This is a genomic window from Bartonella sp. AP3QHHD, from assembly GCF_042195765.1.
In the GTDB taxonomy this organism is placed as follows: domain Bacteria; phylum Pseudomonadota; class Alphaproteobacteria; order Rhizobiales; family Rhizobiaceae; genus Bartonella.
On sequence record NZ_JBHIPC010000111.1, the window covers coordinates 1 to 57,671 of the forward strand.

The 57,671-nt window shown below is 37.8% G+C and carries 50 protein-coding genes and 3 pseudogenes (1 of these 53 running past the window's edge); 22 read left to right on the top strand and 31 right to left on the bottom strand.

Annotation, left to right across the window (positions count from 1 at the left end):
* Both ACFIL7_RS09120 and ACFIL7_RS09125 read right to left on the bottom strand, forming a co-directional pair.
* Positions 1–339, bottom strand: a pseudogene (locus ACFIL7_RS09120) (autotransporter outer membrane beta-barrel domain-containing protein); the annotation flags it as partial.
* A 2-nt stretch (positions 340–341) separates the two neighbouring features.
* A pseudogene (locus ACFIL7_RS09125) lies at positions 342–5,199 on the bottom strand (pertactin-like passenger domain-containing protein); the annotation flags it as partial.
* A gap of 573 nt (positions 5,200–5,772) precedes the next feature.
* On the opposite strand from ACFIL7_RS09125, the gene ACFIL7_RS09130 reads away from it, so the two are divergent.
* Positions 5,773–7,062: an MFS transporter gene (locus tag ACFIL7_RS09130; protein ID WP_375634342.1), complete on the top strand. Its 1,290-nt coding sequence runs from the start codon at positions 5,773–5,775 to the stop codon at positions 7,060–7,062.
* Here the strand turns inward: ACFIL7_RS09130 and ACFIL7_RS09135 are convergent.
* The 3 genes from ACFIL7_RS09135 to ACFIL7_RS09145 are packed head-to-tail and all read right to left on the bottom strand — an operon-like array spanning position 7,059 to position 7,937.
* On the bottom strand, positions 7,059–7,322 hold the full coding sequence (locus tag ACFIL7_RS09135; protein ID WP_375636314.1) for a hypothetical protein: 264 nt from the start codon (positions 7,320–7,322) through the stop codon (positions 7,059–7,061). The genes ACFIL7_RS09130 and ACFIL7_RS09135 overlap by 4 nt on opposite strands.
* Positions 7,312–7,491, bottom strand: a complete 180-nt coding sequence (locus ACFIL7_RS09140; protein ID WP_375634340.1) for a hypothetical protein — start codon at positions 7,489–7,491, stop codon at positions 7,312–7,314. Before ACFIL7_RS09140 ends, ACFIL7_RS09135 begins: the two co-directional genes overlap by 11 nt.
* On the bottom strand, positions 7,491–7,937 hold the full coding sequence (locus tag ACFIL7_RS09145) for a DNA polymerase III subunit chi (RefSeq protein ID WP_375634338.1): 447 nt from the start codon (positions 7,935–7,937) through the stop codon (positions 7,491–7,493). Before ACFIL7_RS09145 ends, ACFIL7_RS09140 begins: the two co-directional genes overlap by 1 nt.
* A 406-nt stretch (positions 7,938–8,343) precedes the next feature.
* On the opposite strand from ACFIL7_RS09145, the gene lptF reads away from it, so the two are divergent.
* The 6 genes from lptF to rsmA all read left to right on the top strand — a co-directional run bounded on the left by lptF (position 8,344) and on the right by rsmA (position 15,883).
* Positions 8,344–9,534: an LPS export ABC transporter permease LptF gene (lptF, locus tag ACFIL7_RS09150; RefSeq protein ID WP_375683538.1), complete on the top strand. Its 1,191-nt coding sequence runs from the start codon at positions 8,344–8,346 to the stop codon at positions 9,532–9,534.
* Entirely contained in the window at positions 9,531–10,622 is a 1,092-nt protein-coding gene (gene lptG, locus ACFIL7_RS09155) for an LPS export ABC transporter permease LptG (RefSeq protein WP_375634113.1), read from the top strand. The genes lptF and lptG overlap by 4 nt, the downstream gene beginning before the upstream one ends.
* Positions 10,623–12,983, top strand: coding sequence for an LPS-assembly protein LptD (locus tag ACFIL7_RS09160; protein WP_375636284.1), 2,361 nt, complete (start codon positions 10,623–10,625; stop codon positions 12,981–12,983).
* Between the two features lie 109 nt (positions 12,984–13,092).
* Positions 13,093–14,049, top strand: a complete 957-nt coding sequence (locus tag ACFIL7_RS09165) for a SurA N-terminal domain-containing protein (protein WP_375634117.1) — start codon at positions 13,093–13,095, stop codon at positions 14,047–14,049.
* On the top strand, positions 14,049–15,062 hold the full coding sequence (pdxA, locus tag ACFIL7_RS09170; RefSeq protein WP_375634119.1) for a 4-hydroxythreonine-4-phosphate dehydrogenase PdxA: 1,014 nt from the start codon (positions 14,049–14,051) through the stop codon (positions 15,060–15,062). The genes ACFIL7_RS09165 and pdxA overlap by 1 nt, the downstream gene beginning before the upstream one ends.
* A complete protein-coding gene (gene rsmA / locus ACFIL7_RS09175) occupies positions 15,053–15,883 on the top strand; it encodes a 16S rRNA (adenine(1518)-N(6)/adenine(1519)-N(6))-dimethyltransferase RsmA (protein ID WP_375636282.1) in 831 nt (276 codons plus the stop codon). The genes pdxA and rsmA overlap by 10 nt, the downstream gene beginning before the upstream one ends.
* Positions 15,884–15,912: 29 nt before the next feature.
* Here rsmA and gmk read toward each other — a convergent pair whose 3' ends face one another.
* The 7 genes from gmk to ACFIL7_RS09210 all read right to left on the bottom strand — a co-directional run bounded on the left by gmk (position 15,913) and on the right by ACFIL7_RS09210 (position 22,329).
* Positions 15,913–16,590: a guanylate kinase gene (gene gmk, locus ACFIL7_RS09180; protein ID WP_375629245.1), complete on the bottom strand. Its 678-nt coding sequence runs from the start codon at positions 16,588–16,590 to the stop codon at positions 15,913–15,915.
* A 306-nt stretch (positions 16,591–16,896) separates the two neighbouring features.
* Positions 16,897–18,006 carry an endolytic transglycosylase MltG gene (gene mltG / locus ACFIL7_RS09185; RefSeq protein ID WP_375636279.1) on the bottom strand — a complete coding sequence of 370 codons (1,110 nt, stop codon included), beginning with the start codon at positions 18,004–18,006 and terminating at the stop codon, positions 16,897–16,899.
* 96 nt (positions 18,007–18,102) lie between these two features.
* A complete protein-coding gene (gene fabF / locus ACFIL7_RS09190; protein WP_375636277.1) occupies positions 18,103–19,365 on the bottom strand; it encodes a beta-ketoacyl-ACP synthase II in 1,263 nt (420 codons plus the stop codon).
* Between the two features lie 101 nt (positions 19,366–19,466).
* Positions 19,467–19,703: an acyl carrier protein gene (locus tag ACFIL7_RS09195; RefSeq protein ID WP_004860281.1), complete on the bottom strand. Its 237-nt coding sequence runs from the start codon at positions 19,701–19,703 to the stop codon at positions 19,467–19,469.
* Between the two features lie 260 nt (positions 19,704–19,963).
* Positions 19,964–20,701, bottom strand: a complete 738-nt coding sequence (gene fabG / locus ACFIL7_RS09200) for a 3-oxoacyl-[acyl-carrier-protein] reductase (protein ID WP_375617657.1) — start codon at positions 20,699–20,701, stop codon at positions 19,964–19,966.
* An 18-nt stretch (positions 20,702–20,719) separates the two neighbouring features.
* Positions 20,720–21,664 (bottom strand): ACP S-malonyltransferase, encoded by a 945-nt coding sequence (gene fabD / locus ACFIL7_RS09205; RefSeq protein WP_375612933.1) that lies wholly within the window; start codon positions 21,662–21,664, stop codon positions 20,720–20,722.
* 77 nt (positions 21,665–21,741) lie between these two features.
* Positions 21,742–22,329: an undecaprenyl-diphosphatase gene (locus ACFIL7_RS09210; RefSeq protein ID WP_375617656.1), complete on the bottom strand. Its 588-nt coding sequence runs from the start codon at positions 22,327–22,329 to the stop codon at positions 21,742–21,744.
* A 334-nt stretch (positions 22,330–22,663) separates the two neighbouring features.
* Between ACFIL7_RS09210 and rpsF the strand changes: the two genes are divergently transcribed.
* From rpsF to ACFIL7_RS09260, 10 genes and pseudogenes are all read left to right on the top strand, one after another.
* Positions 22,664–23,071, top strand: coding sequence for a 30S ribosomal protein S6 (gene rpsF / locus ACFIL7_RS09215; protein WP_375612935.1), 408 nt, complete (start codon positions 22,664–22,666; stop codon positions 23,069–23,071).
* Entirely contained in the window at positions 23,071–23,319 is a 249-nt protein-coding gene (gene rpsR / locus ACFIL7_RS09220) for a 30S ribosomal protein S18 (protein WP_012754957.1), read from the top strand. The genes rpsF and rpsR overlap by 1 nt, the downstream gene beginning before the upstream one ends.
* 149 nt (positions 23,320–23,468) lie before the next feature.
* Entirely contained in the window at positions 23,469–24,449 is a 981-nt protein-coding gene (locus tag ACFIL7_RS09225) for a hypothetical protein (protein ID WP_375636275.1), read from the top strand.
* A 25-nt stretch (positions 24,450–24,474) separates the two neighbouring features.
* Complete coding sequence (rplI, locus tag ACFIL7_RS09230) at positions 24,475–25,071, top strand: 50S ribosomal protein L9 (RefSeq protein WP_375636273.1); 597 nt, start codon at positions 24,475–24,477, stop codon at positions 25,069–25,071.
* 594 nt (positions 25,072–25,665) lie between these two features.
* Positions 25,666–27,156, top strand: coding sequence for a replicative DNA helicase (locus ACFIL7_RS09235; protein WP_375617652.1), 1,491 nt, complete (start codon positions 25,666–25,668; stop codon positions 27,154–27,156).
* 603 nt (positions 27,157–27,759) lie between these two features.
* Positions 27,760–28,704, top strand: a pseudogene (locus tag ACFIL7_RS09240) (DnaB-like helicase C-terminal domain-containing protein); the annotation flags it as partial.
* A gap of 6 nt (positions 28,705–28,710) precedes the next feature.
* On the top strand, positions 28,711–30,087 hold the full coding sequence (radA, locus tag ACFIL7_RS09245) for a DNA repair protein RadA (RefSeq protein ID WP_375612937.1): 1,377 nt from the start codon (positions 28,711–28,713) through the stop codon (positions 30,085–30,087).
* 142 nt (positions 30,088–30,229) lie between these two features.
* Positions 30,230–30,805, top strand: a complete 576-nt coding sequence (locus ACFIL7_RS09250; RefSeq protein WP_375634135.1) for a CvpA family protein — start codon at positions 30,230–30,232, stop codon at positions 30,803–30,805.
* A gap of 82 nt (positions 30,806–30,887) precedes the next feature.
* The gene (gene purF, locus ACFIL7_RS09255; RefSeq protein WP_375661828.1) at positions 30,888–32,381 is read left to right on the top strand and encodes an amidophosphoribosyltransferase; all 1,494 of its coding nucleotides are present in this window, start codon (positions 30,888–30,890) and stop codon (positions 32,379–32,381) included.
* Positions 32,382–32,383: 2 nt separating this feature from the next.
* On the top strand, positions 32,384–33,133 hold the full coding sequence (locus ACFIL7_RS09260) for an SDR family NAD(P)-dependent oxidoreductase (protein WP_375620812.1): 750 nt from the start codon (positions 32,384–32,386) through the stop codon (positions 33,131–33,133).
* 70 nt (positions 33,134–33,203) lie between these two features.
* On the opposite strand, the gene pssA is transcribed toward ACFIL7_RS09260, so the two are convergent.
* From pssA to cysS, 5 genes are all read right to left on the bottom strand, one after another.
* Positions 33,204–34,043 carry a CDP-diacylglycerol--serine O-phosphatidyltransferase gene (gene pssA / locus ACFIL7_RS09265; RefSeq protein WP_375634140.1) on the bottom strand — a complete coding sequence of 280 codons (840 nt, stop codon included), beginning with the start codon at positions 34,041–34,043 and terminating at the stop codon, positions 33,204–33,206.
* Positions 34,044–34,051: 8 nt separating this feature from the next.
* On the bottom strand, positions 34,052–34,750 hold the full coding sequence (locus ACFIL7_RS09270) for a phosphatidylserine decarboxylase (RefSeq protein WP_375634142.1): 699 nt from the start codon (positions 34,748–34,750) through the stop codon (positions 34,052–34,054).
* Between the two features lie 117 nt (positions 34,751–34,867).
* Positions 34,868–36,751 (bottom strand): ABCB family ABC transporter ATP-binding protein/permease, encoded by a 1,884-nt coding sequence (locus tag ACFIL7_RS09275; protein ID WP_375634144.1) that lies wholly within the window; start codon positions 36,749–36,751, stop codon positions 34,868–34,870.
* A 117-nt stretch (positions 36,752–36,868) separates the two neighbouring features.
* The gene (locus ACFIL7_RS09280) at positions 36,869–37,540 is read right to left on the bottom strand and encodes a DUF421 domain-containing protein (protein WP_375634302.1); all 672 of its coding nucleotides are present in this window, start codon (positions 37,538–37,540) and stop codon (positions 36,869–36,871) included.
* A gap of 39 nt (positions 37,541–37,579) precedes the next feature.
* Positions 37,580–39,088, bottom strand: coding sequence for a cysteine--tRNA ligase (gene cysS, locus ACFIL7_RS09285; protein ID WP_375634146.1), 1,509 nt, complete (start codon positions 39,086–39,088; stop codon positions 37,580–37,582).
* Between the two features lie 498 nt (positions 39,089–39,586).
* Between cysS and ACFIL7_RS09290 the strand changes: the two genes are divergently transcribed.
* Positions 39,587–39,955 carry a TIGR02301 family protein gene (locus tag ACFIL7_RS09290; protein ID WP_375634148.1) on the top strand — a complete coding sequence of 123 codons (369 nt, stop codon included), beginning with the start codon at positions 39,587–39,589 and terminating at the stop codon, positions 39,953–39,955.
* A gap of 416 nt (positions 39,956–40,371) precedes the next feature.
* Here ACFIL7_RS09290 and ACFIL7_RS09295 read toward each other — a convergent pair whose 3' ends face one another.
* The gene (locus ACFIL7_RS09295) at positions 40,372–41,700 is read right to left on the bottom strand and encodes a dihydroorotase (protein WP_375634150.1); all 1,329 of its coding nucleotides are present in this window, start codon (positions 41,698–41,700) and stop codon (positions 40,372–40,374) included.
* Between the two features lie 64 nt (positions 41,701–41,764).
* On the opposite strand from ACFIL7_RS09295, the gene ACFIL7_RS09300 reads away from it, so the two are divergent.
* Together ACFIL7_RS09300 and ACFIL7_RS09305 are read left to right on the top strand one after the other, a co-directional pair.
* The gene (locus ACFIL7_RS09300) at positions 41,765–42,637 is read left to right on the top strand and encodes a YgfZ/GcvT domain-containing protein (RefSeq protein ID WP_375634152.1); all 873 of its coding nucleotides are present in this window, start codon (positions 41,765–41,767) and stop codon (positions 42,635–42,637) included.
* The gene (locus ACFIL7_RS09305; protein WP_375634154.1) at positions 42,630–43,247 is read left to right on the top strand and encodes a YfbR-like 5'-deoxynucleotidase; all 618 of its coding nucleotides are present in this window, start codon (positions 42,630–42,632) and stop codon (positions 43,245–43,247) included. Before ACFIL7_RS09300 ends, ACFIL7_RS09305 begins: the two co-directional genes overlap by 8 nt.
* A gap of 591 nt (positions 43,248–43,838) precedes the next feature.
* Here the strand turns inward: ACFIL7_RS09305 and panB are convergent.
* From panB to rpoZ, 11 genes are all read right to left on the bottom strand, one after another.
* Positions 43,839–44,654, bottom strand: coding sequence for a 3-methyl-2-oxobutanoate hydroxymethyltransferase (gene panB, locus ACFIL7_RS09310; RefSeq protein ID WP_375634156.1), 816 nt, complete (start codon positions 44,652–44,654; stop codon positions 43,839–43,841).
* Complete coding sequence (gene panC, locus ACFIL7_RS09315) at positions 44,651–45,511, bottom strand: pantoate--beta-alanine ligase (RefSeq protein WP_375634313.1); 861 nt, start codon at positions 45,509–45,511, stop codon at positions 44,651–44,653. The genes panB and panC overlap by 4 nt, the downstream gene beginning before the upstream one ends.
* Positions 45,512–45,534: 23 nt before the next feature.
* A complete protein-coding gene (gene recO / locus ACFIL7_RS09320; protein WP_375617640.1) occupies positions 45,535–46,281 on the bottom strand; it encodes a DNA repair protein RecO in 747 nt (248 codons plus the stop codon).
* A gap of 25 nt (positions 46,282–46,306) precedes the next feature.
* Positions 46,307–47,212 carry a GTPase Era gene (era, locus tag ACFIL7_RS09325; RefSeq protein WP_012754937.1) on the bottom strand — a complete coding sequence of 302 codons (906 nt, stop codon included), beginning with the start codon at positions 47,210–47,212 and terminating at the stop codon, positions 46,307–46,309.
* Complete coding sequence (gene rnc, locus ACFIL7_RS09330) at positions 47,205–47,912, bottom strand: ribonuclease III (RefSeq protein ID WP_375634160.1); 708 nt, start codon at positions 47,910–47,912, stop codon at positions 47,205–47,207. Before rnc ends, era begins: the two co-directional genes overlap by 8 nt.
* Positions 47,893–48,705 (bottom strand): signal peptidase I, encoded by an 813-nt coding sequence (gene lepB / locus ACFIL7_RS09335; RefSeq protein ID WP_375611213.1) that lies wholly within the window; start codon positions 48,703–48,705, stop codon positions 47,893–47,895. The genes rnc and lepB overlap by 20 nt, the downstream gene beginning before the upstream one ends.
* A 79-nt stretch (positions 48,706–48,784) precedes the next feature.
* Positions 48,785–49,186, bottom strand: a complete 402-nt coding sequence (acpS, locus tag ACFIL7_RS09340; RefSeq protein WP_375634162.1) for a holo-ACP synthase — start codon at positions 49,184–49,186, stop codon at positions 48,785–48,787.
* A gap of 37 nt (positions 49,187–49,223) precedes the next feature.
* On the bottom strand, positions 49,224–49,796 hold the full coding sequence (locus ACFIL7_RS09345) for a DUF2062 domain-containing protein (RefSeq protein ID WP_375617637.1): 573 nt from the start codon (positions 49,794–49,796) through the stop codon (positions 49,224–49,226).
* A 93-nt stretch (positions 49,797–49,889) separates the two neighbouring features.
* Positions 49,890–50,468: an orotate phosphoribosyltransferase gene (gene pyrE, locus ACFIL7_RS09350; RefSeq protein ID WP_375634303.1), complete on the bottom strand. Its 579-nt coding sequence runs from the start codon at positions 50,466–50,468 to the stop codon at positions 49,890–49,892.
* Positions 50,469–50,484: 16 nt separating this feature from the next.
* Positions 50,485–52,710: a RelA/SpoT family protein gene (locus ACFIL7_RS09355; protein WP_375634164.1), complete on the bottom strand. Its 2,226-nt coding sequence runs from the start codon at positions 52,708–52,710 to the stop codon at positions 50,485–50,487.
* A gap of 128 nt (positions 52,711–52,838) precedes the next feature.
* Entirely contained in the window at positions 52,839–53,237 is a 399-nt protein-coding gene (gene rpoZ, locus ACFIL7_RS09360; RefSeq protein ID WP_375617635.1) for a DNA-directed RNA polymerase subunit omega, read from the bottom strand.
* Between the two features lie 565 nt (positions 53,238–53,802).
* On the opposite strand from rpoZ, the gene ACFIL7_RS09365 reads away from it, so the two are divergent.
* A complete protein-coding gene (locus ACFIL7_RS09365) occupies positions 53,803–54,471 on the top strand; it encodes a uracil-DNA glycosylase (protein WP_375634305.1) in 669 nt (222 codons plus the stop codon).
* A gap of 48 nt (positions 54,472–54,519) precedes the next feature.
* Here the strand turns inward: ACFIL7_RS09365 and smpB are convergent, their stop codons facing one another.
* The gene (smpB, locus tag ACFIL7_RS09370; protein WP_012231306.1) at positions 54,520–54,996 is read right to left on the bottom strand and encodes an SsrA-binding protein SmpB; all 477 of its coding nucleotides are present in this window, start codon (positions 54,994–54,996) and stop codon (positions 54,520–54,522) included.
* Positions 54,997–55,014: 18 nt separating this feature from the next.
* A complete protein-coding gene (gene dapA / locus ACFIL7_RS09375; protein ID WP_375612952.1) occupies positions 55,015–55,899 on the bottom strand; it encodes a 4-hydroxy-tetrahydrodipicolinate synthase in 885 nt (294 codons plus the stop codon).
* A gap of 251 nt (positions 55,900–56,150) precedes the next feature.
* On the opposite strand from dapA, the gene ACFIL7_RS09380 reads away from it, so the two are divergent.
* Positions 56,151–57,671: the 5' portion of a lytic transglycosylase domain-containing protein gene (locus ACFIL7_RS09380; RefSeq protein ID WP_375636265.1), read on the top strand. 573 nt of this gene lie beyond the right edge of the window; 1,521 of the gene's 2,094 nt are visible here — the first part of the coding sequence; its start codon is at positions 56,151–56,153; its stop codon lies beyond the right edge, outside the window.

Genomic DNA, 57,671 nt, shown 5'->3' on the forward strand with positions numbered 1-57,671 from the left:
CGCAACACGGGCACGATCATAACTGCCAAAACCACCTATATAAAACTCTCCATTTTCCCACTCGCTTAAACCATTGATCCCTAAAACGATACCGGTCTGATCCAGTTTAAAATCTATATGCTCTGTAGTAACACTCTCTTTAGATTTTATCGCATAGCTCCATAAAGCCGTATTCTTTTTACTTTTATCTAGAATTCCTCTTCCCGCACGTACGGTTTGCATTTCATTGTGAAAAACCATCGCTGGCGCCACAGACATAGACAATACCGCATCTGTAGAGGGAGTGGTCAAAAAGTGAGAAACTGAAAGATTCTCACTCAATTGTGGAAAAGGGTGTTCTNCAAAACGATACCGGTCTGATCCAGTTTAAAATCTATATGCTCTGTAACAACACTCTCTTTAGATTTAATCGCATAGCTCCATAAAGCCGTATTCTTTTTACTTTTATCTAGAATTCCTCTTCCCGCACGTACGGTTTGCATTTCATTGTGAAAAACCATCGCTGGCGCCACAGACATAGACAATACCGCATCTGTAGAGGGAGTGGTCAAAAAGTGAGAAACTGAAAGATTCTCACTCAATTGTGGAAAAGGGTGTTCTTTATGAACTGGACGCACAATCATTTGATCGGCTAAAGATTGAGAAGAGGTTGAAACAGCAGTTTGTTGTTTTTCNTTGTTCTTTATGAACTGGACGCACAATCATTTGATCGGCTAAAGATTGAGAAGAGGTTAAAACAGCAGTTTGTTGTTTTTCATCAGAAAGAGGATGAGAACTTCCTGAACCTAAGACTTCAGTAACGTGACTTCTAAGAGAGGAAATAGTTGGAGATACAGAAGCCTGAGATTTTTGCCTTAAGTTTTGGCGGTTTTTTCTTCGACATGGCAATTTAATAGCATGCTCTTGTGGTGCTGTAATCGTTGAAAGAGAAGAAACTGATTGATTTTGATTTAAATGCCGCATAGATCTGCTTCTGCGTGGCGCACTATCCATGTAAACTGCAGTCAAATACCAAATTTTTCCCTCTTCATTCTCAATATTTTTGTGTTTTAAGCCATAAGTATAAGTTCCTCCATCAACCATTACAGTTTTTGCGCCAGAAAAACTTTGTAGAGTAAAAGATGCGCTACCACTTTGATCAAAAATTAAATCAAGTCCTGCTGAAGAAGGATCAACAACTTCAATACCAGAATCTACGGCACTTATTGTGTGAAAACCACTCCCATTCTCAATAAAGAGGTAATCACCTTTTCCTTCTGCAAGGCTGACATTAAAATCGAAGTGTAGACTCCCTGCTAGATTATTAATATAAAGCTGAGAGTAATATAAATCATCTTCAGAAGAGGTGAAAATGACTTTTCCTACACCGCTTAACTGCTGAATGCGTGTACTTTTGTCGTCAACCCCACGAGCAACGGAGTATAATTGAGCGTCTTCTCCATTTAATTCAATGTTTTCTACTATAGTTTGTTGACCATCACCTCCAGCATCAAGATAGATCCCACCAAAATCTTGAACTTTTATTTCTCCTCCTAATATTGCACTAGGAGAAATCCATGAATTGGCATTACCTTCAATCGTTAGATTCTTCACAATTCCACCCGCATAGACTTCTTGAACACCACCAGTGCGTAAAATTACTCTATTCGCTTCACCCCCTGCTAAAACACGCTGCATACCCTCTGAAAAAACTTCAGTATTTACGGCTAAACCACCACTCTTTTGTATAAAATCATCATCATCTGCGAACCACTTAGCAAGAGTTTGTATTCCTCCACTCATCACTTTTGTTCCCACAGCCATCCCATCATCATATACATTCTGCTGTCCTGGCGTATCACCTTGACCATAAAGTGTCGTGTTATAAGCGCTGCTCCCCACAATTCCACCATTTACATAACCATCTCCGAAAACAAGCTGCTCCCCACCATAAATTTCAGCTCTCAATGCGGTTCCTCCTCCCTCCACTCTTTGTTTTCCACCCTCGTAAATAATCGTAAATTCTGAAATCCCTTGTTCCCCTACAATCTCAACACCACCATTTTCAATTGTCGTATTCTTACTGAAACCACCAGCTTCAACATAAAGTCTTCCTGATCCCTGAATTGTATTGTTAATGGACTTCTTAAGAACACCTCGCTCTCCATCATCAGAGATATAAACTACGTTATCATCACCGAGCAAAGAGCTTTGTAGAATTCCTCCTCCTTCGCCAATACTGTAATCAATTACATCAGAGATACTAAAATCTTTTGACGATGTCATATTTTCTTCTTTTTCAGGAAGCTTATTTATAGGTGACTCCGCATAAGGTGAAGAGATTACAGGAGCAAAAGTTATTTGTGACGTAGCCAAATACCAAGTCTTTGCCCCATTATCATCTTTTGTCTTTAAGCCATACATGTAGACTCCATTATCAATCGTACTCGTCTCTTCTCCAGAAAAATCTATCAGAGTAAAATGCGCATTTCCGCTTTGATCATGAATTAAATCAAGTTCCAAAACTAAATTCTGATCTTGTAGAGGAGAATTGGTAATTTCAACACCAGAATCGATAACGCTTATGGTGTGATGACCTGCTCCTCTTTTTATGAGAAGATAATCACCGCGCTGTTCTACAAAATTAGTATTAAACCTAAAATGTAAATTACCTGAAAGATTACCGACCTCAAGTTTAGAATAATGTGGATTAAACACGGTAGAAGTAAAAATAACGCGTCCATTCCCGCTTAAATCCTCAATCAAAGAGCTTTCACCGTCTATCTTGGAAGCAATAGAGTATAATGTGGTATCTTTGTCATTTAAAACAATTTTTTCTACTTCAGTACGAGATCGCTCAGTACCAGCATAAAGATAAATCCGTCCAGAATCATGAATCATAGTGCTTCCTTCTAATGTTGCACCAAAATGTAACCACGATTGTGCTTGATCCTTAATTATTAAATCTTTTACATAGCCTCCTAAATCTATTGCTTGGAAAGCATTCCCTTGTAAGAGAACACCAATCGCAATTCCTCCCGCTAAAACGTGTTGCTCTCCACCAGAAAAGACCTTCGTATCAAATGCAAAACTGCTATAATGGTCTAGATCTTCTTCCACAAAAAGATTTTGTACCCCTCCTTCCATGATCTTTGTGCTAAAAACCTCTCCATCATCATACACATTCTGGTATCCTAACACTCCATTTTTACCAGAAACGATAGTGTCATAGGCACTGCTTCTTACCATCTCACCTTTGATATCAGACTTTCCTGAAACAAACTGCTCACCACCGTAAATTTTAACCCCTTCAGCTTTTCCCCCATCTTCAACCTTTTGTTTTCCCCCTTTCTTAACTGTACTATCCTGTGAAAGACCCTGTGTTCTAACAAGCTCAGTGCCGCCTCTTTGAATTGTTGTATACAAGCTAAAACCACCGTGATAAACGGAGATCTTTCCACTGTCTTTAACTGTATTACTAATCGAAGTTTCTCCAGTGCTTTCAACTTTCTCACTGTTACTATCAAAGCTAGGATCAGCAATCGTAACAATCATTCCCTTTTCAATTGTGCGTTCTGTGAGATCATTCGATAATGAAGCTATAGCAGATGGTTGCAAGCTAAAATCAGAAAATAAAGAGGTATTTGTCTCATCAAGAGCATAATTCGCATCTAAATACCAAATTTTACCATTGCTCTCATTTTTTCTCTGTTTCAAACTGTACATGTAAGTTCCGGCATCAATAGCTTTGATTTTTTCACCAAAAGTGTTTGTCAGAGTAAAATGAGCGTTTCCACTATGATCAGAAATTAATGTAAATCTTCTGTGGGAAGGGATTGTGATCTCACCCCCAGAATCAGTAATACTTACTGTATGATAACCTGAACCACTTTCTTTAATGACAAGATAATCACTAAGGTGCTTGGCAAAATTGACATTAAAATTGAAATGTAAAGAACCTGAAAGATCATCAATATTAAGCTGAGAATAATGCTTATTAGTCCCTAAAGACGTAAAAATAACTCTGCCACTTCCCGTTAAATTCTGGACATTAACCTGAAGTTTTTTGCTGTTATCTTCAGACGCAATAATGTATAGTTTGGTATCTTCTCCATTTAAATTAAGATTGTCTACTTCCGTAACAGCTTCACCATTTCCAGCATAAAGATAGAGATTGCCAAAATTATTAACATTTGTATTTTCACCTAATATCGCACCAGCAAAAACCCATGATTTTGCTTGATGATTAATTGTTAGATTATCCACGTATCCAGAATCATATATCTTCTGAGTAGCTCTATCGTATAAAGTAACTTCGCTCGCATTCCCTCCTGCTAAGATATTCTGCGCACCATTTTTAAAAAGTTCTGTACTCAGTGCAAAAGCCCCTTCATTTATTGTAAAATCCTCACCCTCTATATCAGTATCTTCTGCAAAGCCGTTATTAGAATTCTCTTTACCATCAAGATTCTGGACACCTCCTTTCATAACCTTTGTGTCAACAGCCATCCCACCACTATAGACACTTTGTAGTCCTAGCATTCCATTTTCAGCATAAATTTCGGTGTTATAAGCACTACTTGCCTTATCTTTTCGCGATAAACCAGATCCAAGGCTTCCCTTACCAAAAATAATCTGCTCGCCACCATGGATTTGAGCCCCTTCTGCATTTGCACCACTCTCAACAATTTGTTTACCACCTTTTTTTACAGTGGCATATTCCGAACTGCTCAAGTTTTGTACAACCTCAATCCCACCATGCTCAATTGTTGTATCTCTACTAACACTTGCTGCATCAATGTAGAGTTTTCCCCCTTCTCTAACCGTATTATTAATGGAATAAGCTGCATCTTTATAGTTAAAGCTATTTATTTCAGAACCTTCAGAGTCACGGTTAGTAATATAGATCGCAGCACCATCGCTTATTATTGAATTTGTGAGGACTTCAAAGAATAGCTTTTCTAATCTCTTCCTTTCCTCTTCTGAAAGATCACTTCCTTCTACTGTCTGTTTATTCTCTATCTTTTTTGATTCCCCCTTTTTTTCTTTTAGTCCCCTCACTTCCGATAACAACTTTCTTGTCTCTTCTAGGTGTTCACTGATACTTACTGGTGTTAATAACTTTTCTTTTGGTGTCGCTACTCCATCTGCACTCGCAATCTTGACAAAAAAACCACTGGTTATTAATGCACAAAAACTTAATTTCAATTTGCGTTGCATTATTCACACTCCATAATTTTAAATTTAAATTCTCCCATTTAGAAAAAAGTGCATAGACCAAAACAACTCAATGCAATTGCTCAACCTCATGTTTTTTTAAGATAACAAAGCATTCGATGGATTAAACTCTGACAGATCAAATATACATCATGTGTTTTAAAATGCATGCACAGCTAAAAGATTTAATTTGTTTTAGATACACTTTAAAAGTGTTATAATTGCATCCATGAAAAATATTTTTAATATTTTAAGACACTAAACACCGATCTACGAATAAGATTGATTCCTTAATAGATAAAAATAGCATTAAACTTTAAAGGAAACAGCAATGTGAATGAGAGCTGCGTTTATGTCCACCTATTGCCATCTTCTACAGCATTTAAAGCAGTGTCTTTATTTTATTCAATATGGATAATATATAGACCACTTATTCATACTCATCAGTCCATAATCATTATTCTAATATATAACGAAGTGTCACAATATTGACTCGACACTGATTTGAAATTTCTATAGTTATAGTCAGTTAACTCGTCATTTGATTTGTCATATACTGAAAGGGACATTCTATTCATGTCTATAAACTCAGAAATGAAAGCTACAAGCAACAGAAATTCCCCTCGTCGCATTTTGTTTGCAAGCCTTATTGGCCCAACAATTGAATTCTTTGATTTCTATGTCTTTGCCACTGCCGCAGCTCTCATATTTCCTCATGTGTTTTTTCCAACACAAAATGATCAGATTGCCATTTTACAATCTTTCCTGATCTTTGGAGCGGCCTTTTTTGCTCGGCCCTTTGGATCAATTGTTTTTGGACATTTTGGAGATAAAATTGGAAGAAAAGCAACACTTATTGCTTCTCTTCTCACAATGGGGCTTTCAACAGTCATTATTGGTTTTCTTCCTACTTATGAAACCGCTGGATGGTTTGCCCCTTTCCTCTTGACCTTGTGCCGTATTGGACAGGGAATGGGATTAGGAGGAGAATGGGGAGGAGCTGTTTTGCTCGCAACAGAAAATGCCCCTCCAGAAAAGCGCGGCTGGTACGCGATGTTCCCCCAATTGGGTGTTCCAATCGGTTTATTTTTATCTATTGCCGTTTATTTAGGTCTGTTGCATTTCCTTGATCATGAAGAACTTTTAGCTTGGGGATGGCGCATTCCTTTTATTGCTTCAGTTGTTTTTATGATTATAGGATTATGGATCCGTCTTTCAATCAATGAAACTGTTCAATTCAAAAAAACTCTTGAAAGTAAAGAACGTGTCAAAGTTCCTATCATCGATGTCTTTTTAAAATGTCCACGAATCCTATTTCTTGGAATATTTTCTGGTATGGCAACATTTGTTTTGTTTTACTTGGTCACTGCATATTTGTTAAGCTACTCAACAAACCATCTGCAATTGCCATTTTATCAAGCTCTTCAAGTCGAAATTGTTGGTGCTATTTTCTGTGGAATTTTTACTGTCATCACTGGAAAACTCGCTGATCGTATTAGACGTCGAACTTTGATGATTTGGGTTACAATCATCACCGGTATCTATTCTTTTGCAATTCCTTATTTCTTAAATTCTGGAGTTATAGGAGTCCTTGCAATGTCTGTTATCGGTTTGTCTATCATGGGGATGATATACAGTCCTCTTGGTGCTGTTTTGGCTTCACCATACCCAACAGCAATTCGATATACTGGTTCTTCTATTACTTTCAACTTATCGGGTATCGTAGGAGCCTCTCTTGCGCCTTATATTGCAGAATATCTGGTACAACATTTTGATACATCTTATATCGGCTATTATTTGCTTCTTGCTTCTTTTATTTCACTGATTTGCTTCGTCGGATTTACAGATGATGAAATATCCAACTAAAATATAATAAAGAAGAATAAAATAAGTACTGGCAGCAAAAATGCTGCCAGTTTCATTTTTAAAGACAGGGGTTGAGGTATTTTCCACCACAATATTCCCGCGAACAAGGCACTCAAAAAGAAAAATAAAAAATCTGCAATATTGCTTATATAAGAAACAGCAAACATTTCTGATAAGATATGCGTTGTCCCCAACCATGAAACGCAAAAGAAGGACAACATCACAGCCCATAAAACAAGCAAAATTCGATCAATAATCATCATTATGGCGTTTCATTTTTTTAATTATAGTCCATATATTTAACATGCCTAAAAGAAAAATCACAATAAAAACCCAACGCCCTCCCCCTGAGCCTTCCGTAATAAAAAGTGAAGGATTTACTATTCCCAGTAATCCTATAAAAATCAGAACAATAGATACGAGACGCATTAAACCTGTTTTTCCCAGCGACGATCTTCAGTCTGTTGCCAATACGTTAAATTATGATTTTCCATTTTATATTTTTTCCACTGTGCACGAACGAGATTCAACTGCTCTTCACTTTTACCATCAAATATCACGACAAGTCGTTGATAAGCATCAATATCCGAACAAACAGCTCCCTCTATGAGAAAACGAATCTTTGAATCATTCGGATTTTCTTGTCCTGTCGTAAGAAATACAGGCTGAAAGTTTGGATATTGATCACACTCCGTTCCATGTCCAATAAATGATTCATCAGTATAAACCCATAAATGTATATCTATAGAATCGCGTTGTTCTTTACTCACACACTGTATTGTTACTGTACCAAAACGAGCCAATGCACGCTCCACAAGCGTCGGCAAAATATCCTTCAGCGTTGACTGCGTCAAATGATAGAATAAAATATCCAATCTCTTAAGCCTTCATCATTCTTTATAAAAAAGCTAACATCTTTTTAAAAAAACCTCTATATTCCTAATACAAAGGAAACGGTTCAAGATATAAACCCTCTTTTTTGATTGAGATGCATCATCTTTTTGCACGTGTCTTTAAAAGACAATAATTTTTATTTTCAACGTTAATAAAAAGTTTTTTAAGTTATCTTCTAGATTCTTCTAGTTTCTTTGTAGACTATAGTTGAAAATAAAATATAATGTACGGAAAATTTAAAGAGGACCTCATAGGCAATTTTATATTATTTATTTGGTAAAAATATCCAATTCATGAAAGGATATTTTTTCAAACTTTATTACATTTTAACCGAAAGCAGTAAGAATATTTGCTATCGAATTAAAAACTGAGGATTTTCCCCAATTTATGCGTATTATTGAGTTCTACATCCTGAAACGTGTCCTTGTTTTGTTTAGTTCTGTCATGATTGCAGCAGTGGGCGTTAGTTGGACTATACAAATTCTTGCACGGATAAACTTTCTCACAACAAGTAAACAAACACTCCTCACAGTCTTACAATTTTCACTCTCATTGGTTCCTTCTGTTATTTTTCTTGTCATTCCATTTGCATTAGTGATCGCAGTTACAACCATCCTCTCAGCAATGCATCAAGACTCAGAATTTGCTGTCATCAATGCCTCTGGTTTTCCTAAAAGTACTGTTTGGAAACCTATCCTTCTTCTTGCTATTGTTGCATCCTGTATCTCCTTTTCTATAGCTAATTTTGTTGTTCCTCAAGCGCGTCTTCATATGCGACAAATGCTAGCAAGCGCTCATTTTGATCTTATTAATCTATTCATTAGTGAAGGGAGCTTTCAAAAACTCGCCAATAACCTTTACATAGAAATTGGCGAACGAAATCCAAACGGAACACTTGAACGCCTTTTCATTGCCGACCAGCGTGATCCTAAAACTGATCTTTTTTATTATGCAACAGACGCATCCATTGTGAATAATAAAAACGGCAGTTTTCTGGTTCTCAATAACGGTGAAATAGAAAGAGTCAATCATCAAAATAACAGTGTTTCAATCGTGCAATTTAGCTCATATACTTTTAGCCTAGGAGAGTTTATCCCCAGTGATAAAACACCTACTCTTTATCCAAAAGATCGGTCTCTTTCTTATTTACAAAACCCTGACCCAAAAGATCCCTACTATCAACGAAAACCACTCCAATATAAAGCTGAATTTCACCGCAGATTAACACAATGGCTCTACCCTATTGTTTTTTCACTTATTGCATTAGCAGCGGCAGGGGATGTACGCTCCCATCGACAAGCTCGTCATTCCGCAAACCTCTCGGCAATTGCCCTTTCTTTTCTGGTGTATTGGATAGGATATTTTTTCGCAGAAAAATCAAAAAGCGATCTTGCATACGTTCCTCTCCTTTATATTATACCTATAGGAACAAGTGCATTTGTCTTTTTTATGCTTTTAACGAATCATAAAATTGGGCTTCCCACAAAAGTTAATGAGATACTTCAAATCGCTTTTCAAAAAATAATGAACAAATTTGAACATCAAAAATCTCAAGATTCCTCGGATAAAATATCATGATTGGGTGGACACTTGGACGATATTTTTTTATACGTTATCTTAAAATAACTTGTTATTTCTTGGGAAGCATTTTTGTTCTTGCTCTTTTAATCGATTTCACAGAGAATTCCGGTAGGCTATCTTCCCTTCCGCATTATACAGCAAAAGATGCATTTTTCCTCTCTGTTTTACGCATCCCTTTTATCATGCAACAACTTATCCCTTTCATTGCACTCTTTTCTGCAATGGCAACGCTTATCTCGCTCAACAAAAAACTTGAACTTGTGGTGACTCGTTCAATCGGTGTTTCTGCATGGCAATTTCTTATGCCAGCTTGTTTTGGAGCTTTTCTTTTAGGATTATTTTCAATTCTTCTCATTAATCCACTTGCTGCATGGGGATTTTCTCAAGCAGAAAAAAAGATGACTGAATGGCGCAATCACAATGTACTAACACCTCTTCACAATACAAGTATCCACTGGTTAACACAACGTACAAATTTAGGCAGAACAACCATTGGTGCTAAATCTATCACCGATCAAGGACTTTCTCTTCTCGATGCAACCTTTGTACAATACAATGACAATGCAACCGTTAAAAATTGGATTAACGCCCCAAAAGCAACCTTGACTAATGGATTTTGGCAATTAACAAATGGAACAATCTATAAAATAGGGCATCCTCCTGAAAAATTTACCGTGTTGCAAATAAAAACCAATCTAAAACCTGAATTTTTAACGGAACGTTTAGTGAATCCCGCAACTATTCCATTTTACCAATTGCCAAAAAAAATTATGATTGCACGTTCATTTGGCTATTCTGCTAATAATTTTGATATGTATTTCCAATCTTTGATTGCATTACCGGCATTGCTTGTGGCAATGACCCTCATTGCAGCAACTGTATCTTTAAATTTTACACGTTTTGGGCAATCTAGAATGTTGATTCTTGGTGGCGTAATAGCTGGGTTTATGCTTTATGTTATTTCCGTACTTGTTCAAGCTTTTGGTAATGCTGGATATATTCCACCAATTATTGCAGCTTGGACACCCGTTGTTATTGCGTTATTCTTAGGAATCTCTTTTTTACTTCATAAAGAGGATGGCTAAGTGAAAGCATTAACACTTAAAAAAACTATTTTAACAAAATTAAGTGCTCTCGCTTTTAAAAGTGTTGTGGGGATTATTTTAGGAGGTGCTTTATCTTATTGTGCGCACGCTCAAAGCCTTCAATCTCCTTCTCAAAGTCGCATTCAAAATCCGGAACCTCCTCTTTTGCTCTCTGCGGATGAACTCATCTACAATCGTGATGAAAACACTGTTTCTGCAAACGGTAATGTCCAAATCGAATATGATGGCAATAAAGTTATCGCTCAAAAAATTATTTACAATCAAAAAACAGGACGGCTTATAGCACAAGGGAACGTTGAAATTACTCAAAAGGATGGTAATAAAATTTATTCCAACCAAATTGATATGACCAAAGATCTTGGCGAGGGTTTTGTAAACGCCTTACGTATTGATACAGCCAACAATGTTCACTTTTCAGCCCAAAATGCTACACGCAAACACAATCACATAACAGTCTTTGAAAATGCAACCTATACAGCCTGTGAACCTTGCTCTTATAAACCAGATCGAGACGTCCTATGGAAAATTAAAGCAAGAAAGATCATATGGAATAATAGCGTCAAAAAAATTCGGTTTGAAAATAGCAGTTTTGAAGTTTTTGGTGTACCGGTTATAAAATTTCCAAATTTTGAGATCTATGATCCAACTGTCAGGCGTGCTAGCGGTCTGCTTACTCCTCATTTTTTTTATACTGATTATCTCGGTATGGGGATAAAGAATTCTTATTTCTGGAATCTCGCCCCCCATTATGATTTTACCCTTTCTTCTACGGTTTATACCCAACAAGGGCTTTTAACCGAAGGGGAATGGCGTCAGCGTTTAAAAACGGGCCGTTATAACATTCGCTTTGCTCATATATATCAAATGAAACCGCATAGATTTGATAATGATACGATTGATGCCCAACATAAAAACCGTTATATGCTGGCGACAAAGGGGGATTCTCGTATTAACTCACACTGGGCTTATGGATGGGATATTCTTGCACAATCAGATCGGCATTTTAGTCGTGCCTATAAACTTGAAAACTATAACAATCCTACACAACTTTCTCAGATCTATTTGAATGGTCTTGCAGGAAAAAATTATTTTGATATGCGTTTTTATCATTTTAAAGTTCAAGATTCAATACTGAATGATCCTCATTATGAACGTCACTCTCGACAAGCGTGGGTCTTACCACGCATCGATTATTTTTTCACACCAGATGAACCCATTTATAATGGAGAGCTTACCTTCCATAGTAATATACAATCAGTTTATCGTCGCCATGCTGACTTCAATTCACCCGACCAGAACGGAAACCCTCTCAACACAGTAAGACTTTCTGGTATGGCTGGAAATAGTTTGCGTTTAACAAACGAGCTTCAGTGGAAAAAGCGCTTCAACACGCACAATGGACTCATTTTAACCCCTCTTCTCTCTCTACGAGCTGATATCATTACAACCAATGCAAGCAAAAATCATACAGATTCTATAGAAAACAATGCCTTATCCGCAACTCATGGTTCAGCAATTCGTGGCATGGCAACAGCAGGGTTGGAACTACGCTATCCCTTCCTCATTATAGCTGATCATTCTACACATATTATAGAACCAACTGCACAAATTTTTATACGCAATAATGAACAATATATTGGACAAATTCCTAATGAAGATGCTCAAAGCTTTGTCTTTGATGCAACCACTCTCTTTCAACGAGACAAATTTTCTGGTTATGATCGTGTAGAAGGTGGTACAAGAGCCAATATAGGTATAAGATATTCTGGAAGCCTTAATGATAATTGGTCTCTTTATGGTCTCATTGGACAATCCTTTCATCTAGCAGGAAAGAATTCTTTTGCAGAAAAGGACTTTATCAATGTCGGTACTCATTCTAGCTTAGAGGCAAAACGTTCAGACTATGTTGCAATGTTTGGTACAACCCATAAAAGTGGTTTTTCCTTAGAAACGCGTGGACGCTTTGACAAAAAAACAGGAAAAATGCGCCGTAGTGAAATCGAAGCATCACAAAAATGGCAAAATTTTTGGGCGGCTCTACAATATGCCTATATCGCAAAGCAACTAGATTATGAATATTCTCAAGAGCGCCAAGAAATTTCTTTTCAAACAGGACTTAAATTGGCAGATTATTGGTCCATTAATAGCAACGCCGGTTATGATTTAGTATCTGGTACATTTATAAAGCGAGGAATTAGCTTGAGTTATATGGACGAATGTTTCGGGTTAACATTCGGTTATCAACAGGTAACGAATCCAGGCAGGAAAGCCCCCTTGCAAAACTTTAATTTCTCTCTTTCATTGCGTACGATTGCAGATATAGGAAAAAAGATAGATTAATTTATAAAGGGAATGTATCAGTCATTTAACTTATCATTGTTTTTATGAAAGAAAGCGTGTATTTTAAGTTGTTGATGAGAATTAATAAACAATGCGAAAGCCTATTTACATGAATAAATTGAAAAAGCGTTTTCTTGCTTTATTTTATATTGCATCTTTGAGCGTAAGTAGCCTGCTAATAAATGGATTTTTGATTCCGACAGTCTTTGCGCAGACTTCTATTGTTGTTACAGTTAATGGCAACCCCATCACAAATTATGATATACAAAGACGCCTTGCTTTTCTCAGGTTACAACAAAAGCAAAGCAATTTGGTGGCACAGGCTAAAAAAGAGCTTATTGACGAAAAGCTAAAAAATATTGAAATAAAACGTCGTAATATTGAAGTAAGCAATGATGAAGTTGATAGAGCTTTTGAGAATTTTGCGACACAAAATAATATGACGATTGATCAGCTCAACCAGATTCTGATCCAAACTGAGATCACTGTGCAACACTTTAAAGATTACATCCGTGGACAAATAGGATGGGGGCGTCTTGTTAGTGCACGCTATCAAGCTGAAACAGGTATGATTAGCGAACAAGAAGCTGTACGCAGAATATTAAAAAATGGTGGTGTAAAACCTTCAACCAACGAATATACATTACAGCGAATTGTTTTTGTCATTCCTGCACATCGTCGTTCAGAAATCTTTGAAAGACGTCAAAGAGAAGCAAGTAATTTTCGCGCACATTTCCGTGGATGTGCCAATGCTCACAATCAAGCAAGAGGTATTTTAGACGTTACTATCCGCCACTTAGGAAAGTTTCTGGAGCCACAACTTCCTAATGCATGGGAACAAGCTATTCTTGAAACGCCTGCTGGAAAAATGACAAAATTACAAGAAACATCTGATGGAATCGAAGCAATTGCTGTCTGCAAAATAAAAAGAGTTTCTGATGATTATGTCGCTCGACTGATATTTTCTCTTCAAGATAGTAAAAAAAGAAGCCCGCAAAAACTTGAAGAATTAAGCGAAAAATATTTAGGAGAACTGCGGCGAGTGGCACGCATTCAAAATTCATAATGGCTGCTCTTATTGTTAGCGGTGGTGATCCTGCCGGAATTGGTCCTGAAATAGTACTAAAAGCGTGGAATTTGCGTGTTACGCGCCAAATTCCACGTTTTGTACTTCTTGCTGATCCAGATGTTATTCGTTCGCGCGCTCGTTTTTTAAAGATTGATGTTGAGGTGCAATCTGTTTTAATCAATAATCCTGCAAAAAATTTTCAAAACGCTCTTCCTATCATACCGTTAAAAAACAAACAAAGTGATCAATTAGGTATACCTTCATCGAATAATGCCGCTGGAATTATTGAAGCAATTAAACGCTGTGTTCAATTGATTCAAAATGGCCATGCATGTGCACTTATCACTTGTCCTATTGCAAAAAAGAGTCTTTATGATGCCGGTTTTCAATTTCCAGGTCATACAGAATTTTTAGCCGATTTAGCCCATAAAGCTTTTCATAAATGTTATCATCCAGTTATGATGTTAGCAGGACCCCGATTAAAAACAGTACCAATAACTGTTCATATTCCATTTAAAAATGTTCCTTCACAGCTTACCCGTGATTTAATTATTCAAACGGTACTTATTACTGAATATGACTTAAAAACAAGGTTTAAAATAACGTCACCCCGACTAGCTGTTGCTGGTCTTAATCCTCATGCTGGAGAAGGAGGTGCAATGGGAAAAGAAGATATTGAAGTTATCACTCCTGCTATTGAATATCTTAAAAAGAAAGGACTCAATATTGCAGGCCCACTGCCTGCCGACACAATGTTCCATGAATGCGCAAGAAAAGCATATGACGTTGCCATTTGTATGTATCATGATCAAGCCCTTATCCCTGTTAAGACATTAGATTTTGATAGCACTGTTAATGTCACGTTAGGTCTACCTTTTATTCGCACGTCTCCAGATCACGGAACTGCTTTTGACATTGCTGATAAAGGGATAGCCTCTCCCGAAAGCTTTATTGCTGCTCTTAAACTTGCAAATCAACTTGCAAAAAATAATTTAAACCCATGCCAATAGATAATCTCCCTCCTCTGCGTGAGGTCATTGATATATACGGATTACAAGCGCATAAATCTTTGGGGCAGAATTTTCTTTTTGATCTTAATTTAACATCTAAAATTGCTCATCAAGCAGGCAATATAGAAGGAAAACCTGTTCTTGAAATTGGTCCAGGTCCTGGAGGTCTCACACGTGCCTTGCTAGCAAAGGGTGCCATTGTAACAGCAATAGAACGCGATGAGCGCTGCATACCGGCTCTCTTAGAAATAGAAAAACACTATCCTAAAAAATTAAAAGTTATTTGTAATGATGCACTGAAGCAAGACTTCTCAAAACTCTTTGAAACAAGCCCAGTAAAACCTCGCATTATTGCAAATCTTCCCTATAATATTGGGACACAACTCTTATTAAATTGGCTTTTAACTGAACCATGGCCTCCTTTTTATGAATCAATGACATTGATGTTTCAACGTGAAGTTGCCAAACGGATTACAGCTAAACCTCAATCTACTCATTATGGACGTCTTAGTGTCTTAACTGGCTGGCGTACCACTGCTAAAATTGCTTTTGATGTCCCCCCTCAAGCCTTCATACCAATACCTAAAGTAACGTCTTCCGTTGTTCATATTATTCCGCGAACACAACCTCTTGCCTGCTCTGCAAAAAAACTAAGCCTCGTCACAAAAACCGCCTTTGGACAAAGACGAAAAATGCTTCGTCAAAATCTCAAAATACTTGGAGGTGAAGAGCTATTAGAAAAAGCTGGAATTGATGGAACGCGCCGTGCTGAAACGCTCTCGGTTTCTGAATTTGTAACTTTAGCGCATCTAGTGCTCTAAAAAATACACTTTGTGTTATAAAACCTTTTTTAATCACAACATTTATCGATTTTTTCAGCAATAAGCCCATCAACAAAAGAGCCAAGATAAGAACAACGCTCACGTTTTACGGTTTCAGCTAAATAAATTGATTTAATAAAAGATAAAGACTGATCTAAATCTTCGTTAATCACAACATAATCATAAGAAAGCCAATGCTTTAACTCCGTTCGTGCATTTTCCAATCGCAAATTGATAGTATCTTGACTATCTTCTGCTCGACGATGTAAACGCGAAACAAGCTCTTTCATTGATGGTGGAAGAATAAAAACAGAGACAGTGTCTCCTAGCATCTTTTTTTGCAGCTGCTCGGTACCTTGATAATCAATATCAAATAACATATCTTGGCCAGCATTCAATGCGCTTTCAACAGTTTCACGTAAAGTGCCATAATAATTTCCGTGAACTTCTGCCCACTCAATAAATTCATCCCTATCACGCTTATATTCAAACTCTTCTTTTGAAATAAAGTAATAATGCAGCCCATCTACTTCACTAGGACGCCTTTTCCTTGTGGTCATACTTACGGAAAGCTCTAATTGTCCCTCTTTTAGAAGTAATCGAGAAATTGTTGATTTACCAGCACCTGAAGGTGAAGAGAGAATAAATAAAAAACCGCGGCGTTGATTCATTTTTATAGTACTCAATTTACTTTCAAAGACTGTCATTACATCACTCTACTTTGTTCATAAATGTTTCTCCAAAGTTTGAATTATACATTATCTCAACCTATCCCCTAATCAATGTGTTTTCTTAGAAATTCTCAATGTTATTCTGCTCTTTTTTGAGATAAGGTATTAGCAGTATATTCACTTCTTTCTTAAATATTTTTATCCATACGCTAATCCCACTTCCCACTTGTGACAGACAAGAAAATAATTTTTTATCATTCTCATAAAAAGTTTAAATAGAAAAATTTTACTATATTTGAGACTTTCATTTACGATGCAAAAAGATGTGTTATCACTATAAATTCAATGTCTTGCCTTTAATTCTCGCCACTTGCGAACATTCATATTATGTTCTTCTAAAGTTCGAGAAAAAACATGCCCTCCTGAACCATCAGCAACAAAATAAAGTGCATCACTGCTTGGTGGATGTGCCACCGCTTTCAAAGAATCTCGACCTGGATTTGCAATAGCCGTTGGGGGCAAACCATTAATTTTATAAGTATTATATGGTGTTTCCTTCTCAAGATCTGAACGATAAATCACACGACCGGATGGTTTTCCTTTTCCTCCGAAGAGACCATAAATTACTGTTGGATCCGATTGAAGACGCATATGCTTTGTAAGGCGATTATAAAATACCGCAGCAACCATTGGTCTTTCTGCTGCAATTCCCGTTTCTTTCTCAACAATTGAGGCTAATATAACAAATTCATCAATTGATTTAATAGGTAAACCAGGTGAACGCGTAGCCCATATAGCATGAATTAATTTTGTCTGTCCTTCACGCAATCTATTTACAATCTCTTTACGCGTTGTCCCCCGAATAAAATGAACTGTATCCGTCATTAAACAGCCTTCTGGAGGCAAAATTTTTGGAAGGTCTCCAATCAAAATTTCATTCGCAGCTAATCGATCGAAAACTTGCTGAACCGTTAAACCTTCAGGTACTGTAAATGTATATTCTATAGATTTTCCTTTCACAAGAATATCCATAATATCCTGCATCGAAGCATGAGCTGGAATTAAATATTCACCAGCCTTCAGATGCGTTGTTTTTTGGTGATAACCAACCCCATAAACAAAAATATCTGATGATCGAATGAAACCACGTTTTTCTAGCAATGAAGCAATTTCACGAATTCCGGTACCAGGATGGATAAGAACAATTTGTTCTTCCTCAATTTTTCCCTTTTCTTCAAAAATACTTTTTCCAATATAAAGAGGAATACTTATGGCAAAAAGAATAATCACAATCAGCATAAGAAAAAAATGACCGAGAATGACCAACGGATTACGGACGATAGATGATTTCTTTCGTTTTTTATGTATTAACATGTCATAACTATCTGCTAAATGATTCGAAGAGGAATCACTTACGTCCTTTAATGATTTTCCATTTTTCACATCGGACATAACCCCTCAATAGCGATTAAGGATAATATTATAATTTCTCATTCACCTTATAATAAAGTAGAAAACTCAAAAGCAGAAATTAAATAAAAATACTTATTATCCCCTAAAACGTCGCATCACCAACGATGCATTTGTCCCACCAAATCCAAAAGAATTAGAAAGAATCGTATCAATCTTTCGTTCACGCGGTTTGTGTGGTACAAGATCGATTTTTGTTTCAATCGATGGATTGTCAAGATTAAGTGTCGCTGGGGCTATATTATCCCGTATAGCTAAAATAGAAAAAATAGCCTCAGCAGCACCGGCTGCACCAAGTAAATGCCCGATAGATGATTTCGTTGATGACATAGAAACTTGTGGTGCATAACTCCCTAAAACACGCTCAACAGCCGCTAGCTCTATGGAATCAGCCATCGTAGATGTACCATGAGCATTAATATAATCAAGTTCACTCACATTCACTTGTGCACGCTTAAGAGCAGCTATCATACTACGCTGAGCCCCTTCACCACTTTCTGAAGGTGCTGTAATGTGGTAAGCGTCACCAGATAAACCATAGCCAATAACCTCAGCATAAATACGTGCTCCTCGTTTTTTGGCATGTTCCAGCTCTTCTAAAACAACAACAGCTGCTCCTTCCCCCATCACAAAACCATCACGATCAGTATCATAAGGACGTGACGCCCGTTCAGGATCATCATTGCGACAAGTAGAAAGAGCTCTACAAGCTGCAAAACCTGCAAGAGATATCCGATTTATCGGAGATTCAGTCCCCCCTGCCACCATGACATCTGCATCACCAAACATAATCAAACGTGCCGCATCACCAATCGCATGCGCCCCTGTTGAACAAGCTGTTACAACAGAATGATTAGGCCCCCGTAAACCATATTGAATAGACACATAACCAGAAGCAAGATTAATCAAACGACCTGGAATAAAAAAGGGAGAAACACGACGTGGGCCCTTATCACGAAGCGTATAACCAGCTTCAACAATACCTTCAACTCCCCCAATTCCCGAACCAATTAACACACCTGTACAAATCTGATCTTCATCACTCTTAGGAAACCATTCGGCATCTGCAAGCGCTTGGTTAGCAGCAGCCATTGCATAAACAATAAATGCATCAACTTTACGTTGCTCCTTAGGTTCCATATACAAATCAGCATTATAGGTCCCCTCTGTTCCATCCCCTAAGGGGATACGCGCAGCAATCTGGCATGGCAAATCTGACACATCAAACTCAGTGATACGTCGGACACCACTTCTTCCTTCAAGAAGTCGTTTCCAACTACATTCAATATTACCAGCTAATGGAGATACCAATCCTAAACCAGTAACAACAACACGTTTCATAACTTCTAACCTTGAACTAAACTTCACCTCTCAAAGCTCTCTTTTCAAAAGAGCTCCGAAGAATATAGGCAAAAGCAATTTATGCCTTTGCCCTTTAGTAATCACGCAGAAGCTTTATCAATGAACTTGACTGCATCGCCAACTGTAAAAATCGTTTCAGCAGCTTCATCTGGAATTTCTACCCCAAACTCTTCTTCAAAAGCCATAACGAGTTCAACCGTATCAAGGCTATCAGCCCCTAGATCATCGATAAAGCTTGCATTTTCTACAACTTTATCAGCATTAACCCCAAGATGTTCCACGATAATTTTTTTAACGCGCTCTACTGTATCACTCATGTTGAAATCCTCGAATTTATATTTCCTATAATTTGGTTAACTATATCGGTTCATCTAATCAAGCAATAGATGCATTACTTTAAAAGATTTTAGTAATGATTTAAAACATCCTGTGGATATCCCCTACAAAATGAACCAATCTGACATTCCGACATCAATTGATTAACGACCATATTAAAGAAATAGATGCATCTATCCATTTCAATCGTTACTATCTAAAATAATACAACTCATAAATCAATGTGGAATAAAATAAATACTCATATCATTGCCATTCCACCATTGATATGGAGTGTTTGACCTGTCGTATAGGCTGCTTCATCGCTTGCTAAATAAACAGCAGCAGTAGCTATTTCTTGCCCACTTCCCATACGCTTCATTGGAATTGCAGCCATAATGGCTTCTTTTTGCTTTTCATTAAGCTTGTCTGTCATTGCAGATTTAATAAATCCTGGAGCAATACAATTGACAGTGATATTTCGCGAAGCAATTTCTTGTGCCAATGCTTTAGAAAAACCTATCAAGCCTGCTTTTGCAGCACAATAATTCGTTTGTCCAGGATTTCCCACTACACCAACAACAGATGTAATGTTAATAATTCTTCCATAACGGCGGCGCATCATAGAATGTATTAATTCACGCGTCAAAAGAGAAGCAGCTGTTAGGTTAACTTCTAAAACATCATCCCAGTCTTTATCTTGCATACGCACAAAAAGACCATCCCTAGTGATTCCTGCATTGTTAACCAAAATATCGACGCCATCCATTTTTCTCTCTGCAACTTCAGCCAATTGTTTAATCGATTGGCGTTCAGAAAGATTAGCGGGAAATACAAAAACATTCTGCCCTAATTCTGCCGCCACTTCTCTGAGCTTTTCTTCACGTGTTCCATGAAGTCCAACAATGGCTCCTTGTGCATGAAAGCAGCGTGCAATTGCCTCACCAATTCCTCCCGAAGCCCCCGTTACAAGAGCTTTACGTCCTGTTAATCTAAACATCTTTTAACTCCTTATAGATTAAACGCCAAGCATACCTAGCGCTGATTCTATTTCATCAACTGTTCCAATGGTTACCCCCTTTATATCTTTGTTAATACGACGCGTTAAACCTGTTAAAACTTTTCCAGAACCAACTTCAAAAAGCGTATCAACTCCATTAGCAGCGATCCATTCTATTGTTTCACGCCATCGCACCCTCCCAGTCACTTGTTGGACAAGAAGAGTAGTAATACGCTCTGGATTGCTCTCAGGTGCAACAGAAACATTGGCAATCAAAGGAACAATAGGGGACATTTTGTTAACAGTCAAAAGTGCTTTCTTCATGGCATCAGCAGCAGGTTGCATTAAAGATGAATGAAAAGGTGCAGAAACAGGAAGAAGAAGTGCACGTTTTGCACCTTTTGTTGATGCAATCTCTACCGCTGCCTCAACTGCTTTTGCTTTACCGGAAATAACAATTTGCCCACCACCATTATCATTAGCAATCTGACATAGTCCTTCTCCAGAAACAGTTTCACAAATTTCTTCCACAATGTGCTCTTCTAAACCAATTAATGCAGCCATAGAACCTTCACCAACCGCGACAGCAGCCTGCATAGCATTGCCACGAATACGCAAAAGTCTTGCTGTATCTGTGAGAGTAAATGTACCAGCAGCACAAAGAGCCGAATATTCGCCTAAAGAATGACCAGCAACAAACCTTACCTTTTCTTCTATACGAAGCCCTAATTGTTTCATCACACGAATGACAGCCATAGATACAGCCATTAATGCCGGTTGTGCATTTGCTGTTAACGTTAAAACATCTGCTGGTCCTTCAAAAATGATCTTTGATAATTTCTCACCCAAAGCATCATCAACTTCCTCGAAAACCATCCTTGCGACAATAAATTGCTCTGCAAGCGCTTTCCCCATACCAACAAGTTGACTCCCCTGCCCTGGAAAAATAAAAGCTGCACCCATTTATCAACTCCTAAAACTGTACAATTAAATTATTTTCTTTTGACCTTATTCATCCGCACAAATCAATATAAAGCCCTTTATTTAAAACGAATACCACACTTAAAATTATATTTTAAGGGCGGAATTTGATATAAAAACTTAGGAAAATAGGGTGCTATAAACTGAATAACACCCAAACTTATGAGACTTCCTAAAAGTGCACCTGCTAAAATATCAAAGGGATAATGTACACCCACAAAGATGCGCGCCCAACAGATCAAACACAAAAATACGGTGGCAAATTTAAAAGTAACTTTGTATCGGTAAAAATAAAAGTTAGCTGCATAAGATGCAATGGTCAAGGCATGATTACTAGGAAAAGAAGCTGTTGCACGATGTTGAATAAGCGGTGTCGTCAGCCCTACCACGAATGGGCGAGGATGAAAATAAAAAAGAGAAATGAGATAACCTATGAAAAGAGATGCACAAATACTCATGCAAATGCTTAGCACAACACACCGTTCCCTCTCCCCACTACAAAACCACAACGCACAAAGATGGAGAGGAATAATATAAATTAAAAACTTTGCACAAAAAATACTAAACAAAACTATAATCGACCAAGCTTGATGATTGCCGACAAACATTTCAAAGAGTGTAACATCAATCTGGTTTAAAAAGTCCATTTTTCCCTCCTTTGCCTTTATATTACAGTATTATCTTTTTGTAGAAGAAGGAAATATATCAAGATTTAACAAATCAATTTTTTATGTGCATAAACTTGCTATTTTAAAAGATAACCTGTAGATATGAAATATTCGTTGCCGGCACTTTAGCTGGAGGTTGAACGGAGGGCTGTAAAATATCAGTAGGAAATACAATGTTTCCGGCCTCCCGTGTCTCCGCTCTGAGATGTCTCGAATTGTAAACGCGTCCTTTCTTCTTTGGATTTCCAAAAAAGACAAGTCGCAGAGGCTTTGCGCTAAAACCGGTGAAATTTAATTGAAGAAAGGCAAAACAATGGCTCTTTATGAACATATGTTCCTTGCCCGACAAGACATTGCTCCGCAGCAAGTTGATGAACTTTTGAGTCTCTACAAAGGTGTCATTGAAGCGCATGGTGGAAAAGTTGGGCGTATAGAAAATTGGGGACTTCGTCCTCTTGCTTACCGTATTCGTAAAAACCGTAAAGCTTATTATGTCTTAGTCAATATTGATGCACCAGCTTCAGCAATTGCTGAAGTGGAGCGTCAGATGCGCATCAATGAAGATATTTTGCGTTATATGACCATTCGCGTAGAAAAACACGAAAAAGAAAAATCTGCTATGCTCTCACACCTTGATCGCAATAGTCACATTGGACATGATGAAGAGCGTCCTCGTTTTCCACGTCGTCAACGTGAAAATACTATAGAAGGGGTAGAATGATGACTGATACTAATCAAAACTCTGCACGTCGCCCCTTTCATCGTCGTCGAAAAACATGTCCTTTTTCAGGGACCAATGCTCCCAAAATTGATTATAAAGACATCAAGTTGTTACAACGTTATATTTCCGAACGTGGGAAAATTGTTCCTTCACGGATTACTGCTGTTAGTCAGAAAAAACAGCGTGAATTAGCTAATGCTATCAAACGTGCTCGCTTTTTAGGCTTACTTCCGTACGTTATAAAGTAAGCGATCAATATGCTATGCAACTGGAGAGTTTCTCCAGTTGCTTTTCTTATATGGTTAAAAAATAGCTTGTTGTATCCTATGTTAAGCTATTAAATGTCAAAGTTGGGGTATTGACACGCCTCTAACTGCAGAAAGCAGGACAGCAATAAATGAAAAAAAATCGTACTTATGAGATATTAACCGGTATTTTAGCAGGATTATTTGCTGTTGTGATAGGACTGGCAATCATCAGTGTTGCAAATATCGTGCCCTTTTTTTCTCTTCTTCTTGGCTGCTTTCTTTCATTACCAATTTTTATTGTTGCGTTCGGTCAAGGAACATTAGCCAGTCTCATCGCCCTCATAAGTGCTACTGTTGTTCTTATCATAACCACTAATACCTATATTGCTCTTGGCTTTATGTTCTTATTTTTCCTTCCTGCTGTCTATGCTTCTTGGCTTCTTGGGCTTGCACGACCAGCGCAAAAAGAAAATGAACTGATATGGTATCCATTATCATCGGTTATTTTTCATTTAACTAATTTTATCGCTCTTATAGCAACTTTCATTGGGCTCTATGTTCAAACACGTCCTTCCACACCCATCGTTGCAAAAAAAATCACCGAAAACATAGCACAAACTCTGCAACAAACACAGTCAATAAAAGAAGCCTATATACGCGCTTTTAGTGAGCTTTTAATGACGCATACAGCAACTTTTACTGCTTTTTCTTTGACTATTTATAGTTTGGTTTTTCTCATTGGTAACCTTTACTTTTCCATTATAGCAGCACAACATATGAAATGGCTGAAAAGACCCCGTGATGATTGGAGCCAAACTCTCCGCCTTCCAATTTCTGGAATTATTATTTTCATTATTGTTTGCATAACATCGATGGTTGAGCTGAGCGCTTCTCTTAACTTGAGTACCCTTGTCTTTAGTACTGCATACATTGTCATCATATTAATTAGCGGTCTAGCATATCTTCACAATATTACAAAAGGGGTAAACGGTCGAATTATTATACTTTCTCTTGTTTATATTGCTATTTTTACAGTCGTTTTTGCTCCACCTATTGTTTTCATGGTACTTTTGATGGGAATTTGGGCTGCTATTCAATACAATTTTCAATCACGCAAAAAACTCCACTAAATTTATTTGTTCGAAAGGAAAAACTATGGATATTATTTTACTTGAGCGCATTCCTCGTCTTGGTCAGATGGGTGATATTGTCTCAGTTAAAGATGGTTATGCGCGTAATTTTCTCTTGCCTCAAGGTAAAGCTTTACGGGCAAATGAAGCTAATAAAAAACATTTTGAGGTACAACGTGCACAACTTGAAGCACGTAATCTTGAACGCAAAAGCGAAGCGCAAAAAATTGCTGAAAAACTTGATGGACAATCATTCATTGTTGTTCGTTCTGCTGGTGAAACGGGACAACTTTATGGTTCTGTGTCAACACGTGATATTGCTGAAATCATAACAGATGAAGGCTTTTCTATTGGAAGAAATCAAATCGAACTTAATCATCCAATAAAAATGATCGGTCTTCACACTATCACTCTTAGTTTACATCCAGAGGTTCAAATTTCTGTGATTATTAACGTTGCGCGTTCTACCAGTGAAGCACAACGCCAAGCAGAAGGTGAAACTCTCACTTCGGCTAAAGAAATATATAATATTCCAGAAGAATTATTAGAAGAAAGTCAGGAAGAATTATTGGCAGAAGAAATTAATGACAACGATATAAACAGTTCTCATCAAGAAGCTTAATTGCTATTTTTTCTTTCTGTTTTATATTTTTTATTCCATTATAAATATCGCTCATAAAATACTCACACTTTAAAAGTGAGTATTTTATGGCTATCGTACATAAAGAACCTAATTTTTATGAAAGAATTAGAAATATACTATTTAAAGGCATTACATGCCGAGAATGATAATATCACTAAGAGGAAATGTCTTTTGTTTTCCAGCATATAAAGCAAAAATAATTTAAAGTTCTACCCTTAAGGCTAAAGTTTGTATGAGCGTTAAGTTGATTATATCCTCACATGATCTGAAATAATTTCAGTTATAAAAAAATAATTCTACTTACACAGATATTGGAATTTTAAGGTTAAGTAACTTAAAAATACTTAAATTTAGAGTAGCAAAACTTCCACTTTAAAATCACATATTATAAAATAAAATAGATAGACGTTATATAAATAATACACAAATGATAAATGAGGAACGAAAAGAGAGTTTCAAAAAATTATATAATTTTAACTTAAAATGAAGATTTGTCGCTCTATTCTTTTAATTATACGATTTTCAATTTATCGCCTAAAGTAGCTAGACTTAGAATTTTAGTGGAAAAATATTATGGAAGAAACTAACGTTGTTAATGTCAGCTCTTCAAAGAAAGAGGATTCTCCTTCTTTTCGGCAACTTCCGCATAATATTGAAGCTGAACAGGCATTGCTTGGTGCCATCTTTATAAACAATGATTCTCTTGACCGCGTTTCAGATTTTCTAAAACCAGAACATTTTTTTGAACCATTGCATCAAAAAATTTATCATGTTTTATCTCATCTTATTAAAACAGGAAAACGTGTAGATCCAGTTACAATCAAGCCCTATATCCAAATGGAAGAAAAAATTGGAGATATTACTGTATACCAATATGTTGTTCGCTTAGCCACAGAGGCAGTCACTATTATTAACGCTGAAGATTATGGACGCGTCATTTACGATCTTTTTATCCGACGGTCTTTGATTAACCTTGGAACTCAAGTTGTCAATACAGCCTTTGATGCTCCTGTAGAACTCACGCCTACCCAACAAATTGAAACTGTTGAAAATCAGTTATTTGAGCTAGCAGAAAAAGGGAAATATGGAGGTGGATTTGAAAATTTTAATGAGGCTATTAAAAAAGCTATCGATATGGCAAGTGCTGCGAAAAAGCGCTCTTCACAATTATCAGGGATAGCCACCCATATTAAAACACTTGATGAAAAAATGGGAGGATTACAAGCATCTGACTTAATTATCCTTGCGGGCCGCCCTGGTATGGGTAAAACTTCACTGGCTACCAATATTGCCTTTAATATTGCTAATGCTTATAATCGTAATGCCAATATCCAAGAAAATGAAGGCGGCATTGTAGGATTCTTCTCACTTGAGATGTCATCCGAACAGCTTGCAACCCGTATTATTTCTGAACAAACAGAAGTCTCTTCTTCTGATATTCGGCGTGGTAATATTTCAGATGAACAATTTTCAAAAATTATTCGTGCGGTGAACCAACTACAAAAGGCACCCCTTTATATTGATCAAACTGGTGGAATATCAATTACGCAATTAGCTGCTCGTGCGCGGCGTCTCAAGCGGCAACATGGTTTAGATATCTTGTTTATTGACTATATCCAACTCATGACAAGCAGTTCAAAGCGTTCATCAGAAAATCGTGTTCAAGAGATCACAGAAATTACCACAGGATTAAAAGCATTAGCGAAAGAATTGAATATTCCTATTATCGCTCTCTCTCAACTTTCACGTCAAGTAGAAAATAGAACAGATAAACGTCCACAGCTCTCAGATTTACGTGAATCTGGTTCAATTGAGCAAGATGCCGACATCGTTCTGTTTGTCTATCGCGAAGAATATTATCTCAAAAATGAAGAACCAAAACTAAACACTTTGGAACATCAAAAATGGCTAGAAATAATGGACAAAGCTTTTGGAAAAGCTGATGTTATTATTGCAAAACAGCGCCATGGTCCGACAGGAATCGTTCCCCTTGCCTTTCAATCTGACTTCACACGCTTTAGTGATCTGGCCGATAGTAATTATCTTCCAGAGCAAATTGGTTAAATCAACATGACGCGCAATCGTATTCAATTTATCTGTCAAAATTGTGAAACCATTCTTCTCATTAAAAAATGTAGTTCTTATCAAGAATGAAATTTCTTACAAAGAATCATTTTTCAATGATTCTAGCCGCCGTTATTTGCTATTTAATAACATTCTTCTTGCATGAAATGATAACACATCTCTTAATGTTGTAAGTGGGGTACATATATTAAAATCCATAGCTAATCTAAATCTTTCTATATTGTTCCTTCTTTTACAAAACTCCTTCTCACAAGACACTCATTTTCTTGTTTTTAAATTCAAAAATAATTGCTGCTGTTGTGCAAGGCTGACTATTATGTAGAATATCAGAAACTTTCCTCTTTATAGGACAACCTCTAACCTTTTAACAAAAATATTTTCTAATCTATCTGAAAAATTACCCTAGTTACCGCAATATAAAAAACAAGCAGTGTTTTAAATACTACAGCACAGAGAAAATTCTACAACATGCAAAATATTCTTGATATAAAATTGCATAAAAACTGATATCTAACAAAAGGAAAGTGTATAATTATGCTAGAAAAAAAAGAAGACTGCGATAGTAGATTTGACAGTCTTGATGAAGCTATCAAAAGAGTTGTTGATATAGCAAGTGCTGCAAAAAAGCGCTCTTCGCAAATATCAGGGGTAGCGACTCATATTCAAACACTTGATGAAAAAATGGGAGGATTACAACCATCCGACTTAATTATCCTTGCGGGACGCCCTGGTATGGGTAAAACTTCACTTGCTACCAATATTGCCTTTAATATTGCCAATGCTTATAATCATAATGGTAATATCCAAGAAAATGAAGGCGGCGTTGTAGGGTTCTTCTCACTTGAAATGTCCTCAGAGCAGCTTGCAACACGTATTATTTCTGAACAAACGGAAGTCTCTTCTTCTGATATTCGACGTGGTCATATTTCAGATGAACAATTTTCAAAAATTATTCGTACGGTAAATCAGCTCCAAAAGGCACCCCTTTATATTGATCAAACTGGAGGAATATCAGTTTCACAACTGGCTGCCCGTGCTCGGCGTCTCAAGCAAAAACATGGTTTGGATGTCTTAATTATTGATTATATCCAACTCATGACAAGTGATTTAAAATACACATCTGAATATCGTATTCAAGAAATCACTGCAGAATTAAAAGCTTTAGCAAAAGAATTAAATATCCCTATTATTGCTCTTTCACAACTTTCACATCAAGTTGAAAACAGAACAGATAAACGCCCAAAACTTTCAGATTTAGGTGGATTTGGTTCTATTGAGCAAGATGCCGACATCGTTCTGTTTGTCTATCGCGAAGAATATTACCTCAAAAATGAAGAACCAAAGTTCGGTAGCCTTGAACATATGAAATGGATAGAGACAATGGACAAAGTTTTTGGAAAAGCTGATGTTATTGTTGCAAAACAACGTCATGGACCGACAGGAATCGTGCCACTTGCCTTTCAGTCTTCTTTCACACGATTCAGTGACCTGGAAGATAATGATTATCTTCCAGAGCAAATTGGTTAAATCGATATGGCGCGTAATCGTATTCAATTTATCTGTCAAAATTGCGGAACCATCCATTCTCGTTGGGCAGGGAAATGTAGCGCTTGTGGGGAATGGAATTCTCTTATCGAAGAAACTATAAATAGCGGCATAGGAAGTGGTCCTAAGCAGAATGCTCGTAAAGGACGCATTGTCACACTCACATCTCTTTCTGGAAATATCGAAGATGCTCCACGTATTCATTCTGGTATTGCTGAACTTGATCGTGTTACCGGTGGGGGCTTTGTCCGTGGATCAGCACTCCTTGTTGGAGGTGATCCGGGTATTGGTAAATCAACATTGCTGACACAAACAGCCGCTGCTTTATCACGTAAAGGATATAATGTCATCTATGTTTCAGGTGAAGAGGCTATTGCGCAAATTTGTCTGCGCGCACAAAGGCTTGAAGCTAACAATACAGAAGTGAAACTTGCTGCTGAAACCAATGTTGAAGATATTCTGGCAACCTTAAGCGAACATAAAAACCTTGATATGGTGATTATCGATTCGATTCAAACCCTATGGTCAGATACAGCAGATTCAGCACCTGGCACTGTCACACAAGTACGTATCGGTGCTCAGGCAATGATCCGCTTTGCCAAGAAAACAGGAGCCGCCGTTGTTCTTGTTGGGCATGTTACAAAAGATGGACAAATTGCTGGTCCTCGAGTCGTTGAACATATGGTTGATGGCGTTCTCTATTTTGAGGGTGAAGGAGGACATCATTATCGCATTCTTAGAACTGTAAAAAATCGCTTCGGACCAACAGATGAAATTGGTGTCTTTGAAATGTCTGATAAAGGATTACGCGAAGTGATAAATCCATCTGAATTATTTTTAGGGGAACGTAATGAAAAAGCACCAGGCGCTGCTGTTTTTGCAGGAATGGAAGGGACTCGCCCGATACTCGTAGAAATTCAAGCGCTTGTTGCTCCTTCTTCCCTTGGGACACCAAGACGTGCGGTTGTCGGATGGGATGGAAATCGCCTTTCTATGATTCTTGCCGTTTTAGAAGCCCATTGTGGCATTCGTTTTGGACAGCATGATGTCTATCTGAACGTAGCAGGTGGATATCGCATATCAGAACCCGCTGCTGATTTAGCTGTAGCCGCTGCTTTGGTATCTTCTCTTGCCAATATCGCATTGCCAACGGATTATGTATATTTTGGTGAAGTTAGTCTTTCAGGAGCTACCCGCGCTGTTGCACATTCAGCACAGCGCATCAATGAAGCAAAAAAACTCGGCTTTCAAGGAGCCTTTCACCCCACAACAACAACCGAAATGATGAAGTCGCTCAACTTTCAACAAAAAACTTTCTCCGACCTTCCCGAACTCGTTGCTACTCTTACCGTAAGTAAAAAATGATCTGCACCGCAGATATGATAATATAGAAAAAACTCTATAAAATACAAAAGATCCTTGCTATAAGAACAAAAAATGGCATAAAAAAAAATATATTTGCACACAGACTTAAAAGAACACAACTTTATGTATAAGGAACAAACAAATGATCATAACAATCCTTGATGGAATTGTCGTAGTAATCATCCTGTTGTCCGCTTTTCTTGCTATGCTTCGAGGATTTTCACGTGAAGTGTTATCGTTGATTTCTTGGGCAGTTGCAGCTGTTACGACACTGTTTTTATTCAAACCTGTCTTACCTTTCTTTGAACAATATCTCTCTAATAAAATGATTGCATTGATCACAACATTGGTCACAATTTTTATTATTGTTCTCATTATTACTTCAATTATTACAATGAAGATCTCTGATTTTATTATCGATAGTCGAATTGGTATCCTTGACCGTACTATTGGTTTTATTTTTGGAGCACTTCGTGGTTTACTTATCATGGTCATCGGTATGTTACTGCTTAATGCACTGATTAAACCCGAGCTTCAAGCGAATTGGTTAAAAAATGCAAAAACAAGGCCTATTTTAGATTCATTGGGACAAAAAGTTTGGGAAATACTCCCAAAAGATATTGGATCTGTTCTCGAAAAGACGGAAAATTTGTTTAAAGACAGCAATAAACATACGTATGAGCAACACTCTCATGAAAAGATAATTTTCAAAAAATAGAGAATAGTTTTTCATGAGGAAAGAGAACTAAATGATGTAAAATGTGATATTAATGATTCCTCCATATCACAACTGAAAGAATATGATGATAAAAAGCGATGTTTTCTGTCAAGAATTTTCATTAGATGATGATACCCTTCATGAAGAATGTGGAGTTTTTGGTATTCTTGGGCATGAAGATGCCGCAACATTAACAGCTCTTGGACTCCACGCACTTCAGCATCGTGGGCAAGAAGCAGCTGGGATTGTTTCTTACCATAATAAAATATTTCATCAAGAAAAGCATTTAGGTCTTGTTGGAGATCACTATACAAACCCTGCAACACTTGCACGCTTACCAGGAAATCGTGCTATTGGACATACCCGTTATTCAACAACTGGAGAAGTGGCATTACGCAATGTTCAACCCCTTTTTGCTGAATTGAAAGTTGGAGGTATTGCTATTGCGCATAATGGTAATCTTACCAATGGTCTCACATTACGCCGTGAACTCATCGCTTCTGGTGCTATCTGTCAATCAACGTCGGATTCAGAAGTTTTTCTCCATCTTATTGCCCGCTCACGTTATGAATCGTCCTCTGATCGTTTTGTTGATGCGATTCGGCAAGTAGAAGGTGGGTATGCTATGTTAGCGCTCACACGTACAAAACTTATTGCGGCACGCGATCCAACAGGAATTAGACCTCTCGTGATGGGGGAACTTGATGGTAAGCCTATCTTTTGTTCTGAAACTTGTGCTCTTGATATTATTGGAGCAAAATATGTCCGTGATGTTAAAAATGGAGAAATCATCATATGTGAAATACAAAAAAATGGGGAAATTACGAAAAAAATTATAAAACCAGAAAATACAAAACCAGAAAAACTTTGCTTGTTTGAATATGTTTATTTTGCCCGCCCAGACTCAATCGTTGGAGGGCGTAGTGTTTATACAATACGCAAAAATATGGGAAGCCGTTTAGCACAGGAAGCCCCTTGTGAGGGTGATGTTGTGGTTCCTGTTCCTGATGGAGGAACGCCTGCTGCAATTGGCTATGCACAAAAAATTGGAATTCCCTTCGAGCTTGGTATTATTCGTAATCACTATGTTGGCCGCACTTTTATCGAACCAACACAACAAATTCGCGCTTTTGGCGTCAAGTTAAAACATTCGGCAAACCGTCCTGTGATTGAAGGAAAACGTGTTATTCTGGTTGATGACTCTATTGTACGTGGAACAACATCCCTTAAAATTGTACGAATGCTTCGCGATGCAGGAGCAAAAGAAGTTCATATGCGCATTTCTAGCCCTATGATTTTTTATCCTGACTTTTATGGTATTGATACACCTAAAGCTGAAAACCTTTTAGCAAATCAATATCCAGATTTAAAATCTATGTGTGATTTTATTGGAGCGGATTCATTAGAATTTCTTTCAACGGATGGATTATATCTTGCTGTAGCAGGGGAAAAACGGAATAACGCCGACCCACAATTTACTGACCATTATTTTACTGGATATTATCCTACGCATCTGGTTGATCAAGAAAATCTCTCCAAAATTCATCAATCATTTGTTCTTAAAACAAGAGATTAATGATGACAAAACGTGACTTTAGTCTCCATGGGCGTGTTGCACTTGTTACTGGCGCATCAAGAGGGATTGGCTATTATTTAGCACTCGAGCTTGCTGCACGCGGCGCTCATATTATTGCTCTTGCACGAACAGTCAGTGGACTTACTGAATTAGATAATCAAATCCGAGAAAAAGGGGCTCATGCAACCCTTGTTCCCCTTGACTTGCATCATATGGAAAACATCGATACCCTTGCTATCTCAATTGCCAAACGCTGGAAAAAACTTGATATTATCGTTGCAAACGCAGGAATTCTTGGAACACTCTCACCAATAGCGCATATAGAAAACACGGTATTTGAAGATGTTTTTCAAATAAATCTTTTCAGCCAATGGCGCTTAATGAAAGCCGTTGAGCCTTTATTACGTGAATCTGATGCTGGACGAGCCATCCTGTTATCCTCAAGCGTTGCGCATGCTGCGCGCCCTTTCTGGGGAGCTTATGCAGCCTCTAAAGCGGCTTTAGAGGTGATTGCCCGCTGTTGGGCAGAAGAACTCAAACAAACCCCTATTAAGATTAATTGTGTCAACCCTGGTGCCACACGCACTGCCATGCGCGCTGAAGCTATGCCCGGTGAAGATCCACAAACTCTCCCTTCACCACAAGAGGTTGCAAAAAAGATAGTCCATTTGTTATCACCTGATTTAAAGGAAACTGGAAAACTCTTTAATGTCCATAAAAATCGGTTTGTAGATTATCATGTACCTGATTGATCATCATATGAGAAGTAAATCGTTTGACTCTCTCTTTTTCCTGTGCTTTTCGACAGAAGAATGAAGCACTTTATAATTCTTGGATAGCTTTAGCATCAGCCTTTTTCTCTTCTAAAGTAGCACGTTTATTATAAGCGATAAAACTACAAGGGAGAAAAATCATATAGCTAACAGCTGTAATCAATAAAGTTTCCCATGTGTAAGTCGCAAGAAAACCGACATAAATAACAATGACCAACATGCACGGTATAACGATATCGCGCCTTAAATTTTGATCAATTGTTTTTGCATTCCATACCGGTAAACGACTAATCAAAAGAAAAGCAATAATTACAGTATAAAGACTAAAAAATAATGCCCACCCCCAATTGGGGACCAAACCAAGAGTGCCTAAATAGGTAGGCAATAAAAGTAATAATGCTCCTGCTGGTGCTGGAACACCAACAAAATAACTTTTCTGCCACTTAGGTATATTGGGATTATCTAACATCACATTAAAACGTGCTAATCGCAAACAACAAGCAACACAATAAACAAGGGCAGCAACCCAACCAATGTGATTTGCTTGATTCAAGATAAAAGAATAAACAATGAGTGCAGGGGTAACACCAAAATTTATAACATCAGCAAGAGAATCCATCTGTGCCCCAAAAGATGAACTACCATCTATTAAACGGGCAATGCGACCATCAGCACCATCTAAAACTGCGGCCAAAAGCACCATTAAAATAGCAGCTTCATAGCGATGTTCAAAAGCCAAACGAATGCTGCTCATCCCTGCACAAATTGCTAAAATAGTAATGATATTAGGAATGACATACCGCATTGATGTAGGTGAACGCCGCCGATTTGCAACATCATCATGCTGCCCCTCAGGATTGAATGAAGAAAATGGCGAAAAATTTTTCATTGTGAGTCCTAATCGTATCTGAAGTCCGTTGTGGCACTCTTATCATCAAAAGAACCCAAAACTGTTTCTCCAGCAATTGCTGTCTGTCCAACTGCAACACGCAATTTCATTTCAGTTGGTATATAAACATCAAGGCGAGAACCAAAACGAATCAATCCAAATCGCTCACCAGTCATAACGGCATCGTTTTCTTTTGACCAGCAAACAATCCGGCGCGCAACCATTCCCGCTATTTGTACGACACCAATTTTACCATGTTTGCTATCAATTACCACCCCATTACGCTCATTAAACTGACTAGCTTTATCAAAGTCAGCATTAGTAAATCGACCTGGCTGATAAACGATAGACTCTACTGTACCACTGATAGGAATACGATTAATATGGCATGAAAAAACATCCATAAAAATGGAAATACGGATCATTTCATCTTTCCCTAATCCTAATTCTTCAGGTGGAACACATGATTCCACAAATGAAATACGCCCATCTGCAGGCGACATAACCCAATTTGAATTCAAAGGGATCACACGATCTGGATCACGGAAAAAGTATACACACCACACCGTGAGAACGAGACCAAACCAAAACAACGGACTCCATATCCAACCAAGAATGAGCGAAATAACAAAAAACGCTACAATAAAAGGATAACCTTCTTTATGAACCGGTACAAAGCTATTATGGAAAGATTGCAGAATACTCATATAATTTCCTATTCATCGTAAACTTAAACAAGCAACAAAGCTTTTTGTTCCTCTTGTGTCTTTTTATGTATTTAATCAATCACTCCATATAAAGATATAGATTACATTTTGCTCTATTTATTTTTTACGATTAACAACACTCGTCTCATCTTCTTCACGCATTTTACGTAATTTTTCTTCCGCTTGCGATGCTTCAAGCTGCTTATTCCACATTGAAGCATAAAGACCTTTCTTGCGTAAAAGCTCTGTATGCGTCCCATTTTCAATAATACGACCACTTTTAAGAACTAAAATTTCATCCGCATTGATAACAGTAGAAAGACGGTGAGCAATAATCAATGTTGTACGTCCACGGCTTACAATATCCAATGCTTGTTGAATTTCCTGTTCCGTCGCCGTATCAAGAGCCGCCGTTGCTTCATCTAGAATAAGAAGTGGAGGAGCTTTTAAAAGTGTCCGAGCAATAGCCACGCGTTGTTTTTCACCACCTGATAATTTGAGACCTCGCTCTCCTACCATAGACTGAAAACCTTCCGGTAAAATTTCAATAAATTTTGATATTTGTGCCATTTCAGCAGCTTTGCGCATCTCTTCATCTGTAGCACTTGGACGCCCATAGCAAATATTATAGGCAATTGTATCATTAAATAACACCGTATCTTGTGGGACCATGCCAATCGCTTCACGCAAACTCTTTTGTGTTACGTCACGAATATCCTGCCCATCAATTGTGATAGAGCCTGCATCAACATCATAAAACCGAAAAAGCAACCGAGAAATAGTAGATTTACCGGCACCCGATGGACCGACAATAGCGACTGTTTTTCCTCCAGGAACTTCAAAATCAATATCTCTGAGAATCTGACGTCTCGAATCATAGGAAAACTTTACCTGATGAAAACAAATGGTCCCATCGCTTATCTCTAACGGTTTAGCATCCGATTTATCAACGATCTCTTTCTGAACATCTAAAAGATCAAACATTGCTTCAATATCCGTTAGACCTTGTCGAATATCACGATACATTGAACCAATAAAATTTAGTGGAATGGAAAGTTGCATTAAAAGCGCATTAATAAAAACAAAATCTCCTAAAGTTTGTGTCTTATAAAAAACTTCATAAGCTGACATCAGCATCATGATCGTCATTCCAATACCAAAGATAAGAGTCTGACCAAAATTAAGCCAGCTTAACGATGTCCAAATCTTTGTTGCGGCTTTTTCATAACCTACCATAGAAGCATCAAATCGATCGGCTTCTAGAGTTTCATTACCAAAATATTTGACCGTTTCAAAATTCAAAAGAGAATCAACAGCGCGAGTATTCGCCTCAGTATCCGCTGTATTCATTTTTTGCCGAATGCGAATACGCCAATCACTCGCCTTAATGGTAAACACGATATATAATCCAACTGTTGCAACAACGATGAGAAGATAATGCCACCCATAACTTATGTAAAATACCAGTGCCGTTAATATAAATTCTAAAACTGTTGGTACTGTACTAAGAATTGAAAATCTTACGATCGCTTCAATTCCTTTTGTTCCACGCTCAATCACACGAGAAAGCCCACCTGTTCGGCGTTCCAAATGAAATCGCAAAGATAACTCATGCATATGTACAAAGGTTTTATAAGCTAATTGACGAACAGCGTATTGACCAACAGTGGCAAACAGAGAATCGCGTAATTGATTTAATCCAGCCTGCATAATACGCGCGACATTGTATGCCAAAACGAGCATGATGGGAATAATCCAACTGGATGGGAACCATTTAGGTGGCTGAAAGCTTGAATCAAGCACATTCGTAGAATATTTAAAGAAATACGGTACAGATATGAGAACGAGCTTAGCCAAAACAAGATAAAATATTGCCCACAACACACGCATTTTTAGATCACGCCGACCTACTGGCCACATATAGGGCCATAAATTGTAAAGTGTGTGCAGAGTTCTCCCTGTATCTGATGATACAGTTTTTGTCATTTCATTGCGTTTCATAAAGTCCTTACTTCTCTATCATCCGCACAAACAGGTAAAATACCCTCTGTGGTTGTTTATAGATTCATCTCTTCATTACGGAGCTTCCAATAAGCTATACCTACCCGTTTTTTGAAGTTAGACTGTTTTTGAAAAAGGAACAAGAAATAATCCACTATACAATTTATTATTTTGATCTATATTTTCATACCACTCTGCTGCGAATAAACTTTCAACTTTTACATGTTTTTTTTTCAATTCTGCCTGAAGCCACTTTTTTGTTTTACCAATCTCTTTAAGTCCCTCATCAATAACTTCACCATTTTCTATTAAAATCGTCGATTTCTTTCCCTCTTCCTTTTTAATGACAGTGAAATCACCATTGGTTTCCAAACGAACAAAAGCAGCTTCATGTAAGTGACACCCTTTAAGACGTAACATCGTAATGAGATCATTAATATTGATCCCTAAGCTCTTAATCTTATCCATTTGGAAAACTCCATCTAAAACTAATGTGACATTCCGCCCTGCAATAAGACGACGAAAAAAAACTGAATAGCGTGCAATAAAATTAAAAGATGTAATCAAGGTTTGCCAGATGAATAAAACAAGCAATAATTGAATGCTACTAATATTCTGATTATAAATAACTCCTCCAATAATACCTCCCATGACAAAATTACTGACCAAATCAACTGGTGTCATCTGACTAAGACTCCCCCGCCCCGTCGTTCTTAAAATAAATAAGAAGGCAACAAGACCTACAGCCAGTTTAAGCGCGATATATCCATAATGATATAAAAATTCCATCATATTCTCCTTTTTTATGAAGCTGCAGGAATAGAGAAATTAAAATCGTTTTATTTCCCACACAGTTATGCGCTCACCACTCTGCGGATCCTTACTGTCTTTTAAAAGAACCCCCTCGGCTGCAAGCTCATCACGAATTGTATCCGCTGCTTCCCACTCTTTATTATGGATAAGTCTTAGTCTTTCGGCAATGCGCTGATCAATAAATTTTGTATCAAGGAAAGTTTTTCTCATAAATAATGGGCAATCTATTTCTTTAATCCATTCTTGTCTTAACAGTCCTAATAAATTCATCCCATTCAGAAGAGCCAAAGCATTTCCTTCTTTATAAAATTTTCGCAAAAGAGTCAGTGCTTTTGGAGTATTAAGATCATCACTAAGTGCATCTATCAAAGTATCATCAATTGCTTCATTGTTTTTCATCTCACTCTTTTTGCTGCGAAGCCATTCATACCAACGATACAGTTCGCTGCTCGATTTTATTAAACGCTGTGCTGTCCAATTTAATGGTTCACGATAATGCGTTTGCAACATCGAAAAACGCGCAGACAAACCAGCCCAATTTTGCTTCATTTCATCGGTTAAAATACCATTAAACTCCCCAAAATTATTCTCTAAAACAGAACGAATAGTTATGAAATTGCCAAAGCTTTTCGACATCTTTTTGCCTTCAACTTGTAAAAAACCATTATGCATCCAAAAATTAGCCATTCGCTCCGTCCCAAAAGCTGAACAACTTTGTGCAATCTCATTTTCATGATGAGGAAAAATTAAATCAATTCCACCACCATGGATATCAAAAACATTGGCGGTCGGATCATCACAGGTTAAACCACCGCCATAGGGCGCTAATAACTTTGCCATTGACATTGCAGAACATTCAATATGCCAACCTGGACGACCTAAAACAGGAATTCCGCCCGGTGATTCCCAACCTGGTTCTCCTTCCACAGAAGGCTTCCACAAAACAAAATCCATCTCTTCCCTTTTATAAGCAGCAACATCGATACGCGCCCCCGCCCTCATTTCATCTAAAGAACGATTTGCAAATGCCCCATAATGGGGAGGATTTTTTATGCTACTTACAGAAAATAATATATGATTTTCCGCTTCATAAGCGTGCCCCTTTTCAAGCAACCTTTCAATTAAAGAGCGCATCTCCTCTAAATGCTCAGTGGCGCGTGGCTGACTGGTTGGCAACAGACAACCAAGTGCTATGGTATCTTGTTGAAACTGAGAATATGTACGTTCTGTTAAGTGACGAATAGCCTCATTCAATGATACGTTTGGATATTCGCTAGCTGCTCGTGCATTAATTTTATCATCGACATCTGTAATATTACGCGCATATAGAACATGCTCATTGCCATAAACATGACGCAATAAGCGAAATAAAATATCAAAAACAATAACAGGACGTGCATTTCCTATATGCGCATAATCATAAATTGTCGGTCCACAAACATAAAGACGTACTCTTGTCGCATCTATTGGTGTAAATTTTTCTTTTTTACGTGTTAGCGTATTATAAAATCGCAACTCTTTCATTTATTGACTCCATGGACGATATTATGCACCGATCCTTTTAGATGTATCTTATCTCAAATCATTGTATTACGCGGTTTAAGCTAAAAACTTGTATCTTATAGTAAATTCTTCTTACCATTTTCCCATTGTATTTACGGCTGTATTCATCGTTTATCATAAAAACAATCTATTTTATTTGATTGGACAAAAGCGTTCTATCATTAGAGATGCTTTCCCTCCTTAAAGAAAATGAGCTTAGAAAAAAATCTATAGGCAATACAATATAAATCTATGTGAAAAATAGATAGCTTGCAGGCAGAAAATCTTAAATTTTTAACCACACAAAGCTTCGTCAGTATTTTCAATATTCCACAATGGGTTCCTTACTACCTCTTACGCCCTATATTTTATAATCAATAATTGAGAATAATGTAGCAATTAACTTTATTTTTTACACCGTTCTCATGACAAAATTATTTTATCTTTACAGAGTTTTATTCAAAGAAAGCAATAAAAATAATGCATAATAGATTGATAAACATCATTATTTTAATATTTCTTGTCATTTCAATGCCAACCTTTGCACAACAATCTCCACCTTATGAAAAAAAATTACTCCGACTAGCAGAAATTTTGGGATCATTGCATTCTCTCCAAAATCTTTGCGAGCCTCCAACAAACCAATGGTATGACTATATGAATGCACTGATTGAAGCAGAACGCCCCATTCCACAAAGACGTGCTTATTTTTATGAAGCGTTTAATGAAGCGTATCGTGCTTTCTCAGAAAATTATCATCATTGTACACAAGCAGCCATTGAAGCCAACCAAAGATACATTGAGGAAGGAAGAATTTTATCTGAAAACCTCCTCATGCATTATAAATAATTAATCTATACAAAAAGTAGCTCTCTCAATCTTAGCGATATCAATGATACTCCTTTCACAAATGCGGGGAGCAATAAACCAGCTCTGAAAATAGAGAGACGTTTAAAGAATAATGTCTTGATACGCTTTTATTCATATGCGCCTTTTTCCCCATACAAAACTGTTCTTTGGCTTCCTCCCCACACTTTAACGGACAAAGATTTTTAACTAAATTTGCTCTGTAAATAATCTAGGTTCTTGTTGAATAAGTTTCCTCTTGGCTTCCCACTCATGTAATTTGCTTCATAGTTTCTAAAAACAAGCCTAAAAATATTTACCACGCATAAAAAAACACTTATGTGCCAAAGAGGCTGACATACCCTATATCACCACTCTAAAAGATGGTATTTTACGGCATACTTATAATTTTAATTTTTTTACACCAAAGTTTCTATAAATTTAACAGGCTCTCCTTGTGAAGGTGTAACAATTTCACCTTCCCACATAACGCGCATACCACGGATAATAGTCCCAACAGGCCAACCTTTAACTTTTTGACCATCATAAGGTGTCCAACCGGTACGCGAACCAATTAAGCTATTCGTAATAATTTCTTCTCGCTTAAGATCAACAATGGTTAAATCAGCATCAAACCCAACAGCAATGCGCCCTTTACAACTTATACCAAAAATACGACTAGGGCCATGTGAAGTGAGATCAACAAAACGTTCAAGAGATATTTTTCCTGCATTCACATGTGTCAACATAATTGCTGCTGTTGTTTGCACGCCTGTCATACCTGAAGGTGAAGAGGGATAAGGTTGAAGTTTTTCTTCAAGAGTATGAGGCGCATGATCTGAACCTAAGACATCAATAATTCCTTGTTGAACACCGTACCAAAGAGCGTCACGGTGGCGCGGCTCACGAATAGGCGGATTCATCTGAATTAATGTACCAAACTTCTTATAATCATCAGCCGTGAGCGTCAAATGATGTTGTGTCACTTCAATTGTTGCAACATCCTTATGTTTTTTTAGAAAATCAATTTCTTCTTCTGTCGAAAGATGTAACACATGAATCCGAGCCTTCGTCTCATGAGCAATTTTTACCAAACGCTGCGTACATTTTAATGCCGCAACTTCATCACGCCAAATCGGATGTGACGATGCATCCCCTTCAATACGCAATATTTTACGCTCTTTGAGCCTCGCCTCATCTTCAGAATGAAAAGCCGCACGACGGCGTGTATTCTTCAAAATAAGGCGTACACTTTCATCATCATCAACCAAAAGATCACCGGTAGAGGACCCCATAAAAACTTTAATTCCAGCCGCACCAGGAAGTCTTTCTAATTCAGATAGTTCATGAGCATTTTCACGCGTTCCTCCAACCCAAAATGCAAAATCACAATGCATTCGATGAAATGCGCGTTGAACCTTATCGCTTAATGTTTCTTCTGATGTTGTCAATGGATTGGTATTAGGCATTTCAAAAACTGCCGTAACACCCCCTAACACAGCAGAATACGAGCCACTTTCCAAATCCTCCTTATATTCATTTCCTGGCTCACGAAAATGCACTTGGCTATCAATAACTCCTGGTAAAATATGAAGCCCCGTACAATCAATGACCTCACTAGCCGATGCACATGTAAGGTCGCCTATTTCAGCAATACGACCATTTGTAATACCAATATCACGCTTGCTTCTTCCATCATGATTCACAAGTGTTGCACCTTTAAAAATTGTATCAAATGTTTTAAACATAACCACGCTCCTTACATATTGCTCACTTATCGATTATGTAACTTTGAGCAGAAAGGCAAGAACCATGATTGAAAAACAAAATGCCATTTGCTTAAAAAACCGCGGGCTTATTCAAATTACAGGTGAAGAAGCAACAGATTTTCTACAATCCCTGATCACGACAGATGTAAAAAAAATCAGTCCACAGGAACTTTTCCCTGGAGCCCTTTTATCCCCACAAGGAAAGGTTCTTGCTGATTTTCTTATCGGAAAAAAAGAAGATGGTTACTTGATTGATATCAGAATGCCTTTAGCTGATACGCTCCATAAGCGTCTGTTGCTCTATAAGCTGCGCAAAAAAGTAGAAATTACACAACCATTCCAAGAGCTTGTTACAGTTTCTTTGAATAATGAATCAGATGCTTTAAATTTTGATTCAAGTTTTGTTGATAAACGCTTCCCACAACAAGAAAAAATAATACGAATCTATGGCAAAAAACCTTTTTTGACTTCAGAATATCATGACACATGGAATCAATTGCGTATCCGTTATGCAATTGCGGAAAGTGATCAAGACTATGAAATTGGCAAAGTCTTTCCTCATGATATTAATTACGATCAAATCAATGGACTTGCATTCAATAAAGGATGTTATATTGGACAAGAAATTGTTTCACGAATGCACCACCGCCGTGCAGCACGTCGCCGTATTTTTATTGTAAAAGGCCAGTGTAAATTAACCCCTCAATCTAGCATTGAAGCAGGAACAAAAGTGCTTGGCTACTTGGGAACATGTGTAGAAAATGAGGCTCTTGCTTTAATGCGTATTGACCACGTCAAAGATGCTATGGATCATAACATCCCCTTTACTGTAAAAAACATTCCTGTCACTATAAGCATTGCTGAAAATATGAATTTTACCTTTCCTGAAAATACTATAGAAAACACTCATGGCTAAAGCTGAATTATTAAAAAATGGAGAAGCCCGCGCTTGGCAAAGAATGCTCTCTGGAAGGCGACTTGATCTTCTCAACCCTTCTCCTTTTGATGTTGAAATTGAAGATATTGCCCATGGACTTGCTCGCGTAGCACGTTGGAACGGTCAAACACGAGGAGAGCATGCCTATTCTGTTGCACAACATTCACTTTTGGTTGAACAAATATTTCAAAAACTTTTTCCACAATCGGGAAGCAATGAATGTCTTTATACCCTTCTTCATGATGCTCCAGAATATGTCATCGGCGATATGATTTCCCCTTTTAAAGCTGTCATAGGAAAACAATATGAACGCGTTGAAAAGCGCATCCAAGATGCTATCCACATGCGCTTTTCTCTTCCCGTTGATCTTTCTCAAAAACTTTTAAAAAAAATTAAACAAGCCGACCGTATTGCTGCCTATTATGAAGCGATTACGCTTGCTGGATTTAATACAGAAGAAGCCCTTCACTATTTTGGCTCTCCCAATAATATTCTACCCGATGATCTTAATTTATCCCCTTATTCTACACAACACATTGAAAACGCATTTTTAACGCGCTTTAATGACTTAGATGCCCAAAGATTATAGACTCTTCGCATTGTTGATTCCTTGTCATTACAGACTCATCACACTGACTTATAATAATAATTCATTGTTTTTTCATTTTGAATGAGAGCTCCTAATATCGTAAGCTTCACTCATTTCAAATCTGTTTATATTGAATCAATCAAAATCATTCTCTTGCACACCACAAGCGGGTGGCGTGTGGGTAAAATTTTTTAAAGAAAGAGTTAAAATGCTTCTTATGAACCATCTCAAGTGCTAAGCGCTGTCGCAGCATTGAAAATTGGCAAAGTGTGTGATGATGCCGGCTTGCTTTCTTATGAAGCGTAAAGACGGGAGTGCTCTATAAATTTTATACACTTCATAAGGGACTTACCACTATATTATTCACGAACGCCGTCGCGAAATAGGATTGGGTGCCTTAAGAAAGCTCTCTTTAAAAAAGCACGTGAATTAGCGACCCAATGGCGTTCTGTTTTGCATGAGAGGCGTGACTCCATTCAAGAAATGGAAAAAATCACAGCTCAAATTGTATACAAAATATATTAAATAATGCACATTTATTATCAAAACAACAAATGTTCTCTTGTCAAACCTTTCATCTTAAACTGAAGTTTATTTTAGTTTATAAACTTCATTATCCGCTGGGAAAGCACGAGATGTGACATCCTCTGCATAATTCTTTATTGCAGTTTCCATGGCTTGTTCAAGGTCTCCATAACGGCGTACAAATTTTGGCACATGAGAACCATAGCCCAACATATCTTCCATAACCAATACTTGTCCATCACATTGATTAGACGCCCCTATACCGATCGTAGGGATAGAAAGCTTATTTGTCAGTTTCACCGCTAAAGGTTCGACAATCCCTTCTAAAACAACAGCAAAAGCACCTGCCTCTTCAATCGCTGCTCCATCTGCTTCAATTCTTTGCCAATCATTCTCCTTGCGTCCTTGTGTTTTGAAGCCACCAAAACGATTCACCGCCTGGGGTGTAAGACCAATGTGCCCCATCACTGGAATGCCACGTTTACACAAAAAATCTATTGTTTCTGCTATATAAACACCCCCTTCAAGCTTAACTGCACCACACCCCGTTTGAGCAAGAATACGCGATGCATTAAAAAAAGCTTGTTCTGGACTTTCTTCATAAGAACCAAAAGGCATATCAATAACCACAAGAGCTTTTTGAGATCCACGCACCACGGCTTTCCCGTGTAAAATCATCATATCTAAATTAACAGGAAGCGTTGTCTCAAACCCATACACAACCATCCCAACGCTATCACCAACCAAAAGGATATCGCAATATGGATCAGCAATCCGCGCAGTATAAGCTTGATAAGCTGTTAAAGAAACAATTGGCTGTTGTCCCTTTCTTGCACGTATTTCGGAAGATGTTATACGCTTTACGGTTTTATGTACACTCATTTTCCACCCTTCTCTTGCAATATATATTGATCAATCAGCCTTACCTCACCAAAGCGGACAGTAAGAAGTAAAACTGCTGGTTTATTCAATGTTCCTCTAATCACGCATAAATTTTCCATATCCCGTAAATCTATCGCTTCAATGATTGCACGCGTTTCTTGTTGTAAAATATCATGAACAGTTTTGCATAATTTATCAACCGACCGTTCACCTTCATGGTAAAGCTTTTCAGCAGCTTTTCCACTTTCAGGAAGAATTTTGGCAGCTTTACGATCTTCTAATGTTAAAAGCTGATTGCGTGAAGAACAAGCTACACCATCTGACTCCCGTAGAATAGGAACTCCAACGATTTCAATAGGAAAAGCCAAATCTTCAACCATACGCCGAATAATTAAAATTTGTTGAAAATCTTTTTCCCCAAAAAAAGCCTTATCTGGTTGGACAATGTTAAAAAGTTTAGCAACAACGCTTGTTACACCACAAAAGTGCCCTGGACGTAATTTTCCCATCAAAATACGTGATAATTTTTTCACTTGTACAATTGTGTCATTTCCTGGTGGCCACATTTCATCTACAGAAGGAGCAAAAACACATTCAACACCTGCTTCTTTTAACAAAGCACAATCGCCCTTCAAATCTCTTGGATATTGAGAAAAATCTTCATGAGGTCCAAATTGCTTTGGATTGACAAAAATAGAAACTACTACGCGATCACACATTGCTCTTGCATACTGTACTAATGCAAGATGACCATCATGCAATGCCCCCATTGTTGGAACAAAACCAATCGAAAAACCTAAACGTCGTTCCTCTGAAGTATATTGGCGAACTTCAGCAATTGTCTTTAAAATTCTCATTTTCCCATTCAATTATCATCAGATCAACAAATTAATGCCTGTACACCAAATTGGCGCTCAAACAATTGTATCAAATTCATGCGCACTGATGGCTGCTTTATATCTCGTGGCTCCCAGACATGACGCATAAGAAAAAAACCCGTCAGTATAAAACCATTTATTATATCACTAAAATCAGCAGGACGAGTCATTCTTTGTACAAGAAACTGTGGTAGAATAAGAAGTTTTTTTTTCCAAGGTTCTCCTGCTTCTTCACAGACAGCCCGACCAGATTTTGGTGATACGTAATGAAGCCTTTCCTGACGACCTGTTGCAGCACAACAAGATAAATCAAGACCAAAACCAAGTTCTTCAAGAAGCCGCATTTCAAAACGTACAAGCAATTCTGCATTTACAAATGGTTCATCAAAATTCTGCATAAAAAGGTGTAAAATATCATATAAAATGGGGTGCGGATCACGTTCGGGAAGAAGCCGCAAATGAAAAGCTATCAATTGCAAAGCATAAAGTGCTTCTGGTAGACAGATTAATCGTGCCGCATGTAAATCAAGAGCTTCAAGCCGAAAAAGTCCCAAATGTTCGTCTAAACGAGCCCACCATTCAGCCTCCACAAAATTTCCAGGTTGAAGAAGAGCTGCCATGCGACGCGAGCGCCCCCCTTTTACCACTCCCATATAACGACCATGTTCACGTGTCATAATCTCAAGAATAACACTTGTTTCACCATATTGGCGCGTACCAAGTATAACGGCTTGTTCTTTCCACTTCATTTTACTTTAATTATTTTTAAAAATCTTATTTTAAAAAATCCAATCCCATTTCACGATAACGTTCTGGATCGGTATCCCAATTATCGCGCACTTTCACAAAGAGAAAAAGATGAACCTTTTGATCCATAATTTCCATGAGTTCTTTACGTGCTGCTTGACCAATCGCTTTAATTGTATCGCCTTTTGCTCCTAAGACAATTTTTTTCTGACTCTCACGCTCGACATAAATAACTTGATTAATTTTAACGGAACCATCTGAACGCTCTTCCCAGTTTTCTGTTTCAACCGTTGAGGAATAAGGAAGTTCATCATGAAGACGAAGAAAAAGTTTTTCACGCGTAATTTCAGCAGCAAGATGACGCATAGGCATATCAGAAATTTGATCTTCCGGATAATACCATGGTCCTTCCTGCATCATGTTACTCAACGCATGAAGTAAATCCTTGCAACCAGAACCGTTTAGAGCAGAAATCATAAATGTTTGCGCAAACTTTACACGTTCATTTATTTTAGTGGTTAACGCTAGAAGAGATGATTTAACAACTGTATCAACCTTATTAAGAACAAGAACTTTTTCTTGTTTCATATTGTTTACAATATCTAACATCATATCAACTTCATCCGAAAGACCACTTTGAGCGTCAATTAAAACAAGCAGAACATCAGCGCTCTTAGCCCCTCCCCAAGCAGCAGAGACCATGGCTCGTTCTAAGCGCTTATGGGGACGAAAAACACCCGGTGTATCGACCAACACAATTTGCACATCATCATGAATGACAATACCGCGGATTAAAGTTCGTGTTGTTTGTACCTTATGTGTTACAATTGAAACCTTTGTTCCAACCAATTGATTAACCAATGTCGATTTACCGGCATTAGGCATCCCAATAAGCACAACAAACCCAGAACGCGTTTTCATAACGTCACTCATGATTATTTTTTCCCACTGTTTTCCATACACCCTCTCGTCGCAAAATTTTTTCAGCTGCCATTCTTTCAGCATATCTTTTGGAGCTTCCCTGCCCAATCTCTGAAGCAAACCCAGAAATACTGACCTCTACCATAAAAACAGGATCGTGATCTGGACCTGAACGTTTTATAACCTGATAATGTGGTTGTGCATTGCCTTGGATATGCGCCCATTCCTGTAATTCTGTCTTGGCATCACGTCGACCAGCATCCATTTTCTTTGCCCTACTTTGCCAATATTTTTGAATAAAAGGGCGAACACTTTCCAATCCTCCATCGAGATATATTACGGCAATCAAAGCTTCCACGACATCTGCATGCATATTGATAAGTCGACGCCCCTCAAAATTTTTCATCTCAAAACCAACACGGATCATATCAGGAAGTCTCATTTCACGCGCAATATCAGCACATGTCTGTGCATTGACCAGATGATTTAAACGGACTGATAATTCACCTTCACTTGCCTGAGGAAAAAGTTGATACAGCATCTCTGCAATCAAAAGCCCTAAAACCCGATCCCCTAGAAACTCTAGTCGTTCATAATTCCCCTGTTCCGAATCTTGTACACTCGAGTGTGTTAATGCCTTCTTTAACCTCTCTTCATCTTTAAAACGATGCCCCGTCAGCTTGAAAAGCTGATCAATCATGAGACGTTTCATCGTTGTTTCCTTGCTTGATAAGCGGCAAATCATGAACCGTATTTATGAAAGAAAACAAACGTTTCCAACGCACATCAAATGGCCAACGCCAAATCTGCCAAGCACTTGAACCATTACTGATAGAAAAGAAAATCACGCTCGCGCGACCAATAAGATTTTCTTCTGGAACATAGCCTACATCTAAACGACTATCATCTGAATTGTCGCGGTTATCCCCCATCATAAAGTAATGTCCCTGAGGAACTTCAAAGACTTCTGTATCATCAACTTTCGGGATGAAAGCTAAATCAAGTGTATCATAACTGACACCGTTAGGCATTGTCTCGCGATAAACCTCAACAGGATAGTTCACTTCCGTTATATCAGAATTATCAATCTCCCCCATAAAGTGACGTGAAACAGCCTCATCATTAATATAAAGGACACTTTGACGGACTTGTATACGATCACCTGGTAGCCCAACGACGCGTTTTATATAATCAATCTTCGGATTACTTGGTAAGCGAAAAACGACCACATCTCCACGTTGAGGTTGAGATGCCCAAATCCGTCCAGAAAAAAGAGGAGGAGAAAAGGGGATGGAAAAACGAGAATACCCATATGCATACTTAGAAACAAACAGATAATCTCCCACCAACAAAGTAGGACGCATTGAACCGGAAGGAATACTAAACGGCTGGAAAAAAAGTGTCCGAATAAACGCTGCTAAAAGTAGAGCCTGTATTAAAACAGAAATAAATTCACGAAGCCCACCTTTTTTTTCTTTTTTATGCACTTTATCTTTTTGGATCATCACCAACTGCCTTCTCATCACAGATATAATTTTTTTCATCATAATATTCAAATAACAAAAGCACAATCTCTCACGCCATCTATCCACGTGGAAGTGCTTCGATAATAATAAATGCCTGTGCCCAAGGAAAATCATCTGTTATACTAAGATGAATAACTGCATCATGATGAGGAGGTAATAACTTTTGAAGTTGTATTTGCGCACGATTTGTTAATTGCATTATTGGTTTACCAGATGGCAAATTGACTACCCCCATGTCTTTCCAATTGATACCACAAGCGATTCCCGTTCCTAAGGCTTTAGCACATGCTTCTTTAGCAGCAAATCTTTTTGCATAGGAAGAGGAGCTTTTTTTGAGATTTTCAGATCTATTTCTTTCAATATCCGTAAAAATACGTTGGATAAAACGCTCACCATAACGAACCAACATTTTCTCAATACGTCGTATATCAACCAGATCATTTCCAAGACCAATAATCATAAGATATTACCCGATCTTTCTTACGATGAGCGCTTCTTTAAACGCCTTTTTTTATAATCTTTTGATATCGCTTTTGTTTAAAACGAACCGTTGCTCTGTAAACACCTATATAAGATAAACCACCAAAAACAATACCTAAAAGAGTTCCCCCTAAAATCATAGGACTCATAATTGTGTCCCATGCGCCTTTAAAGAGGAGAGAGAGATTTGACAATGTCAAACCATTAAATAGAGCACGAATTTGCGAAAGAGAAATCTCTTTGACATCGCTAAAAAGTGATAAACAAAAATACCCTACTTTATAATCAGCCATGACAATCAATAAAAATGTGAGTGGATTAGAAAAAATTGTCCCAATGATTGCGGCAGCAAAGTTTGCACGCAAAAGCCAAGAAAAAAATATTGCCAAAATAATATGCAGCCCAAAGAAAGGTGAACAAGCTAAAAAAACGCCAACAGCAACCCCTAATGCTACTTCATGCGGTGTTGCTGATATACGCAAAATACGTTTATGTATGTAGCAAAATGAGCGAGAAAATGAACGACGTGGCCATAACCAAAGTCGAATACGCGTTACAAAATCTATTGGTTTTCGACGACGAAAAAGCATATGACTCTCAATATACATCTTTTGATGATGAAATAATCTATATCATCCAAATTAATCTTTTTAAGCTTTTGCACAAAAAAAATAGAACGACAATTAAATATTTCGACTGCCTGGTTTAATCGCGGGAAGAACAGAAAGCTCTGCAGGAAGTGCATCACTAGCATAAGAGGTTATCTCGTATTCAGCAAGCGCAATCAATGGAACTCCAACATTGACCTTACCACCAGAACGATCAAGGATACATGCACTGGCCAATACCTCTGCTCCTGCTGCAACAAGCGCTTCAACAGTCTCACGAATGGAAAGACCCGTTGTTACAATATCTTCAACAATAACAACCCGTGCACCCTTCTTGATTTCAAAACGACGCAATTCAAAGATGCCATTTACACGCTCTACCCAAAGAGAAGGAACACCAAGGTGACGTGAAGTTTCATAGGAAGGAATAAGACCGCCAATTGCGGGACCAACAACATAGTCAATTTTTCCCTCAATAGATTTTTTGATTTTTTCAGCCAATCCACGACATAACTTTTCCGTCAAGTCAGCATGCATGAATACTTTCGCTTTTTGCATATAAGTCGCACTATGGCGCCCCGATGTTAAAATAAAATGCCCTTCTAGAATAGCATCTGCTTGTTTAAAAATATCAATGACATCTTGTGTATTCATTGCAAAATCTTTCTTTTTATCCATGAACCCGCCGTACTGTACTTACTGAACCTGCCTTTTTTAACTGAGAAAAAATACGATTCAAATGTTTTAAATCCCACACTTCCAAATCAATCATAATTTCTGTAAAATCTGGTGCTGTACGGATAAAAGATAAATTTTGGATATTGGCATCGTTAGCAGAAATTATTTGTGTAATTTCAGCCAAAGAACCAGGACTATTTACAACTAAAATATTCATCCGTGCAGGAAAACGTTCATTCATTTGGGCATCAATATCCCAGCGGACATCAATCCATCGTTCTGGTTGATCATCATACGCCATCAAAGCTGAAGACTGGATTGGATAAATAACGATCCCAGCTCCTGGCTGCATAATACCAACAATCCGATCTCCAGGTACTGCTCCTTCCGGTGAAAAACGTACGGGTATATCTCCACGGGTTCCTCTAATAGGCAAGGCTTTAGATTGATGATTCTCGACCATTCCATTCTTTTCATTTTCTGGAACTTTAAAAATCATACCTTGAGCATTTTCAATATTAAACCAACCTTCTTCCCCAGGCTTAAAAGATGACTTTTGTACCACACGGTGATCTTGATAATCAGGATAAACCGCTTTAATCACATCAGCGGAAAACAGCTCTCCACGCCCAACAGCAGCCAATACATCCTCTACATCTTTACGTGCTAAACGTGGCAAAACTTTCTTCAAAAGGTCTTTTGAAAATTGCTTTCCCATATATTCAAATGAACGCTCTAGAATACGATATCCTAAACCCGAATATTGTTTACGTACCGCTGCACGACTTGCTCGTCGAATAGCTGAACGTGCTTTACCCGTGACAACAAGAAATTCCCATGCTGCTGGCGGAATTTGAGCGTGTGAGCGAATAATATCAACCTCATCACCATTTTTTAATTTGGTCATTAAAGGCATAATACGACCATTGATTTTTACACCAACACAAGAATCACCGATATCTGTATGGACGGCATAAGCAAAATCAATAGGCGTAGCTCCTTTAGGAAAAGCAATTAATCGACCTTTCGGCGTAAAACAAAAAACTTGGTCTTGAAAAAGCTCAAGTTTTGTATGTTCTAAAAACTCTTCTGGATTATCTCCATCAGACAAAGATTGTATCGTTTGACGCAACCATGCATAGGCATTCGTTTCACTTGATAACTTCACAGTCGAATAATTGGAGCCGTGCTCTTTATATATGGAATGAGCAGCAACCCCATATTCAGCAACTTCATCCATAGCAGCCGTTCTAATTTGCAACTCAACACGTTGTCTTGAAGGACCAACAATTGTTGTATGAATAGAACGATAATCATTTTGCTTTGGTATAGAGATATAATCTTTAAAACGACCAGGAACCATTGGCCATGTCGTATGAATGACACCAAGAGCACGATAACAATCATTCACGGACTCAACAATCACACGAAATCCAAAAATATCCGATAATTGTTCAAAAGATAATGCTTTACTTTCCATTTTGCGAAAGACTGAATAAGATTTTTTCTGACGGCTTTTAACATCTGCTTTAATGCCATGCTCGAAAAAAAGTTTTGTCAATTCATTTTCAATTGTGGAAAGCAAATCACGGTTGTGTTTCAATAATTCAGAAAGTCGATTGGTAATCGTACGATAACCTTCTGGATTTAAATAAAAGAAAGAGAGATCCTCTAATTCCTCACGCATATCCTGCATACCCATACGACCTGCAAGTGGCGCATAGATATCCATCGTCTCCTCAGCAATTCGCCGACGTTTATCATCACGCATAACACCAAGGGTACGCATATTATGAAGACGATCAGCAAGTTTGACTAAAAGAACACGAACATCATCAGAAATAGCTATAAGAAGTTTACGAAGATTTTCTGCTTGTACGGCTTTCTTTGATACAAGATCAAGCTTATTAAGCTTTGTAAGCCCTTCAACCAACTTTCCAATTTCAGAACCAAAAAGCTGATCAATTTCTGCTCGTGTAGCGCTTGTATCTTCAATTGTATCATGCAAAAGAGCAACAGCAATCGTTGCCTCGTCCAACCGCATATCTGTCAAAATAGCAGCAACTTCTAAAGGATGAGAAAAATAAAGATCACCTGACGCACGCTTTTGATGTGCATGCTTTTTCATTGCATAATCATAGGCCCTGTTTAAAAGAGCCTCATCTACGTCAGACTTGTAACGTTGAACACGTCCAACAAGCTCACACTGACGCATCATACGAGCATATCCTTTATCTTTTCACACCCCTAATCTTTATTGAACACGTCCTATTAATAAAAGACACGAAAAATAATTGCTCCTCACATGACAAAGTATCTTTACCCCTTTAACATAAATTGCTGCAATTAATAATCGTCACTTTTTTCTGGAACAACCAAACCTTCAATACCCGCTAAAAGCTCTTCTTCTGACATATGATCAAATGAAGTACCTTCTTCTTGCGACGACGTATTAAAAACACTTTCAGCTTCACCTGAATGGGTAATAAATCCACTTGCCATTTCTGGCTCATCTACTTCCACATGCTTTTGCAGCGAATGAATAAGGTCTTCCTTTAAATCAGCAGGCGACAATGTTTCTTCTGCTATTTCACGCAAAGCAACAACTGGATTTTTATCATTATCACGATCAACCGTAATCTGCGCTCCTTGTGAAATCTGACGCGCCCGATGACCTGCTAAAAGTACCAATTCAAAGCGGTTGTCAACTTTATCAATACAATCTTCTACCGTTACGCGGGCCATTTATGCCTCTTTCTCAAATAAAAAAATAATAGCGGATAAAGGAGTATATACAATAATCAAAATAAAACACAAGAAAAACAACACAAACTTTTATATTTTTTGATTAAAGAACTTATTTAAAAAAATTCTTGGAAAATTTATAAAAATGTATAACCTATCCATGCTCGTTATCAAAATTTCTTTTAAAAGCATTCCAATAGATTGACTTCAAACAAAGGGAGGTCTTTCTTGACAAAATACTTGTCTGGAGTCCTTATCCTTTTAAAAGGAATACCTGCTGTTTAAACCCTTTGCAATAACAGCAGCCTTATACATACTTTTTATGATAATATCTTCATCTAAAGAGAGAACTTTTTTCTTTGAACGTCATGTGTATCGCACTCTTATTCATCGAATAAATTACTGAAAAATGACCTCTCTTTACACAATAATGAGCAATAAGTTTATATTAAACTTTCTTCTAAAAAAGTTTATTTATATTCATTATAGATTGTTTATCAAAACATAACCCGTCATATACGCTATAAAGACTCAAAAAATAGAAAAACGATTGATGCCTAACACCATGAATAGCCAATTAACATCACTGTGCCCAGAACCACCCAAAAATTGCAATTTATGTCCGAGGCTTCATCAATTTATCGCTGGCTGGCGTGCAAAAGAACCAAGTTGGTATAACGCACCGGTGCGCCCATTCTTTCCTTATAAAGGGCCAGATACAACACGCCTTCTTATTGTTGGGCTTGCTCCTGGATTACGCGGAGCAAATCGAACTGGACGTCCATTTACTGGTGATTATGCTGGGCACTTACTTTATTCAACTTTAAAAAAGTTTGGTTTTGCCCAAGGAACCTTTGAAGAAAGAGCAGACGATACTCTTGAACTTATTGATGCAGCAATTGTTAACTCTGTTCGTTGTGTTCCACCAGAAAATAAACCCACCGGTGCAGAAATTAACACGTGCCGCTATTTCTTCTCACCTCTTTTAACAAATCTTCCCAAACTTAAAGCCGTTATTACCTTAGGCACCATTGCGCACCATTCAACGATACGTGCCCTTAATGCAAAAGTTTTAGCTCACCCTTTTGGACACGGCGAAATCAATAACATCGGCAGATTACGCATCTTTTCGAGCTATCACTGTTCTCGTTATAATACAAATACTGGACGTTTGACAGACGCCATGTTTCATCAAATCTTTCAAGCAGCAAAAACATACTTAAATCAATGCTAAAACTGTTTTAAACAGTGCTATGAATAAAGAATATCTAGATCGCATCCATTAGCCATACCTTTTTAAAAGTCTTGCTTTTTCACGTCCCCAATCGCGTTTTTTTTCCGTTTCGCGCTTATCATGAAGCTTTTTCCCTCGCGCTAGAGCGATCTCCAACTTAACGCGCCCTCGTTCATTAAAATAAAGTTTGAGAGGAACAAGTGTCATTCCTTCACGAGACGTTGCATTAAAAAAACGTGCCATCTCACGTTTTGAAAGTAATAATTTGCGCAAACGTCGTGGTTCATGATTAAAACGATTAGCCTGCGTATATTCAGGAATATAGCTGTTTACTAACCATAATTCCCCATTCTCAAAACTCGCATAGCTTTCAGCAATATTGGCATGATTAGAACGTAAGGACTTCACTTCCGCTCCCTGAAGGACAAGACCAGCCTCGAGATTATTAAGGATTTCAAAATTAAAACGTGCTTTACGATTGTCAGCAATTATTTTCCGTACGGGCGCGTTCTTTTTTTTATTCATGGCTTTGTCAATATCATTTTATGCTTTTAAAAGACCAGCATGACTGAGGGCTGCATCAATAATCTTCTTTGTTCTTTCTGTTAATGGAACAATAGGAGAACGCACAGTATCACCACAAAATCCTAATTTTGCAGCAGCATATTTAATACCTGCTGGACTAGGTTCAATAAATACAGCACGATTAAGAGGCATCAAGCGATCATTTAATTCTCGTGCTGTTTTATAATCACCACGAAAACAAGCGGCTTGAAGCTCTGCACAAAGCTTTGGAGCAACATTAGAGGAAACTGAAATACACCCCATACCTCCATGTGCATTAAAACCTAACGCCGTACAATCATCACCGGAAAGCTGCACAAAATCTTTTCCACACTTTTCACCTTGTTCACTAACGCGCTCAATTCTGCTCGTTGCATCCTTAACACCAATGATATTGTTAAAATCTTGATAAAGGTCTTTCATCGTTTCTACAGCCATATCGATAATAGAACGACCAGGAATATTATAAATTATAATTGGAATAGAAACAGCTTTGGCAATGGAAGAAAAGTGCTTGTATAAACCAGATTGATTTGGTCTATTATAATAGGGAGTGACAACCAAAACTGCATCTGCACCAGCTTTTTGCGCGTATTGTGCAAGCTCTACGGCCTCACTTGTGCTATTTGATCCCGCTCCAGCAACAACAGGAACACGCTTTGCAACCTGCTCAACACACAATTCTATAATCCGCTTATGTTCTTCATGACTTAACGTTGCTGATTCACCTGTTGTCCCAACAGGGCTTACACCGTTAATCCCTTGTGTGATCTGCCATTCAACAAAATCACAAAACGCCTTCTCATCAATCGCGCCCTTGTTATCAAACGGTGTGATAAGCGCAGTTATAGCTCCCTTGAGCATGATAAACTCCCTATAATGTTTGCTTTTATTTTTTTTATAATCGCCTTTTATAAATTTTAAATAGAGCATAATCTTGCTCTATCATTGAAGCAAGATGAATTTCAAAAAAAGCCCCCATAAGATGAAAATGTCCCTCCTTAAATGTTAAACATTTCTTTAAAATAAGCCGTCTATATTAACGCGTTTTTCATGCTTGTGTTCTATAAATCCTTAAGTTTTTACAAAAAGCAAGGTCTCAAGGTCTTTTCTCTATGCGTGTATTTTCCACCTCTCTTTTCGTATCAACCTTTACTGCACTTATACTGGCAATAAGAATTTTATTTTCAAGTGCACTTGCACAAACACCGCTTTTACATGGGAAAGTACCAATCCCTTCGACACGTCCTACCCCCATTGCCATAAAACAAGAAGCTCAAGAACCTCTTCAACAGAGACACACGACATCGCACAATACTGCGACACTCAAACAACTAAAAGCTGGATTAGATGCACTAGCAAACAACAATATTGCAAAAACAATAAATCTTCGTAATTCAATGGAAAAACATAGCCTTGATCGTTATATTTTGACATGGGCGCTAGGACTATCAAAGCAAAATAATATACCAAGCTCTGAAATATCTAATGCAATTAACATGCTAAAAGGATGGCCTGGTATAGAAACGATGCAACGCAATGCTGAACGTGCTTTTCTTAACGAAACCAATATCACACACGCCATTATCCAAAAATTTTCTCATCATCCCCCCCTTACAGCACAAGGCATGGCTCTCTTTGCTAAAGCACTCATTGCAACGGGACAAATCACCCGTGCTCAACACATTATTGCACCATGGTGGCATAAAACACGGCTTAATGCACAAGAAGAAGTATTTGTTCTTAAAAATGCAAGTGCTGCCTTAAAACCTATTGATCATTTAAAACGCATGCAGTTTATGTTGTATGCACATCGTTTTGATTCAGCGGCACGCGTTGCAAAATTAGCCCATGCTCAATCTCTTTTTGATGCTTTTGTAGCCGTTGAAAAAAATGATCCTAGAGCTACACAAAAATTAAAAGCTGTAGAGAGATCATGGAAAAAAGATCCTCTCTTCCAGTTTGCTCGAATGCGCCATCTGCGGCGAACAGAACAATATGATGCAGCCGCAACACTCATGATGAAAACATCACAAGATGCATTCCATCTTATGAACCCTCAATCATTGTGGAAAGAGCAACGCGCCCTTTCTCGTGAAATGCTTGATTTAAACAAACCCCAAATAGCTTATCAACTCGTTGCAAGGCACACTGGTATGACATCTGCATTAGCCGTCGATGCTGAATTTCACGCAGGATGGTATGCACTACGGTTTCTTCATAACCCTAAGTTGGCAATGCAGCATTTTTCACGTATTCCTCAACTCTCTTCTTTACCTTTTTATGCATCACGTGGATATTACTGGATGGGACGAACAGCAGAAGCGCTAAAAGAACATCAAAATGCCCAGCAATACTTTCATCGCGCCGCTCATTTTGGCGCAACGTATTATGGTCAATTAGCCGCTGCGCGACTCAACCAAAAAAAATTTAATATCTCTTTTCCTAAACCAACAATCGCTGAGCGACAACATTTTAGTGCACGAAAAGCGATCAAAGCAATTCAACGTCTTGAAGAAGCTGGATATGCTGAGTTTGCTAAAGTTTTTTATAGAGAACTCGGAAAAAAAATAGAAAGCCCCGGTGAATTAGCTCTTCTGGCTGTTATGGCAGAAAAAAATGGTGACTATTATACC

Bases quoted from the DNA above. Each gene is read 5' to 3' on its own strand.
- ACFIL7_RS09130 (WP_375634342.1), top strand. From the start codon at position 5,773: ATGTCTATAAACTCAGAAATGAAAGCTACAAGCAACAGAAATTCCCCT.
- ACFIL7_RS09135 (WP_375636314.1), bottom strand. From the start codon at position 7,322: ATGATTATTGATCGAATTTTGCTTGTTTTATGGGCTGTGATGTTGTCC.
- ACFIL7_RS09140 (WP_375634340.1), bottom strand. From the start codon at position 7,491: ATGCGTCTCGTATCTATTGTTCTGATTTTTATAGGATTACTGGGAATA.
- lptF (WP_375683538.1), top strand. From the start codon at position 8,344: ATGCGTATTATTGAGTTCTACATCCTGAAACGTGTCCTTGTTTTGTTT.
- lptG (WP_375634113.1), top strand. From the start codon at position 9,531: ATGATTGGGTGGACACTTGGACGATATTTTTTTATACGTTATCTTAAA.
- ACFIL7_RS09165 (WP_375634117.1), top strand. From the start codon at position 13,093: ATGAATAAATTGAAAAAGCGTTTTCTTGCTTTATTTTATATTGCATCT.
- pdxA (WP_375634119.1), top strand. From the start codon at position 14,049: ATGGCTGCTCTTATTGTTAGCGGTGGTGATCCTGCCGGAATTGGTCCT.
- rsmA (WP_375636282.1), top strand. From the start codon at position 15,053: ATGCCAATAGATAATCTCCCTCCTCTGCGTGAGGTCATTGATATATAC.
- gmk (WP_375629245.1), bottom strand. From the start codon at position 16,590: ATGACAGTCTTTGAAAGTAAATTGAGTACTATAAAAATGAATCAACGC.
- mltG (WP_375636279.1), bottom strand. From the start codon at position 18,006: ATGTCCGATGTGAAAAATGGAAAATCATTAAAGGACGTAAGTGATTCC.
- fabF (WP_375636277.1), bottom strand. From the start codon at position 19,365: ATGAAACGTGTTGTTGTTACTGGTTTAGGATTGGTATCTCCATTAGCT.
- ACFIL7_RS09195 (WP_004860281.1), bottom strand. From the start codon at position 19,703: ATGAGTGATACAGTAGAGCGCGTTAAAAAAATTATCGTGGAACATCTT.
- fabG (WP_375617657.1), bottom strand. From the start codon at position 20,701: ATGTTTAGATTAACAGGACGTAAAGCTCTTGTAACGGGGGCTTCGGGA.
- fabD (WP_375612933.1), bottom strand. From the start codon at position 21,664: ATGGGTGCAGCTTTTATTTTTCCAGGGCAGGGGAGTCAACTTGTTGGT.
- ACFIL7_RS09210 (WP_375617656.1), bottom strand. From the start codon at position 22,329: ATGGACTTTTTAAACCAGATTGATGTTACACTCTTTGAAATGTTTGTC.
- rpsF (WP_375612935.1), top strand. From the start codon at position 22,664: ATGGCTCTTTATGAACATATGTTCCTTGCCCGACAAGACATTGCTCCG.
- rpsR (WP_012754957.1), top strand. From the start codon at position 23,071: ATGACTGATACTAATCAAAACTCTGCACGTCGCCCCTTTCATCGTCGT.
- ACFIL7_RS09225 (WP_375636275.1), top strand. From the start codon at position 23,469: ATGAAAAAAAATCGTACTTATGAGATATTAACCGGTATTTTAGCAGGA.
- rplI (WP_375636273.1), top strand. From the start codon at position 24,475: ATGGATATTATTTTACTTGAGCGCATTCCTCGTCTTGGTCAGATGGGT.
- ACFIL7_RS09235 (WP_375617652.1), top strand. From the start codon at position 25,666: ATGGAAGAAACTAACGTTGTTAATGTCAGCTCTTCAAAGAAAGAGGAT.
- radA (WP_375612937.1), top strand. From the start codon at position 28,711: ATGGCGCGTAATCGTATTCAATTTATCTGTCAAAATTGCGGAACCATC.
- ACFIL7_RS09250 (WP_375634135.1), top strand. From the start codon at position 30,230: ATGATCATAACAATCCTTGATGGAATTGTCGTAGTAATCATCCTGTTG.
- purF (WP_375661828.1), top strand. From the start codon at position 30,888: ATGATGATAAAAAGCGATGTTTTCTGTCAAGAATTTTCATTAGATGAT.
- ACFIL7_RS09260 (WP_375620812.1), top strand. From the start codon at position 32,384: ATGACAAAACGTGACTTTAGTCTCCATGGGCGTGTTGCACTTGTTACT.
- pssA (WP_375634140.1), bottom strand. From the start codon at position 34,043: ATGAAAAATTTTTCGCCATTTTCTTCATTCAATCCTGAGGGGCAGCAT.
- ACFIL7_RS09270 (WP_375634142.1), bottom strand. From the start codon at position 34,750: ATGAGTATTCTGCAATCTTTCCATAATAGCTTTGTACCGGTTCATAAA.
- ACFIL7_RS09275 (WP_375634144.1), bottom strand. From the start codon at position 36,751: ATGAAACGCAATGAAATGACAAAAACTGTATCATCAGATACAGGGAGA.
- ACFIL7_RS09280 (WP_375634302.1), bottom strand. From the start codon at position 37,540: ATGGAATTTTTATATCATTATGGATATATCGCGCTTAAACTGGCTGTA.
- cysS (WP_375634146.1), bottom strand. From the start codon at position 39,088: ATGAAAGAGTTGCGATTTTATAATACGCTAACACGTAAAAAAGAAAAA.
- ACFIL7_RS09290 (WP_375634148.1), top strand. From the start codon at position 39,587: ATGCATAATAGATTGATAAACATCATTATTTTAATATTTCTTGTCATT.
- ACFIL7_RS09295 (WP_375634150.1), bottom strand. From the start codon at position 41,700: ATGTTTAAAACATTTGATACAATTTTTAAAGGTGCAACACTTGTGAAT.
- ACFIL7_RS09300 (WP_375634152.1), top strand. From the start codon at position 41,765: ATGATTGAAAAACAAAATGCCATTTGCTTAAAAAACCGCGGGCTTATT.
- ACFIL7_RS09305 (WP_375634154.1), top strand. From the start codon at position 42,630: ATGGCTAAAGCTGAATTATTAAAAAATGGAGAAGCCCGCGCTTGGCAA.
- panB (WP_375634156.1), bottom strand. From the start codon at position 44,654: ATGAGTGTACATAAAACCGTAAAGCGTATAACATCTTCCGAAATACGT.
- panC (WP_375634313.1), bottom strand. From the start codon at position 45,511: ATGAGAATTTTAAAGACAATTGCTGAAGTTCGCCAATATACTTCAGAG.
- recO (WP_375617640.1), bottom strand. From the start codon at position 46,281: ATGAAGTGGAAAGAACAAGCCGTTATACTTGGTACGCGCCAATATGGT.
- era (WP_012754937.1), bottom strand. From the start codon at position 47,212: ATGAGTGACGTTATGAAAACGCGTTCTGGGTTTGTTGTGCTTATTGGG.
- rnc (WP_375634160.1), bottom strand. From the start codon at position 47,912: ATGAAACGTCTCATGATTGATCAGCTTTTCAAGCTGACGGGGCATCGT.
- lepB (WP_375611213.1), bottom strand. From the start codon at position 48,705: ATGATCCAAAAAGATAAAGTGCATAAAAAAGAAAAAAAAGGTGGGCTT.
- acpS (WP_375634162.1), bottom strand. From the start codon at position 49,186: ATGATTATTGGTCTTGGAAATGATCTGGTTGATATACGACGTATTGAG.
- ACFIL7_RS09345 (WP_375617637.1), bottom strand. From the start codon at position 49,796: ATGCTTTTTCGTCGTCGAAAACCAATAGATTTTGTAACGCGTATTCGA.
- pyrE (WP_375634303.1), bottom strand. From the start codon at position 50,468: ATGAATACACAAGATGTCATTGATATTTTTAAACAAGCAGATGCTATT.
- ACFIL7_RS09355 (WP_375634164.1), bottom strand. From the start codon at position 52,710: ATGATGCGTCAGTGTGAGCTTGTTGGACGTGTTCAACGTTACAAGTCT.
- rpoZ (WP_375617635.1), bottom strand. From the start codon at position 53,237: ATGGCCCGCGTAACGGTAGAAGATTGTATTGATAAAGTTGACAACCGC.
- ACFIL7_RS09365 (WP_375634305.1), top strand. From the start codon at position 53,803: ATGAATAGCCAATTAACATCACTGTGCCCAGAACCACCCAAAAATTGC.
- smpB (WP_012231306.1), bottom strand. From the start codon at position 54,996: ATGAATAAAAAAAAGAACGCGCCCGTACGGAAAATAATTGCTGACAAT.
- dapA (WP_375612952.1), bottom strand. From the start codon at position 55,899: ATGCTCAAGGGAGCTATAACTGCGCTTATCACACCGTTTGATAACAAG.